Annotated in this window: 48 protein-coding genes (2 of these 48 only partly in view); 30 read left to right on the top strand and 18 right to left on the bottom strand. The window is 71.4% G+C overall.

Features of this window, described 5'->3' with window-relative positions; all coding sequences use genetic code 11:
* On the bottom strand, positions 1-1,349 hold the 5' portion of the coding sequence (gndA, locus tag ACIRVH_RS42280; RefSeq protein WP_403965264.1) for an NADP-dependent phosphogluconate dehydrogenase. Its footprint begins 91 nt before the window's first position; the window shows 1,349 of its 1,440 coding nt (coding positions 1-1,349); the start codon lies at positions 1,347-1,349; its stop codon lies off the left edge, out of view.
* 282 nt (positions 1,350-1,631) lie between these two features.
* On the opposite strand from gndA, the gene ACIRVH_RS42275 reads away from it, so the two are divergent.
* Positions 1,632-2,798: a transglycosylase family protein gene (locus ACIRVH_RS42275; protein WP_403965262.1), complete on the top strand. Its 1,167-nt coding sequence runs from the start codon at positions 1,632-1,634 to the stop codon at positions 2,796-2,798.
* On the opposite strand, the gene ACIRVH_RS42270 is transcribed toward ACIRVH_RS42275, so the two are convergent.
* A complete protein-coding gene (locus ACIRVH_RS42270) occupies positions 2,788-3,987 on the bottom strand; it encodes a DMT family transporter (protein ID WP_403965260.1) in 1,200 nt (399 codons plus the stop codon). The genes ACIRVH_RS42275 and ACIRVH_RS42270 overlap by 11 nt on opposite strands.
* Positions 3,988-4,216: 229 nt before the next feature.
* Here ACIRVH_RS42270 and ACIRVH_RS42265 point away from each other — a divergent pair, with 229 nt between their 5' ends.
* The 6 genes from ACIRVH_RS42265 (at position 4,217) to ACIRVH_RS42240 (ending at position 13,228) form a co-directional block, all read left to right on the top strand.
* Positions 4,217-4,966, top strand: a complete 750-nt coding sequence (locus tag ACIRVH_RS42265; RefSeq protein WP_403965279.1) for a (2Fe-2S)-binding protein — start codon at positions 4,217-4,219, stop codon at positions 4,964-4,966.
* A 40-nt stretch (positions 4,967-5,006) separates the two neighbouring features.
* Positions 5,007-6,158, top strand: a complete 1,152-nt coding sequence (glgA, locus tag ACIRVH_RS42260) for a glycogen synthase (RefSeq protein WP_403965258.1) — start codon at positions 5,007-5,009, stop codon at positions 6,156-6,158.
* A 50-nt stretch (positions 6,159-6,208) separates the two neighbouring features.
* Positions 6,209-7,429, top strand: coding sequence for a glucose-1-phosphate adenylyltransferase (gene glgC, locus ACIRVH_RS42255; RefSeq protein WP_403965256.1), 1,221 nt, complete (start codon positions 6,209-6,211; stop codon positions 7,427-7,429).
* Positions 7,430-7,587: 158 nt separating this feature from the next.
* Positions 7,588-9,909, top strand: a complete 2,322-nt coding sequence (locus ACIRVH_RS42250) for a GH92 family glycosyl hydrolase (protein WP_403965254.1) — start codon at positions 7,588-7,590, stop codon at positions 9,907-9,909.
* A gap of 148 nt (positions 9,910-10,057) precedes the next feature.
* A complete protein-coding gene (locus tag ACIRVH_RS42245; RefSeq protein ID WP_403965277.1) occupies positions 10,058-11,389 on the top strand; it encodes a wax ester/triacylglycerol synthase family O-acyltransferase in 1,332 nt (443 codons plus the stop codon).
* Between the two features lie 345 nt (positions 11,390-11,734).
* The gene (locus ACIRVH_RS42240; protein ID WP_403965252.1) at positions 11,735-13,228 is read left to right on the top strand and encodes an SDR family NAD(P)-dependent oxidoreductase; all 1,494 of its coding nucleotides are present in this window, start codon (positions 11,735-11,737) and stop codon (positions 13,226-13,228) included.
* A 523-nt stretch (positions 13,229-13,751) separates the two neighbouring features.
* Here ACIRVH_RS42240 and ACIRVH_RS42235 read toward each other — a convergent pair.
* A complete protein-coding gene (locus ACIRVH_RS42235) occupies positions 13,752-14,150 on the bottom strand; it encodes a hypothetical protein (RefSeq protein WP_403965250.1) in 399 nt (132 codons plus the stop codon).
* A gap of 407 nt (positions 14,151-14,557) precedes the next feature.
* On the opposite strand from ACIRVH_RS42235, the gene ACIRVH_RS42230 reads away from it, so the two are divergent.
* The 3 genes from ACIRVH_RS42230 to ACIRVH_RS42220 are packed head-to-tail and all read left to right on the top strand — an operon-like array spanning position 14,558 to position 15,451.
* Positions 14,558-14,731 carry a hypothetical protein gene (locus tag ACIRVH_RS42230; protein ID WP_107407368.1) on the top strand — a complete coding sequence of 58 codons (174 nt, stop codon included), beginning with the start codon at positions 14,558-14,560 and terminating at the stop codon, positions 14,729-14,731.
* Between the two features lie 57 nt (positions 14,732-14,788).
* Positions 14,789-15,274 (top strand): GNAT family N-acetyltransferase, encoded by a 486-nt coding sequence (locus tag ACIRVH_RS42225; protein ID WP_403965247.1) that lies wholly within the window; start codon positions 14,789-14,791, stop codon positions 15,272-15,274.
* Between the two features lie 15 nt (positions 15,275-15,289).
* Positions 15,290-15,451 carry a hypothetical protein gene (locus tag ACIRVH_RS42220; RefSeq protein ID WP_403965245.1) on the top strand — a complete coding sequence of 54 codons (162 nt, stop codon included), beginning with the start codon at positions 15,290-15,292 and terminating at the stop codon, positions 15,449-15,451.
* A 105-nt stretch (positions 15,452-15,556) separates the two neighbouring features.
* Here the strand turns inward: ACIRVH_RS42220 and ACIRVH_RS42215 are convergent, their stop codons facing one another.
* Together ACIRVH_RS42215 and ACIRVH_RS42210 are read right to left on the bottom strand one after the other, a co-directional pair.
* Positions 15,557-16,909, bottom strand: coding sequence for an amidase (locus tag ACIRVH_RS42215; protein ID WP_403965243.1), 1,353 nt, complete (start codon positions 16,907-16,909; stop codon positions 15,557-15,559).
* 171 nt (positions 16,910-17,080) lie between these two features.
* Positions 17,081-17,515, bottom strand: a complete 435-nt coding sequence (locus tag ACIRVH_RS42210) for an Lrp/AsnC family transcriptional regulator (RefSeq protein WP_403965240.1) — start codon at positions 17,513-17,515, stop codon at positions 17,081-17,083.
* Between the two features lie 97 nt (positions 17,516-17,612).
* Here ACIRVH_RS42210 and ACIRVH_RS42205 point away from each other — a divergent pair, with 97 nt between their 5' ends.
* Positions 17,613-18,545, top strand: a complete 933-nt coding sequence (locus ACIRVH_RS42205; protein ID WP_403965238.1) for an SMP-30/gluconolactonase/LRE family protein — start codon at positions 17,613-17,615, stop codon at positions 18,543-18,545.
* A 67-nt stretch (positions 18,546-18,612) separates the two neighbouring features.
* Here the strand turns inward: ACIRVH_RS42205 and ACIRVH_RS42200 are convergent, their stop codons facing one another.
* Positions 18,613-19,671 carry a M12 family metallopeptidase gene (locus ACIRVH_RS42200; protein ID WP_403965235.1) on the bottom strand — a complete coding sequence of 353 codons (1,059 nt, stop codon included), beginning with the start codon at positions 19,669-19,671 and terminating at the stop codon, positions 18,613-18,615.
* 254 nt (positions 19,672-19,925) lie between these two features.
* Complete coding sequence (locus tag ACIRVH_RS42195) at positions 19,926-20,972, bottom strand: LacI family DNA-binding transcriptional regulator (RefSeq protein ID WP_403965233.1); 1,047 nt, start codon at positions 20,970-20,972, stop codon at positions 19,926-19,928.
* Between the two features lie 258 nt (positions 20,973-21,230).
* Between ACIRVH_RS42195 and ACIRVH_RS42190 the strand changes: the two genes are divergently transcribed.
* The 6 genes from ACIRVH_RS42190 (at position 21,231) to ACIRVH_RS42165 (ending at position 30,739) form a co-directional block, all read left to right on the top strand.
* Positions 21,231-22,520, top strand: a complete 1,290-nt coding sequence (locus ACIRVH_RS42190; RefSeq protein WP_403965231.1) for an ABC transporter substrate-binding protein — start codon at positions 21,231-21,233, stop codon at positions 22,518-22,520.
* A gap of 6 nt (positions 22,521-22,526) precedes the next feature.
* Positions 22,527-23,423 carry a carbohydrate ABC transporter permease gene (locus ACIRVH_RS42185; RefSeq protein ID WP_403965229.1) on the top strand — a complete coding sequence of 299 codons (897 nt, stop codon included), beginning with the start codon at positions 22,527-22,529 and terminating at the stop codon, positions 23,421-23,423.
* Positions 23,420-24,322, top strand: coding sequence for a carbohydrate ABC transporter permease (locus ACIRVH_RS42180; protein ID WP_403965227.1), 903 nt, complete (start codon positions 23,420-23,422; stop codon positions 24,320-24,322). Before ACIRVH_RS42185 ends, ACIRVH_RS42180 begins: the two co-directional genes overlap by 4 nt.
* A 67-nt stretch (positions 24,323-24,389) precedes the next feature.
* A complete protein-coding gene (locus ACIRVH_RS42175; protein WP_403965225.1) occupies positions 24,390-25,646 on the top strand; it encodes a glycosyl hydrolase in 1,257 nt (418 codons plus the stop codon).
* Positions 25,643-27,679: an endo-beta-N-acetylglucosaminidase gene (locus ACIRVH_RS42170; RefSeq protein WP_403965223.1), complete on the top strand. Its 2,037-nt coding sequence runs from the start codon at positions 25,643-25,645 to the stop codon at positions 27,677-27,679. Before ACIRVH_RS42175 ends, ACIRVH_RS42170 begins: the two co-directional genes overlap by 4 nt.
* 30 nt (positions 27,680-27,709) lie before the next feature.
* On the top strand, positions 27,710-30,739 hold the full coding sequence (locus ACIRVH_RS42165; RefSeq protein ID WP_403965221.1) for an alpha-mannosidase: 3,030 nt from the start codon (positions 27,710-27,712) through the stop codon (positions 30,737-30,739).
* 45 nt (positions 30,740-30,784) lie between these two features.
* On the opposite strand, the gene ACIRVH_RS42160 is transcribed toward ACIRVH_RS42165, so the two are convergent.
* Entirely contained in the window at positions 30,785-31,483 is a 699-nt protein-coding gene (locus tag ACIRVH_RS42160; RefSeq protein ID WP_403965219.1) for a FadR/GntR family transcriptional regulator, read from the bottom strand.
* Positions 31,484-31,647: 164 nt separating this feature from the next.
* Between ACIRVH_RS42160 and ACIRVH_RS42155 the strand changes: the two genes are divergently transcribed.
* From ACIRVH_RS42155 to ACIRVH_RS42120, 8 genes are read left to right on the top strand one after another with little or no spacing between them, the layout of a single operon-like run.
* Positions 31,648-32,721 (top strand): sugar ABC transporter substrate-binding protein, encoded by a 1,074-nt coding sequence (locus tag ACIRVH_RS42155; protein ID WP_403965217.1) that lies wholly within the window; start codon positions 31,648-31,650, stop codon positions 32,719-32,721.
* Complete coding sequence (locus ACIRVH_RS42150) at positions 32,718-34,211, top strand: sugar ABC transporter ATP-binding protein (RefSeq protein ID WP_403965215.1); 1,494 nt, start codon at positions 32,718-32,720, stop codon at positions 34,209-34,211. The genes ACIRVH_RS42155 and ACIRVH_RS42150 overlap by 4 nt, the downstream gene beginning before the upstream one ends.
* A gap of 47 nt (positions 34,212-34,258) precedes the next feature.
* Complete coding sequence (locus tag ACIRVH_RS42145; RefSeq protein WP_403965213.1) at positions 34,259-35,284, top strand: ABC transporter permease; 1,026 nt, start codon at positions 34,259-34,261, stop codon at positions 35,282-35,284.
* Positions 35,285-35,320: 36 nt separating this feature from the next.
* Complete coding sequence (locus ACIRVH_RS42140) at positions 35,321-36,661, top strand: L-fuconate dehydratase (RefSeq protein WP_403965211.1); 1,341 nt, start codon at positions 35,321-35,323, stop codon at positions 36,659-36,661.
* Positions 36,658-37,413 carry an SDR family NAD(P)-dependent oxidoreductase gene (locus tag ACIRVH_RS42135; RefSeq protein WP_403965209.1) on the top strand — a complete coding sequence of 252 codons (756 nt, stop codon included), beginning with the start codon at positions 36,658-36,660 and terminating at the stop codon, positions 37,411-37,413. Before ACIRVH_RS42140 ends, ACIRVH_RS42135 begins: the two co-directional genes overlap by 4 nt.
* Complete coding sequence (locus ACIRVH_RS42130) at positions 37,410-38,378, top strand: aldo/keto reductase (RefSeq protein ID WP_403965207.1); 969 nt, start codon at positions 37,410-37,412, stop codon at positions 38,376-38,378. The genes ACIRVH_RS42135 and ACIRVH_RS42130 overlap by 4 nt, the downstream gene beginning before the upstream one ends.
* On the top strand, positions 38,375-38,689 hold the full coding sequence (locus ACIRVH_RS42125) for an L-rhamnose mutarotase (protein ID WP_403965204.1): 315 nt from the start codon (positions 38,375-38,377) through the stop codon (positions 38,687-38,689). Before ACIRVH_RS42130 ends, ACIRVH_RS42125 begins: the two co-directional genes overlap by 4 nt.
* Positions 38,686-39,525, top strand: a complete 840-nt coding sequence (locus ACIRVH_RS42120) for an amidohydrolase family protein (protein WP_403965202.1) — start codon at positions 38,686-38,688, stop codon at positions 39,523-39,525. Before ACIRVH_RS42125 ends, ACIRVH_RS42120 begins: the two co-directional genes overlap by 4 nt.
* On the opposite strand, the gene ACIRVH_RS42115 is transcribed toward ACIRVH_RS42120, so the two are convergent.
* Positions 39,513-40,934, bottom strand: coding sequence for a lipase maturation factor family protein (locus ACIRVH_RS42115; RefSeq protein WP_403965200.1), 1,422 nt, complete (start codon positions 40,932-40,934; stop codon positions 39,513-39,515). The two genes, ACIRVH_RS42120 and ACIRVH_RS42115, sit on opposite strands and share 13 nt — an antisense overlap.
* A 151-nt stretch (positions 40,935-41,085) precedes the next feature.
* On the opposite strand from ACIRVH_RS42115, the gene ACIRVH_RS42110 reads away from it, so the two are divergent.
* Together ACIRVH_RS42110 and ACIRVH_RS42105 are read left to right on the top strand one after the other, a co-directional pair.
* The gene (locus ACIRVH_RS42110; RefSeq protein ID WP_403965198.1) at positions 41,086-43,173 is read left to right on the top strand and encodes a SpoIIE family protein phosphatase; all 2,088 of its coding nucleotides are present in this window, start codon (positions 41,086-41,088) and stop codon (positions 43,171-43,173) included.
* 31 nt (positions 43,174-43,204) lie between these two features.
* On the top strand, positions 43,205-44,068 hold the full coding sequence (locus tag ACIRVH_RS42105) for an Fpg/Nei family DNA glycosylase (RefSeq protein WP_403965196.1): 864 nt from the start codon (positions 43,205-43,207) through the stop codon (positions 44,066-44,068).
* A gap of 9 nt (positions 44,069-44,077) precedes the next feature.
* On the opposite strand, the gene ACIRVH_RS42100 is transcribed toward ACIRVH_RS42105, so the two are convergent.
* From ACIRVH_RS42100 to ACIRVH_RS42080, 5 genes are all read right to left on the bottom strand, one after another.
* Entirely contained in the window at positions 44,078-45,793 is a 1,716-nt protein-coding gene (locus ACIRVH_RS42100; RefSeq protein ID WP_403965194.1) for a caspase domain-containing protein, read from the bottom strand.
* Entirely contained in the window at positions 45,790-46,185 is a 396-nt protein-coding gene (locus tag ACIRVH_RS42095) for a hypothetical protein (protein WP_403965192.1), read from the bottom strand. Before ACIRVH_RS42095 ends, ACIRVH_RS42100 begins: the two co-directional genes overlap by 4 nt.
* Before the next feature lie 145 nt (positions 46,186-46,330).
* Positions 46,331-46,984 carry a zf-HC2 domain-containing protein gene (locus tag ACIRVH_RS42090; protein ID WP_403965190.1) on the bottom strand — a complete coding sequence of 218 codons (654 nt, stop codon included), beginning with the start codon at positions 46,982-46,984 and terminating at the stop codon, positions 46,331-46,333.
* Positions 46,985-47,135: 151 nt separating this feature from the next.
* On the bottom strand, positions 47,136-47,651 hold the full coding sequence (locus ACIRVH_RS42085) for a hypothetical protein (protein WP_403965188.1): 516 nt from the start codon (positions 47,649-47,651) through the stop codon (positions 47,136-47,138).
* Positions 47,652-47,802: 151 nt separating this feature from the next.
* A complete protein-coding gene (locus ACIRVH_RS42080) occupies positions 47,803-48,351 on the bottom strand; it encodes a sigma-70 family RNA polymerase sigma factor (protein WP_403965186.1) in 549 nt (182 codons plus the stop codon).
* A gap of 243 nt (positions 48,352-48,594) precedes the next feature.
* Between ACIRVH_RS42080 and ACIRVH_RS42075 the strand changes: the two genes are divergently transcribed.
* Positions 48,595-49,746: a CapA family protein gene (locus tag ACIRVH_RS42075; RefSeq protein ID WP_403965184.1), complete on the top strand. Its 1,152-nt coding sequence runs from the start codon at positions 48,595-48,597 to the stop codon at positions 49,744-49,746.
* On the opposite strand, the gene ACIRVH_RS42070 is transcribed toward ACIRVH_RS42075, so the two are convergent.
* Together ACIRVH_RS42070 and ACIRVH_RS42065 are read right to left on the bottom strand one after the other, a co-directional pair.
* Entirely contained in the window at positions 49,747-51,171 is a 1,425-nt protein-coding gene (locus ACIRVH_RS42070) for an APC family permease (protein WP_403965182.1), read from the bottom strand.
* 51 nt (positions 51,172-51,222) lie between these two features.
* Entirely contained in the window at positions 51,223-52,191 is a 969-nt protein-coding gene (locus tag ACIRVH_RS42065; RefSeq protein ID WP_403965180.1) for a LysR family transcriptional regulator, read from the bottom strand.
* 103 nt (positions 52,192-52,294) lie between these two features.
* Between ACIRVH_RS42065 and ACIRVH_RS42060 the strand changes: the two genes are divergently transcribed.
* Complete coding sequence (locus ACIRVH_RS42060; RefSeq protein WP_403965178.1) at positions 52,295-53,542, top strand: MFS transporter; 1,248 nt, start codon at positions 52,295-52,297, stop codon at positions 53,540-53,542.
* On the opposite strand, the gene ACIRVH_RS42055 is transcribed toward ACIRVH_RS42060, so the two are convergent.
* On the bottom strand, positions 53,478-53,948 hold the full coding sequence (locus ACIRVH_RS42055) for a universal stress protein (protein WP_398137934.1): 471 nt from the start codon (positions 53,946-53,948) through the stop codon (positions 53,478-53,480). The two genes, ACIRVH_RS42060 and ACIRVH_RS42055, sit on opposite strands and share 65 nt — an antisense overlap.
* 89 nt (positions 53,949-54,037) lie before the next feature.
* Between ACIRVH_RS42055 and lysX the strand changes: the two genes are divergently transcribed.
* A complete protein-coding gene (gene lysX, locus ACIRVH_RS42050) occupies positions 54,038-57,316 on the top strand; it encodes a bifunctional lysylphosphatidylglycerol synthetase/lysine--tRNA ligase LysX (protein ID WP_403965176.1) in 3,279 nt (1,092 codons plus the stop codon).
* On the opposite strand, the gene ACIRVH_RS42045 is transcribed toward lysX, so the two are convergent.
* On the bottom strand, positions 57,261-57,671 hold the 3' portion of the coding sequence (locus ACIRVH_RS42045; protein ID WP_403965174.1) for an MFS transporter. Its footprint extends 1,047 nt past the window's final position; only the last 411 of its 1,458 coding nucleotides appear in the window; its start codon lies beyond the right edge, outside the window — the gene reads right to left on this strand; it ends in the stop codon at positions 57,261-57,263. The genes lysX and ACIRVH_RS42045 overlap by 56 nt on opposite strands.

Raw genomic sequence — 57,671 nt, 5'->3', positions numbered from 1 at the left:
TCGCGCTGCCCCTGCGTCAAAGCCGCCGGCAGGCGTTCCGCCCGCAGCGCGTCGTAGTACGCCAGCGCCGCCGCGAAACCGGGCGTGGGCACTCCCTGCCGGGTCGCCGCGACCAGCACCTCGCGCCAGTCGTCCTGCGCCGCGGCGATCTCCTGCGCGAAGGCGTCGTCCGACAGCAGGCTCGGCAGATCGGCCCGGGCGTCGTAGGCGGCACGGATCCGGTCCAGGAAGGCCGCCCGGATGATGCACCCGCCGCGCCAGATCGAGGAGACCGCGCCCAGGTCGATGTCCCAGTCGTACTCCTCGCTGCCCGCGGCGATCTTGTGGAAGCCCTGCGTGTACGACACGATCTTCGAGGCGTACAGCGCCTGCTCCACCCGGTCGGCGAACGCGGCCGCCTCCGACTCGCTCAGCGGCGAGGGCTTCGGCCCGGCCAGGCCCTGCGAGGCGGCCCGCAGCGCCGCGTGACCCGACAGCGACCGGGCGAACACGGCCTCGGCGATGCCGGACACCGGCACCCCCAGGTCCAGCGCGATCTGCACCGTCCACCGGCCGGTGCCCTTCTGCTCGGCCTGGTCGACCACCACGTCGACGAACGGCTTGCCGGTCGCCGCGTCCACGTGGGACAGGACCTCGGCGGTGATCTCGATCAGGTACGAGTCCAGGCGGCCGGTGTTCCAGGTACGGAAGATGTCCGCGATCTGCGCGGGGGAGTACCCGGCGACGTCCCGCAGCAGCTGGTAGGCCTCGCCGATGAGCTGCATGTCGGCGTACTCGATGCCGTTGTGGACCATCTTCACGAAGTGGCCGGCGCCGTCGGGGCCCACGTGCGTGACGCACGGCGCGCCGTCGGCCGCCTTCGCGGAGATCTTCTCCAGCATCGGGCCGAGCGAGTCGTAGGACTCCTTCGGGCCGCCCGGCATGATGCTCGGACCGTGCAGCGCGCCCTCCTCGCCGCCGGAGACGCCCATGCCGACGAAGTGGATGCCCTGCTCGCGCAGCGCCTTCTCACGGCGGCGGGTGTCCGCGAAGTGCGCGTTGCCCCCGTCGATGATCATGTCGCCGGGCTCCAGGAGCGGGGCGAACTCCTCGATCACCGCGTCCGTCGGACCGCCGGCCTTGACCATGATGACCAGACGGCGCGGGCGCTCCAGGGCCGCCACGAAGTCCTTGGCGGTCTCGGCCGCGATGAAGTCGCCCTCGTGCCCGAACTCCTCCACCAGCTCCTGCGTCCGCGACACCGTACGGTTGTGCACGGCGACCGTGTAGCCGTTGCGCGCGAAGTTCCGGGCGAGGTTGCGGCCCATGACCGCGAGGCCCGTGACACCGATCTGCGCTGAACTGCTCATACCGCCTGCTCCCTAACTGCCTCGTGACTACGGCTCCGTCAGTACGGGCCCTCGCCCATCCTGACGTGCCGCTACGGCGAGCGCACATCCGACCCGCCACGCATGATTACGCGCGGAAGGCGCCCGTCTCCTCAGTGTCGCCGTCGCTCGCGGCCGATCTCGTCAAGGAAGGCCCGTTCCCGGCCACTTGGGAGCGGCATGCGGCTGATTTTCCGTCTTGTCATGGCCTGTTCGCGGCGCTTACTTTTGCCGCTCCTGACGCATGCCGAGGGGAATTCGGACATGGCCGTACGCGGCCGGCATCGCCGGTACCAGCCGAACAGGATCAACCGCGCCTCACTCACCGTCACGGCGGGCGGCGCCGGTCTCGCCATCCCGCTGGTCGCCGCCGGCACCGCCGACGCGGCCGACGCGTCCACCTGGAACAAGGTCGCCGCCTGCGAGTCCAGCGGCAACTGGAGCATCAACACCGGCAACGGCTACTACGGCGGGCTGCAGTTCACCCTGTCCACCTGGGAGGCCTACGGCGGCACCCGGTACGCGCCGCGCGCCGACCTCGCCACCAGGGACCAGCAGGTCGCCGTCGCCGAGAAGGCCCTGGACGGGCAGGGACCCGGTGCCTGGCCGGTGTGCTCGGTCCGGGCGGGGCTGACCCGGGGCGGCCACGCGCCCGAGCTCCACACGGACAGTGCCGCGACCCGCCCGGCGAAGACCGGCAGGACCGGCTCCGTGCCGGACGTGCAGCCGCAGACGACACCGCAGTCCCGTGCCGGCAAGGCCGAGATGTACACGGTGGTGCACGGCGACACGCTCTCCGGCATCGCCGGCGAGCACCATGTCCAGGGCGGCTGGCGCCGGCTGTACGCGGGCAACCGCGCCGCCATAGGGCCCGACCCCGACCTGATCCTGCCGGGCCAGCGACTCAGCCTGCGCGGCACCGCCTCCCCGGCGCCCGACACGCACACCGACGGCAAGTCCAAGTCCCCGAAGCGGAAAGCCCCTTCGGAGAAGAAGACCCACCAGCGCCCGAGCCACGGCAGCGGCCACTCGCTCGTCGCCCCGGTGCACGCCGCCATCGGCACCGGCTACCGCGTGGCCGGGTCGCACTGGTCGAAGGGCTACCACACCGGCGTCGACTTCCTCGTGCCGACCGGCACCTCCGTCCACGCGGCGGCGGCCGGACACGTGGTCGCCGCGGGCTGGGGCGGCTCCTACGGCTACCAGGTGGTGATCCGGCACGCCGACGGGCGCTACACCCAGTACGCCCACCTGTCCGCCATCTCCGTGCGGGCCGGGCAGAGCGTGTCCGCGGGCCAGCGCATCGGCCGCTCCGGGTCCACCGGAAACGTCACGGGCCCGCATCTGCACTTCGAGGTGCGCACGGGGCCCGGCTTCGGCTCGGACATCGACCCGGTCGCCTATCTCCGGGCCGGCGGCGTCAGGATTTGACCCTCGGCCGGTGCCGGTGCACGACGGGCACCGGCAGATGGAAGCTGGCGGACAGCGGGAGGTACGAGGCGGGGAGGGCGTAGACGGCCGGTATGCCGGCGCCGCGCCCTTCGCGACCGCCGTCCGGAGCCGCCACGAGCACGTCCTCGAGGGCGGGCACGTCCGGGAGAGCGCGTACGTCGGGGAGAGCGGGCACGTCCGGGAGGAGGGAGCTGCCGGGCACCCGCAGGTCCGCCGCGGCAGGATCGCCCACGTCCTCCCCGGCCTCCGACGGCTTCGACTCCGACCGCTGCGCGGGCACGCTCCCGAGCACCCTCGCGGCGCCGGCCCCCGCCTCCGTGACCGGCTCCGCCGCCGGGGCGGGGTCGAGCCGCTCCGTCGTCAGCAGGATGAGACCGCCCGCGGCCACCACGCCGCAGCCCAGGGCGAGCACGGTGCCCGTGGAGGCGTAGCGGAACGTCTCGCCGAACATCATGATGCCGACCGCGGCGGCCAGCACCGGGTTGACCACCGTCAGCGTGGCCAGCGGCGCGGCGAGGCCGCCGCCGCGGTAGGAGGCCTGGGAGAGCAGGATGCCGGCGGTCGCGAACACACCGATCACCGCGAGGGAGGGCAGGTCGCCGAGGCTGATCCCGCTGTCCCAGTCGACCGCCACGGTCTTGGTGAACACGGACGACATGCCGAAGGCTATGCCGGAGCCGGTGGCCAGCAGCACGCTGCGCACGGCCGGGTGCCGGTGCACGGCCCGGCCCGCGATCATCAGCGCCACGACCGCTGCGCCGGTGACCAGCGCGACGGCCGTCCGCTGGGCGGCGTCGAGGGAGTGCGCGTCGGACGTGCCGACCAGGGACAGCAGGCCCGCAAGGCCCACCGTGGCCATGATGGCGCCGCGCCAGGCGGTCGCCCCGGCCTTGCGGGAGACGAAGAGCGCCGCCATGGGCAGGGCGAAGACGATGGTCAGCGCGCCCAGCGGCTGCACCAGGCTGAGCGGGCCGTAGGCGAGCGCCACGACGTGCAGCACGCCGCCGAGCCCGTTGAGTGCCAGCGCCGCCCACCAGCCGGCCCGGCGCAGCGGCATGTACGAACCGTCGGGAGAGGACACCGCGACCTGCTCCTGCACGATCGCTCCGCCGGCGTAGGCGACGGCGGAGACGAACGACAGGAGCACGGACAACGCCAGGGCGCTCATCTGCAGCTCCTCTGCGTGAGCCGGGACCCCCGGGTCCGGCGCGGCGTACGGTCGGCTTCCATGGTCAACACTCTGCCCGCTCGGGTCTCTTCCCGTCGTCGTACCTGAGCACGCAATGCCTCCTACTACCGATGGAGTACGCCGACCGCGCGATCATCCCCAAGAGGGGTGACCACGGGTGGACACCCCGGGGTCGGCGCCACGAACAAGCCTGGTACTAGTGCTCCTCGTGGACCTCGACCCCGAACTCGCCGCCCTCCGCCCGCTCGGCGGCTTCTTCGTCCTACGCACCGTCGGATCGGTGGCGGAGCCGGCTTCCGGGCCCCTGCCGACGCTCGCGGAGACCTATGAAGCGGGTACATCGGATGTTTGTCGCAATCAGCTGACTTTCCGTGTCGAGACAGTGGGGCAGCGCCTGCGCACGGCCGAGCTGCGGGTCGCCGCCTCCATCAGCCAGCAGGGTCTTGCCGCCCGCCTGTGGTCCCCGGCCCTGGCCTGTGCGTCCCTGTACGGCCTCCTGCCCGACCTCGATCCGCGCCTGCTGCGCTGGGACGCCGCTGCCACCGCCCCGGACGACCTGTGGCTGACCGAGGTGCGCCCGCTGCCCGGGGACGCGGCGACCCTCGCGGACACCGTGCTGCACGGCCATCTCGAGCCCCTAGGGGAGACCCTGAGGTCCCGCTACGGTGTCGCGGCCGGCCTGCTGTGGGGCAACGCCGCCTCGGCGCTCGCCGGAGCCGCCCGCGAACTGGACCGCTGGGCCCGCGCGAGGGGCCGTACCGAGGTGGCGGACCGGGCCCGCGGTCTCACCGGCGAACTCTTCGCCCACCCCCTCCTGCGCGCCGCCGGCACCCGCACCGGCACGGCCTTCCGCCGCCGCAGCTGCTGCCTGTACTACCGGGTCCCCGGCGGCGGAATCTGCGGCGACTGCTGCTTCACCCGCCCGCCGCGCTCTTCCCCGGACGCCGCTTCTGGGTGACCATGAAGGGAACGTGCCGCCGTGGCAAGGGGGTTGTCGGGTGCGTGTGGGACTGCTGACCCGGGAGTACCCCCCGGACGTGTACGGCGGCGCCGGCGTCCATGTGGAGTTCCTCGCCCGCGAGTTGACCTCCCTGGTGGACCTGGAGGTGCACTGCTGGGGCGAGGGGCGCGGCGTCGGTGTCGTACGCCACCGCCCCTGGACCGTCCTCGACGGCTCCAACGACGCGCTGCGCACCTTCTCCGTGGACCTCTCCATCGCCGCCGCCCTCGAAGGCCGCGAGCTCGTCCACTCCCACACCTGGTACGCCAATCTCGCCGGCCACTTCGCCAAGCTTCTGCACGGCATCCCGCACGTGATGACCGCCCACTCGCTGGAGCCCCTGCGCCCCTGGAAGGCCGAGCAACTGGGCGGCGGATACGCCCTGTCGAGCTGGGCCGAGCGCACCGCGGTCGAGGCCGCGGACGCGGTGATCGCCGTGTCCGGGGCCATGCGGGAGGACATCCTCGCCTGCTATCCGGCGCTGGACCCGGCGAAGGTCCACGTCGTGCACAACGGCATCGACACGACGCTCTACCGGCCGAACCGGGGCACCGACGCCCTCACCCGCACCGGCCTCGACCCCGCCCGCCCGTACGTCCTGTTCGTCGGCCGGATCACCCGCCAGAAGGGCGTGCCCCATCTGCTGCGCGCGGTACGGGACATCGACCCGCGCGCCCAGGTCGTGCTGTGCGCGGGAGCCCCCGACACCCCGGAGATCGACCGAGAGTTCCGGGAGCTGTACGAGGAGCTGAGCCGGGTCCGTGAGGGCGTGTTCTGGATCCCGCAGATGCTGCCGCGCACGGATGTGATCCAACTCCTTACGCACGCGGCCGTGTTCGTCTGCCCGTCGGTGTACGAGCCGCTCGGCATCGTCAACCTGGAGGCCATGGCGTGCGGCACGCCCGTGGTGGCCTCCCGGGTCGGCGGCATCCCCGAGGTCGTCGAGGACGGCCGGACGGGCCTCCTCGTCGACGTGGACGACGACTTCGAGGCAGGCATCGCACGGGCACTGGACGCCGTCCTCGGCGACCGGGAGACGGCCCGGTGGATGGGCGAGGCCGGACGGGAGCGTGCGGTGGGCGAGTTCGGCTGGGACGCGGTGGCCCGGCGCACCGCCGGGCTGTACGAGGAGATCCTCAAGCAGGCCTAGTCCGGTCTGCTCGGGGCAACCATGGTTCGACCAGGGTGAGGGGAGCGGCCATGCGTCGTGGTGGACCTTCGGTTCTCGGAATCGTTCTGGCGGGCGGAGCGGGCAAGCGCCTGATGCCGCTCACCGCGGACCGCGCCAAACCAGCCGTCACCTTCGGCGGCACCTACCGGCTCGTCGACTTCGTCCTGTCCAACCTCGTCAACGCCGACGTCCTGCGGATCTGCGTGCTGACGCAGTACAAGTCCCACTCCCTGGACCGGCACATCACCACCACCTGGCGGATGTCCAGCCTGCTCGGCAACTACGTCACCCCGGTCCCGGCCCAGCAGCGCCTCGGCCCGCGCTGGTACCTGGGCAGCGCCGACGCGATCCTGCAGTCGCTGAACCTCGTCCACGACGAACAGCCCGAGTACGTGGCCGTGTTCGGCGCCGACCACGTCTACCGCATGGACCCGCGGCAGATGCTGCAGCAGCACATCGAGGGCGGCGCGGGCGTGACGGTGGCCGGCATCCGGGTGCCGCGCTCGGAGTCCTCCTCCTTCGGGGTGATCACGCCTGGCTCGGACGGCATCGGTGTCGAGCGCTTCCTGGAGAAGCCCGCCGACCCGCCCGGGCTGGCCGACGACCCCGAGTGCGTGTTCGCCTCGATGGGCAACTACATCTTCTCCACCAAGGCCCTCATCGAGGCGCTGCAACGCGACGCCGAGGACAGCCAGTCGGTGCACGACATGGGCGGCTCGATCCTGCCCCAGCTCACCGGCCGCGGCGAGGCACAGCTGTACGACTTCAGCGCCAACCACGTGCCCGGGGAGACCAGCCGCGACCAGGGCTACTGGCGGGACGTGGGCACCCTGGACGCCTACTACGAGGCGCACATGGACCTGACCGCCGAGCGGCCCGCCTTCAACCTCTACAACCGCCAGTGGCCCGTCTACACCCACTCCTACCAGCTCTCCCCGGCCCGCTTCAATGCGGGCGGCATGGCGAGCGAGTCCATCATCAGCGCGGGCTGCCTGATCCGCGGTCAGGTCACCCGGTCCGTGCTGTCGCCGGGGGTCCGGGTCGACCCGGGCGCGGTCGTGCAGGGCTCGGTGCTGCACGACAACGTGCACATCGGCCGGGGTGCGGTCGTCCGCGGTGCCGTCCTGGACAAGAACGTCGAGGTGCCGCCCGGCGCGACGATCGGCGTCAACCCGGAGCGGGACGCCGAGCTGTACACCGTCTCCAAGAGCGGGGTGATCGCCCTGGGGAAGGGCCAGCGGGTCTCCTGACCCCTTGACCTCCGGACCGCCCGACCTCCTGGCGGACGCACCGTCAGACCGCCTCCGACCGCGACGCGTTTGTCATCACCCTCCCGGAATGCCGGGGTTCGCCTCGTTCGGCCTTCACGATGCAGGCAACGATGTCGAACCTTCGGAGGTCATCCGACATGAGAGGGACCCGGCGCACGCGGCTGTGCCTGGCCGGGGTGCTGGCAGCGTCCACGCTGATCGCCACCCCCGCCGCACGGGCCGCCGAGCGGACCGACGGCCACCTCACCGACCTGGTCAACCCCTTCATCGGGAGCCAGAACGAGGGCAACACCTTCCCCGGCGCGGCCGTGCCTTTCGGCATGGTGCAGCTCTCCCCGGACACCGGGCACAGCACCGGCTACGACTACACGCAGAACACCGTCCGCGGCTTCTCACTGGTCCATCTCTCGGGCGTCGGCTGCCGGATCGGCGGCGACCTGCCCGTACTGCCCATCACGGGCGAGGTCACGCAGACGGACTACGCCAAGTACGCGGCGGGCTTCTCGCACGCCGACGAGGAGGCGAGCCCCGGCTACTACCGCGTCGGCCTCGACTCCGGCATCCGCGCCGAGCTGACCGCTAGCAGGCGCACCGGAGTGCAGCGGTTCACCTTCCCGGCCACCGACAAGGCCAACGTCCTGCTGAACGCGGCCCAGTCGCTGCACAAGCCGGTCGGCAGCGCCGTCGAGATCCTCGACGACCACACCGTGCGCACCGAGATCAGCGGCCACGGCTTCTGCCGTGACACCGGCCCCTACACCGTCTACACGATCACCCGCTTCAGCCGGCCCTTCACCGCGTACGGCACCTGGAACGGCGCCACGGTCACCCCGGGCGCCCGCACCGGAGGCGGCGGCGCCTACGTCCGCTTCGACACGACAAAGGACCGTACCGTCGAGGCGACCACCGCCCTGTCGTACGTCGACGCGCGCGGCGCCGCAGTCAACCTTCGCTCCGAGGGCGGCCGGTCCTTCGACGCCGTACGGGACCGGGCCCGCGCGGAGTGGGAGCGCCGGCTCGCAGCGGTCCGTGTCGAGGGTGGCGACCCCACCCTGCGCCGCACCTTCTACTCGTCGCTGTACCGCTCGTTCCTCGCGCCCAACATCGGCAGCGACGCGGACGGCCGCTACACCGGCTGGGACCGCCGGGTCCACCGAGCGGAACGGTTCACGTACTACCAGAACTGGTCGCTGTGGGACACCTACCGCACCCAGGCCCAGCTTCTCGCCCTGCTCGCGCCCCGCGAGGCGCGCGACATGGCCCTGTCGGTGGTGAAGGTCGACGAGGACGGCGGCTGGCTGCCCAAGTGGGGCTACGGCCCGGTCGAGACGAACACCATGAGCGGCGACCCTGTCACCCCGTTCCTCACCACCGCCTACCAGATGGGCCTGCTCAAGGGGTTCGAGGAACGCGCCTACCGGGCGCTGCGGAAGAACGCCGACGGGGTGCCGCCCACCGGCTACCCGGGCGTCGGCCGGGAGGCCAACGCCGAGTACATCGCGCACGGGTTCGCGCCCTACGACAAGAGCCACCCGCTCACCAAGATGGGCGACTCCGACTACCACCACGGCGCCTCCGTCACCCTGGAGTACGCCCTCGCCGACGCCGTGCTCGCCCAGATGGCCCGCGGTCTCGGCCACACCGGCGACGCGGCCCGCTACGCCGCCCGGGCGCAGAACTTCCGGACCGTCTTCGACCCCTCCATCGGCTTCTTCCGTGCCCGGGACGCCTCCGGCGCCTTCACCGGCTCGGCCGACCCGGCCCGCGGCATCGGTTTCCACGAGGGCACCGCCTGGCAGTACCAGTGGCTCGTCCCGCAGGACCTGCCCGGCATGATCGGCCTCATCGGCGGCGAGCGCGCCGCCAACGACCGCCTGGACTCCTTCTTCGCCTACGACCGGCTGCTGGCCGACCCCGGGAGGACCGCCCGCGAGGTGTGGGTGCACGGGGACGCGTACAACTACTACAACGCCGACAAGTACAACCCGATGAACGAGCCCGACCTCATCGCGCCCTACACCTACCTGGCCACCGGGCAGCCCTGGAAGACCACGGACGTCGTCCACGCGGCGCTGACCCTCTTCACCGACGGACCCACCGGCATGACCGGCAACGACGACCTCGGCACCATGTCCGCCTGGAACGTGCTGTCGTCGATCGGGATCTTCCCGATCCAGCCCGGCTACGACACCTGGGGCCTGTCCACCCCGGTCTTCGACCGCGTCGACCTCACCCTGGACCGCCGCTTCTGGCCCGGCGGCCGGCTGACGGTCACCGCGCCCGGCACCTCGGCGAGCGACCGCTACGTCCAGGCCGTCCGCACGGACGGGACGCCGCACACGCGGACCTATCTGACGACCGATGCGCTGCGCTCCACGCGCTCCCTCGCGTTCACGGTCGGCCCGCGCCCGTCCGAGTGGGGTACGTCACCCCAGGCGGTACCACCGGTGCTGAGGTGACCTCAGGAGTCTCCTGAGTCCCGCCCCTCTCACAGGGGCGGGACTTAATCTGCTGTTAACTGAGCGTAGCCTGATCGTACTTGACCGTAATTGGGAGACGGGGATTGACTGCATATATCCAACCGTCGACGACGTGCGAGGCAATCCCTTGACTTCCGACCTGCTCGCTCCGCTCGACCTGGCCTTCTGGAACATGGAGTCCGAACGGCACCCGATGCACCTCGGCGCCCTCGGCGTGTTCACCGCGCACTCGCCCACCGCCGGAGCCCACGCCGCCGACCTGCTCGCCGCGCGTGCCGCATCCGTGCCCGGTCTCCGCATGCGCATCCGGGACATCTGGCAGCCCCTCGCCTTCGGCGGCGCCACCCGGGAGACCGATCCGGACTTCGACCCGCTCAACCACGTACGGCTGCACGCCCCGACCGCCGACTTCCAGGAGGTCGCGGGACGGCTGATGGAACGCCCGCTGGAGCGTGGCCGGCCGCCGTGGGAGGCGCACGTCCTGCCCGGCGAGGACGGCGTGTCCTTCGCCGTGCTGTTCAAGTTCCACCACGCCCTCGCCGACGGACTGCGCGCGCTCAAGCTCGCGGCCGGCGTCCTGGACCCGGTCGACCTGCCCGAGCGCGGCCCCCGTGCCATCGAGCCGCCGCGCAGCCTGCTCTCCGACGTGCGCCGGCTGCCCGGACTCGTCCCCGAGCTGGTCAAGGGCACGCTGTCCGACGTGGGCCGGGCCCTCGACATCGGCGCCTCCCTGGCCCGCTCCACCTTCGGGATGCGCCCCTCGTCCGCGCTGACCTCCGCCCCCAGCGGCACCCGCCGCACGGCCGGGGTCGTCCTGGACATCGACGACGTCCACCGGGTCCGCAAGAGCGTCGGCGGCACCGTCAACGACGTCCTCATCGCCGTCGTCGCCGGCGCGCTGCGCCGCTGGCTGGACGAACGTGGTGACGGCAGCGAGGGCGTCGCGCCCCGTGCCCTCATCCCCGTCTCCCGGCGCCGCCCGCGCGCCGCCCACCCACAGGGCAACCGGCTCTCCGGGTATCTGATACGGCTCCCCGTGGACGACCCCGATCCGCTCCGCCGGCTCGACACCGTGCGTACGGCGATGATCCGCAACAAGGACGCGGGCCCCAACCGGGGTGCCGGGGCCGTCGCCCTGCTCGCCGACCACGTGCCCGCGCTCGGCCACCGGCTCGGCGGGCCGCTGGTCGGCCAGGCCGCGCGGCTCTGGTTCGACATCCTCGTCACCAGCGTGCCGCTGCCCGGGCTCGGGCTGAAGCTCGGTGGGCACCAGCTCGCCGAGGTCTACCCCTTCGCTCCGCTCGCCCCCGGTCAGTCCCTGGCGGTCGCGATCTCCACGTATCGCGGGCGCGTGCACTACGGGCTTGTCGCCGACGCGCGGGCCGTGCCGGACCTCGACGTGTTCGCGCGGGCGGTGTCGGACGAGGTGGAGATGTTGCTGTCCGTCTGCGAGGCCTGAGCCCCGCCTCCGGCCGGGTCCGGCCTCCCACCCGCACCACCCGCGCGGCTTTCGTCGCCGGGTGCGGGTGGCCCCGGCGGGGCGGATGCGCCGTAGGCCGCCGGCGGGGTCCGGGTTGGTTGTGGGGCGGGCGGCAGTTCCGGAGCCGTTGTGATGTCGTGTGGCCAGTGAGGCCGTTGGTAGTGGATGTGGCTGATGGGGCCGGTGTGATGCGACTCTCGCCCTCGGTGAAGCCCGGTGTGGGGGAGCGGTTTGGCGGGTAGGCCCTGTGCTCCGTAAAATTCCCCGTTCGAAAGCGGGCGCGAGTCGGAGCGCTGCGCGGGTGATCAGGGAAGCGGCAGCGCGATGACGGTGACAGAGGACGGCTTCACGGCCACGGACGAGGTCGTGTACGGCCCCGGCATCGACCCCGAGCGCCTGGCCGTCTGCCTCGGCGTGCTCGAGGAGCTCGACAAGCTGGAGGTCGACCACCCCGACGCCATCACGGTGCGCCGGGCCACGGCCGGCATCTACCGCACGGTCAAGCAGCGCCGCCGCCAGGAGCGCCGGGCCGCCAAGACCGCCCACGACAAGGCGGTCACCGAGGCCACCGCGACCGGCTCCGCCCAGCGCATCGACGACGAGACCGAGGGCATCCTGCCGTCGTCGGTCACCGAGGCCGGGAAGGTCGCCGGGATACTCCAGCGCCCGCGCTCCTGCTACACCTGCAAGGCGCGGTACGTGGAAGTCGACTACTTCTACCACCAGCTCTGTCCGGACTGCGCGTCTCTGAACCGGGCCAAGCGCGACGCCCGCGCCGACCTGACCGGCAAGCGTGCCCTGCTCACGGGCGGCCGCGCCAAGATCGGCATGTACATCGCGCTGCGCCTGCTGCGCGACGGCGCGCACACGACCATCACCACGCGCTTCCCCAAGGACGCCATCCGCCGGTTCAAGGCGATGGAGGACTCGGCGGACTGGATGCACCGGCTGGAGGTCGTCGGCATCGACCTGCGCGACCCGGCGCAGGCCGTGGCCCTGGCCGAGCGGGTCGCCGAGGCGGGTCCGCTCGACATCCTGATCAACAACGCGACGCAGACCGTGCGCCGCCTGCCCACCGCGTACGCGGCCCTGGTGGAGGGCGAGAGCGCCCCGCTGCCCGCCGGTGAGCTCCCCGCCCACCATGTCATCGGAGCCTTCAACTCCGGCGCCGTGGACGGCATCGCCGCGCTGCCCGTCAGCACCAGCGGCCTGGACGCGCAGAAGGTCGCCGACCTCGCGCTCGTCGCGGGCAACGCCAGCGTCGCCCGGCACCTCGACGGCACTGCCATCGACGCGGGCGGTCTCGTCCCCGACGTCGTTGACACCAACACCTGGGTGCAGACCATCGACCAGATCTCGCCGGTCGAGCTGCTGGAGACCCAGCTGTGCAACTACACGTCGCCGTTCATCCTGATCAGCGCCCTGCGCCCGGCGATGGCGGACGCCGCGAAGCGGGCCACCAGCCGCCGTGCCCACGTCGTCAACGTCTCGGCGATGGAGGGCGTCTTCGGTCGCGGCTACAAGGGCGCCGGACACCCGAACACCAACGCCGCGAAGGCCGCCATGAACATGGTCACGCGCACCAGCGCCCAGGAGATGTTCGAGACCGACGGCATCCTCATGACCTCGGTCGACACCGGCTGGATCACCGACGAGCGTCCCCACTACGACAAGCTGCGCCTGGCGGAGGCCGGCTTCCACGCGCCGCTCGACCTGGTGGACGGCGCGGCCCGCGTCTACGACCCTGTCGTGCGGGGCGAGCAGGGCGACGACGTGTACGGCGTCTTCCTGAAGGACTACGTGCCCGGCAAGTGGTGAACCGGGGGCGGAAAACCGGTGGCCCGACGGGCCACCGGTGATCCAGCCTCCAGAAGTCGTGCCGGGGTGCCCGGTGCGCAGGCGACGCGTTCTTCGTGGTTGAACTCCTCTTGCAGGCCCCAGTGGGCCTGTGGCCCTTCGGGGGCCGGCTCGCGCCGCCGTCCGGACCTCGGGCACCCGGCGCAGACGTTCGTGCACGGCGCACACCGCTGCCCCAGCCTCGTTCGAGCAGGGGACACCCCATCGGCAGCAGGGGCGCCTCGGTGGTGCCGTAGGTGCCTGCGCCAGCCGCAGCAGCGCCTCGACGTTGCCCGCGAACGCCTCCGGCCAGGCCTCGGCGCCGGCCTCCATCAGCGGCCCGTACGGGCGGTCGGTCGCCGCGTCGTCGACGGGGACGTCCAGCACGACGGCCCGTCAGGGACCAGGGGCGCGCGCCCGAAGGGGCGCGGGGAACTGCGCGACCAGCCACGACGACGCAGCAGACAACCGACGGCCCATCGCGGCCCCCCCCACAGCGGAGCGCTTACGCGCCGAGCCGCGAGTGCCGGGCCGCGACCAGCTCCAGTACGGTGCGCCAGTCCTCCAGTACCCCGGCGTCGAAGCCCGCGGCGCGGCCCTCCTCGGCGGCCTGGCGCAGCCGCAGCAGATCGTCGTCGGCGGGGCCGCCGGGGTGGGAGTATCCGCGCACCAGCCGGAACACCCGCTCGCCGAGCAGTGGGCGCACCGCGGCGGCCGCGCTGCGGGCCCGCCCGGCCTCGTCGCCCGGGCTCAGCACCGGTCCGATGCCGTGGACCAGGCCCGCCACCTGGAGCTCCTTGTCGGCGGGGCGGCTGCGGCGCAGCAGCGCGGCGGTTCGCAGCGCGTGCTGGTGCCGGCCGGCGTACAGCAGATCCATCAGCTCCTCGACGCTGCGCAGCTCCATGCGTCAGTCCTTCCGGGAGACGGCTGTTGCCCTCCGCCAGCAGATCATGGCGAGCTTGCGACCTGGCCAACGGCACCTGAACTGCGCCGCATGTACGCCGAGCGGGTGAATCCCACCGGCGGGTGGGTGATGCGCGATGTGACAAATAGCGGCATATTGAGGGGCATTGGAGGGCAATCGACTTCCGATAGTTACACCTTGTTTGCACTCCCTATCGAGCGGACCTCCGCTCATTTGGTTAATCTGGAGGGCATGGACAGCAGTACGGGGTCCCACCCACACCCCTCGTCCGAACCGGCGCCACCGCGTCCGACCGGCCTTCCATCCAGACCCGAGCGGGCGACGAGCACCGGAGCGCAAGCTGTCCGGTACGGCCCGAGGGTGACCCGACACATAAGGAGTGCGCGGTGACACCGGAGAAGACGAATCGCGACGAACGCCCCAAGGAACGCACGGAGCGCGGCCGCCGACGGCCCGGAGAACTGGGCAGCCTCGACGTGTGGGCCCGCTCCGCCCCGATCCGCCTCGCGGGTTACGAGGACGACCTCGCCGAACCCCACATCCTGCCCAGCGTCGACTGACCCTCCGGGCCGGTTCGCCGCGATCGCCGCACGCATGGGCGTGGCAGACTCACGCCCATGCTGATCAGAGAAGCCGCGGCCGAGGACTGGCCGCACATCTGGCCTTTCTGGCACCGGATCGTCGCCGCCGCCGAGACCTACGCCTGGGACCCCGGCACCTCCGAGCAGGCGGCCCGCGCCCTGTGGATGAGCCCGGCCAAGCGCGTGTACGTGGCCGAGGACCGCACCGGCACGGTGGTCGGCTCGGCCTACCTCACCCCGAACTACGGCGGACCCGCCGCGGGCGTCGCCAACGCGGGCTTCATGGTCGACCCCGACCACGCCGGCCAGGGCGTCGGCCGAGCCCTCGCCGAACACATCCTGACCGAGGCGAAGACCCACGGCTACCACGCGATGGTCTTCAACGCCGTGGTGGAGACGAACCCCGCGGTCGGCCTGTGGCAGTCCCTCGGCTTCACGATCCTCGCCACGATCCCGAAGGCGTTCGACCATCCCCGCCAGGGCAGGGTGGGGCTGCACATCATGTACAAGGCGCTCGACTAGCCGGGGGAGGCGATCGTGACGCCGGACAGGTACACCGCCGCCGAGATCAAGATCGTCGAGCACGTACGGCGGAACCCCGCGATGTCCTTCGATGTCTCCGGTGATCACCCCGACCTGGCCACCCGGCGAGGGCCTCCTTCTCGCCAGACCCCGCGTACTTCGCTCCCGGTGCGGTGATCACCACCGATGTCGGCGGCCGCGACCTGCACGGCCATTACTGCGACGAGCCGCCCGGGCCCGGCGGTGTCACCTCCGGGACCGGCACGACAGGCGTGAGGTTCGCTACGCCTGATCCGTCACGGGCGCCGTGCGCTGCCACGGATGCAGGCTCTCCAACTGCTCCGCCAGAGCCAGGAGGTCCTCCTCCGTGCCCGGGCGGCCCACCAGTTGGACGGCGCAGGGGGCGCCGGAGGGAAGGGTGCCGAGGGGGATCGACATCGCGGGCCAGCCCGTCAGGTTCCAGGGCGGGGTGAAGGGGGAGTAGGCGGAGTTGGCCGCGATGTTGCGCACCCAGCCGCGCTTGTGCCACGGGGCGGCCTTGGGGGAGCGGCGGGCCAGGGCCGGGGTGAGCAGGACGTCGTGCTCGATGAAGAAGGGGGTCAGCCGGGCGCGGAGGCGTTCGCGCTGGTCGCCGGTGCGGACCGAGGCGAGGAAACGGCGGCCCACGGCCGCGTGCACCCGGGTGCGCCGGGCCAGCCGCGCCGGGTCGAGGCCCTCCGCGTCCACCGCGGTACCCGCCGTCCAGTGCTGGAGCGACGTGATGCTGAGGGAGAGCGGATAGGGCGGCTCGGCCCGCCGGACCCGGTGCCCGGCCCTGGCCAGCACCCCGGCCGCCTGCCGGACCGCGGTCGTATACGGCTTGCTCACGCTCACGCCGGCGACCGGGCTGCGCAGGGCGACGGCGATCCTCAGCGGTGTCCGCTCCTCGCGCCGGACGAACTCGGCGTCCGCGAGGACCGACAGCATCAGCCGCACATCCTCGACCGTCGTGGCCAGCGGACCGTTCTCCGACATCCCGAACCAGTCGCCGTTGCCGATCCCGGCCGGCACCACCCCGTGCCCCGGCTTCAGCGTCACCAGCCCGCAGTTGGCCGCCGGGATGCGCAGCGAGCCCATCCCGTCGTTGCCGAGCGCGATCGGCACAAGGCCCGCCGCCACCGCGGCCGCGCTGCCACCGGACGAGCCGCCCGCGCTGCGGGAGGTGTCCCACGGATTGCGGGCGGTGCCGAACACGCCCTCCGTGGTGCCGAAGACGCACAGCTCGGGCACGTTCGTCAGACCCACGACCACCGCACCGGCCGCCCGCAGCCGGGCCACCGTCACATGGTCCTCGGCAGCCGGGGTGTCCGAAGTCGCGACCGATCCGTCGCGGTGGGACTCGCCGCGTACCGCCAGGTTGTCCTTCACCGCCACCGGCACACCGGCGAGCGGCAGTTCGGCCAGATCGGCACGGGACGCCACCGCGTCCGCCTCCGCGAGCGCGGCCTCGGCCCGTACCTTCCGGAACGCCCCGATCCGACCGTCCAGCCGCTCGATTCGCGCGAGGTGCTCCGCCACCACCTCCCGTGGCGTGACCTCCTTCGCGCGTACGGCGGCGGCGATCTCGGCGGCGGTGCGGCCGGCCCAGCTGCTCACGGGCACTCCTCGGCTACTCGTCGGTATCCATCAGCGTGTGTGGATCGATCACGGTGCGTACGGAGAACTGTGCACGGTCGGGGGCTGCCCGTCGAGGGGGCGGGACCGTGGTCCGCCGTCCCCGACCCGGTGCCCGTCACGGAAGGCCCAGCTCCGGGGACGACCTGCACGTCACGGGGTGACCGGGCGCTCGAAGAAGGTCTCGAGCACCACGGTGGCCTGCGTGCCGCTGACTCCCTCGATCGCGTAGATACGGCGCAGCACGTCCTGGAGCTGCTGCGTGGTGGAGGTCCTGACCTTGACCAGGACCGAGGCGTTTCCGGCGATCACATGCGCTTCCTCTATCTCCGGAATGGCGGCGAACCGGTCGCCGGAGTCGCCCACCCACCGGGTCGAGTCCACCATGACGAAGGCGAGCACGTTCCGTCCGATCGCCGCGGGATCGACCTCGACGGCCGTCCGGCGGATGACCCCTCGCTCCCGGAGCTTGCGCACGCGTTCGTGGGTGGCCCCCGCGGACAGCCCGACGGCCTCTCCCAGCGCCGCATACGGCCTGGAGGCGTCCTCCTGGAGGAGGGCGAGCAACTGCCGATCGACGTCGTCCACGGTATTTCCTTCGGTAAATAGCTTGATCTGCCGAACCTCATTCTGCATAGTTTTGATTCGACAGATCAACATTCGGATCGATGGTGAGGGTGACGGCATGCCCGGCGAGCGACCGCAGTTGTACGAGACACTCGATGACCGGTTCCGCACGGGCCGGTGCCAGTCGGGCGACTCGAAGCTGGAGACCCTCTTCGAGGGCTGCCGCTGGGCCGAGGGCCCCGTCTACGTCCCGGCCGGGCGGTACCTGGTCTGGAGCGACATCCCCAACGACCGCCTGCTGCGCTGGGACGAGACCACCGGCAAGGTCGGCGTCTTCCGCTCACCGGCCGGCCACCCCAACGGCAACACCCTGGACGACGAGGGGCGCCTGATCACCTGCGAGCAGGGCAACCGCCGTGTCACCCGCACCGAGCACGACGGCTCGGTCACCGTGATCGCCGACCGCTTCCAGGGCAGGAGGCTCAACAGTCCGAACGACGCCGCCGTGCGGTCCGACGGCTCGATCTGGTTCTCCGACCCCGACTTTGGGATCACCAGCGACTACGAGGGCCACCGTGCCGAGAGCGAGATCGGCGCCTGCAACGTCTACCGCGTGGACCCGGGCACCGGTGAGGTGCTGCTGGTCGCCGACGGCTTCCGCGGCCCCAACGGTCTCGTCTTCTCGCCGGACGAGCGACGGCTGTACGTCTCGGACAGCAGGGCCAACCACATCCGGGTCTTCGACGTCGGGGATGACGGCAGCCTCACCGGGGGCGAGGTCTTCGCCGAGTGCAGGATCGGCAACTTCGACAACATCCGCTTCGACGACGCGGGCCGGCTCTGGGCCGCCGCCATGGATGGCGGTGTGCACTGCTACGACCCGGACGGCACGCTTCTGGGCCGCCTGCTGGTGCCCGACGTCGTCGCCAACATCCGCTTCGGCGGTGCCAAGCGGAACCGCATGTTCATCGCCGCCGACACCGCCCTCTACTCCCTCGTCATGTCGGTCACCGGCACACCACCGCTGCCGACCGCGCTCCCCACGTCCTGAATCGCCACCCCCTCGGGAGCCAGGGGCAACACGCCGGCTGCCGATGGCTCCCTGAGGGAGCCGCAGTTCACCAGTACATGAGCGCGATCGAACCGCTGCCCCAGGTGGAGTACAGGCGGGCCCGGGCCACATAGCTGTGGTCCTTGACGAGTTTGACCGTGAGGCGTCCGTTGCGGTCCTGACCGCTGTCGTCGTCGGCGGTGACGAACCGCAGTTCGCCGTCGGCGCGCTCGAACAGGGCCAGGACGACGTCGCTGTTGCCGAACGTGCCGATCTCGTAGCTCCGGGTCTCCGGTGGAGCGATCTCGAAGTCGGCCTGTTCCCCGGTGGTGAGCTGCAGCGGTGTCGACTGGAACGCCTCGAGCCGGGCCGGCTGGGCGACGAGCGGCGGGTACCACTGCAGGACGCGCTCCTTGTCCGGCGCGGACAGGCCCAGTGTCTCGGGAATGCCGTTGCGGTAGGCCTCCGGGCGCACGATCAGTCCGGGCCCGAAGCTGTACTCCATGATGGAGTGGACATCCCATTCGGAGCCCGTGACCTCGTCCTTCGACAGCTTGCGCAGGATGTTCTCGAACGTGACCTCGTGGGGCCAGTTGTTGGGCGGTCCGCCGAGGTCCTCGTAGACCTTGGCCTCGTTCCACTCGATGCCCGCGAACGGGTTCTGGTGCTCGTGGGCGAAGCCGATCGCGTGCCCGGTCTCGTGCAGCGCGGTGGCCTTGCCGTACGGGGTGGTCAGGTCCCAGCCGAAGGTCATGGTGGCTTCGTTCGTGCCGATGAGCAGATTGTCCCGGCCGACGTACGACGCGGAGCCGTCGCGCTCCCGGAACGCGATACGGATCTCGGACTCGCTGGGATCGGCCACTTCCACGAACTCCAGCCCGATCCCGAGGTGCTTCCAGGCCTGGAAGGCGTGCCGGACCTCCTCGAGCTGCTCCGGGCCTCCGATGTCACCGCCCTGGTCGAGGAAGGCGTAGTGCAGGACCGTGCCGTTGATCCACTTGGCGCGGACCAGCAGGATCGCCCTCGACCGGCCCGGACTGAGGTCCGGGCGCAACACGGGCTGGGTCTGGGGTGGTTGGGCGCAGTAGCGGGGCGTGGCCGTCCCGCTCGCAGACGGCGCGTTCATGACGGCTCCCTTCATGTGCGTGTCGGTCACCGCGAGGGCGAACACACACCCAGCCGCCGGCCGGCGGCCGGGTGAAGAAGGAGGTCGGCGGCAGGATTCCGATCGCCACCACGGTGCTACGGTTCCTGGGGAAATGCCCGGCCTGGACATCTCCAGCATCTTTCCGAACGCGGAGTTCCGCAAGTGTCGAATAGTTAGATATCGCAGGAAACCGGGTGGTTGAACGGGCGATTGAACGATGAAGCACCGCTCTCTCATGTCGTCCGCGCACTCCCCGTACTGCCCCGCCCCGTGAGCCGCGGCACCGGCACCCCCACCGCCCGTGCCGTCTCCCCGTCCAGCAGCGCCATCAGCTCGCGTGCCGCCGTGCGCCCGAACTCCGCGCTGTCCCGGGACAGCGCGGACAGCCGGGGCGTGACCATGCGGCACAGCGCCGAGTCCTCCCAGGACACGACCGACACGTCCTGCGGGACACGGAAACCGAGGTCGGCGGCCGCCGCGAGACCGGCCACGGCCATCACGTCGTTGTCGTAGATCAGCGCGGTCGGGGGAGGGGAACCGCCGAGCACCCGGCGGGTCACCGCGGCGCCCTCCGTGTCGGAGTAGTCGGTGGTCACCGAGCGGACCTCGGTGAGGCCGCGGCGCCCGGCCTCCGCGCGCAGCGTCGCGATACGACGCTGGGTGTGCGCCAAGGTGGGGAGGCCCGCGATGTGGACGATCCGCCGATGGCCGAGCGCCGTCAGCTCGTCGACCACGGACGCCATCGCGCCGACGTCGTCCGCCCACACCGTGGACAGACCGGGGTGACGCACATCGGGTGCGCCACCGATCACCACGGCGGGCAGGCCGAGTTCGTCCAGCAGGTCGGGGCGCGGGTCCTCGGCACGCGGGTCGACCACCAGGACGCCGTCCACCCGGTGCTCCGCCCACCAGCGCCGGTAGACCGCGCACTCGTCGGCCACGTCCCGGGCCACCTGGAAGAGCAGGCCCAGATGGCGCTCCGCGAGCACTTCCTGGATGCCGGAGACGAGTTGGAGGAAGAAGGAGTCGACGCCCAGGGTGTCCGCCGGGCGGGCCAGGACGAAGCCGACCGTGGCCGCTCCCTCGCCGGACAGGGCGCGGGCCGCCGTGCTGGGACGCCAGCCGAGCTGCTCGGCGACCCGGCAAACCCGGGCGCGGGTGGTCTCGGAGACACCGGGGCGGCCATTGAGGGCGAAGGAGACCGCGCTCTCGGAGACTCCGGCGCGGCGCGCGATGTCCTTCATCGTCGGTCGGCGCGCGGGTGATCGCTTCTCCGGCAACGCTGGGCCCTCCATTCCGTACGGTCCAGTCCCGGCCAACTGCTAATGCGCTTGAGCGCACTTACCCTAAAGCGCATTAGCGATCGACGGCAATAGGTCCGACGCACCGCTGTGAGCAGGGATTTTGAGTCACTAATGACTTTAGCTGGGTCGAATCCATTGACTCCTCACGGAATCGCTGGGCACAGTCTGGCCCGGCACCTTCGGCCTCATCCCCCCCGCATCCCGCTGCATCCAATGCAAAGGAGCCCAGCCGCCGTGCGCATCTCCCGCAGAACCTTCGCCGCCGCTGCCGTCGCCCTAGTCCTGCCGCTGAGTGCCTGCGGCTCGGGCGGGGACGACGGCGGCTCGACCGACGCCTCGGGCAAGGTCGAGGGCGACATCACCTTCCAGACCTGGAACCTGCGCGCCAACTTCAAGCCGTACTTCGAGGGCCTGATCGCGGACTTCGAGAAGAAGTACCCCGGCACCCACGTCAAGTGGATCGACCAGCCCGCCGAGGGCTACGCCGACAAGATCAGCGCCGACGCGGCCGGGGGCACCCTGCCCGACGTCGTCAACGTCTCCCCGGACCTGGTCGCCCCGCTCGCCGAGGCAGGGCTCGCCCTCGACCTCGACAAGGCCGCGGGCACGTACAGGTCCGAATACCTGGACGGGGCCTGGGCCAGCCACCGGGTCCCGGGCCTGAACGGCACGTACGCCTTCCCGTGGTACCTGAACACCGGCCCGCTCTTCTACAACAAGTCCCTGTTCAAGAAGGCCGGACTCGACCCCAGCGCCCCGCCGAAGACGTACGACGAACTCTTCGCCGACGCACTGCAGATGGCGAAGAAGAGCGACGGCAAGGTCGCCACGCTCGCCAACGTGTCCACCGTCGAGGACTTCGGGCGCTACGGCGTGCAGCTGATGAACAAGGAGGGGACGGGGTTCGCCTTCAACGACACCAAGGGGGTCGAACTCCTCACCAAGTACAAGGAGTTGTACGACGCCAAGGCCCTCGACCCGCAGGCCCTGACCGCCACTCCGGAGTCCTCCGGCAAGAAGTTCCTCACCGAGGCCGTCGCCATGAACCCCGGCAGCGCCCTTGACCTCGGCAACTTCAAGAAGCAGGCGCCGAACCTGTACAAGAACATCGGCATCACCGACCAGATCACCAGCACCGAGCACGTCAACATGTACGTGATGGGTGTGATGGTCAACTCCCGCACCAAGCACACCCCGGCCGCGGTCGCCCTCGCGCACTTCGTCACCGACGCGCAGAACCAGATGTCCTTCGCCAAGAAGGTCGCCATCTTCCCGAGCACCGCGGGCTCCCTCGACGACCCGTACTTCACCCAGGAGGACGGCACCGACGAGACGCGCGTCCGCATCGCCGCCGCCAAGTCCCTGAAGAGCGCGGTCAATTACACGCCGGTGCTGTTCAGCGAGCAGATGAAGACCGCGCTGCGCAACGAGGTCGCCAAGGCCCTGCAGGGCAAGGAGAGCCCCAAGGCGGCGCTTGACAACGCTGTCAAGGCGTGCGACCAGCTCCTGAAGCAGCAGGGCTGAACCGCCATGGCCACTCCCACCGCGCCGTCCCGGGTGCGGCGGCAACTGCCCACCAGCCCCTGGCTGTTCGCCGCCCCGGGACTGCTCGTCACGGGCGCCTTCGTGCTGTACCCGTTCGTGTCCACCGTGGTGAACTCCGTCACCGACCGCCGCACCCTGATCCCGGGCCGTTTCGTCGGACTCGCCAACTTCCGCGAGCTGCTCCACGACGACATGTTCTGGACCGGCCTGCGCAACAGCACGCTGTACGTGGTCGGGGTCGTACCGGCCCTGGTGATCCTGCCGCTGCTGCTCGCGCTGCTGGTGCAGAAGAACATCCCCGGCATCACCTTCTTCCGGTCCGCCTTCTACACCCCGGTCGTCGCCTCCATCGTGGTCGTCGGGCTGATCTGGGTGTGGCTGCTGGACGAACGCGGCCTGGTCAATTCCCTCCTGGAGGCGGTGGGGATCGGGCGGGTCGGCTTCCTCAGCGACCAGTGGCTGCTCCTGCTGAGCGCCATGGCCGTGACGGTGTGGAAGGGCCTCGGCTACTACATGATCATTTATCTGGCCGCGCTGGCCAACGTACCGCGCGAGCTGCACGAGGCCGCCGCCGTGGACGGCGCCGGACCGGTCCGCCGCTTCCTCACGGTCACCGTGCCCGCCGTGCGCTCCACCATGGTGCTGGTCGCCGCGCTCTCCTCGGTCGCCGCGTTCAAGGTGTTCTCCGAGGTGTACCTGATGGCCGGCCCGAGCGGCGGCCCGGCCGGCGAGGACACCACCCTCGTCATGCTCGTCCAGCGCACCGGCACCGGTCTGACCGGTCGCGTCGGCTACGCCTCCGCCCTCTCCGTCGTCGTGTTCGTCGTCACCGTCGCCCTGATGCTGCTCGTCCTGCGCGCCGACCGGAGGGAGGAGACATGAGCGTCCTGGAGAAGGTGCGGCCCCACCAGGAGCCTGCCGTCCGCGAGCCGCGTGTCACCGACGAGCACGGCCGCCGCATCCGGGTGTGGGAACTGGTCCTGCGCTACGCGCTGCTGCTCGCCGTACTGGCGCTCACCGTCGGCCCGTTCCTGTGGCAGCTGTCCACGTCCCTCAAGGGCCCCACCGAGGACATCTTCAGCTCGCCGCCGAAGTTCCTGCCCGGCCGTCCCACCCTGCACAACTACGAGCGGGTCTCCCGCACCATCCCCGTCTGGGACTACGCCCTGAACTCGCTGAAGGTCGCGAGCGCGAGCGTGGTGACCAACTGCGTGGGCTCGGCACTCGCCGGGTACGCCCTGGCCCGGCTGCGTTACCGCGGCCGGGGCGTGGCCACCCTGGTCTTCGTGCTGGCGATGCTCGTGCCCGTGGAGGGCATCATCATCGCCCAGTTCACGACCATGCGTGAACTCGGCCTGAACAACACGCTCATCGGGGTCGTGCTGCCCGGCTCGATCGGCGCGATGAACGTACTGCTGATGCGCAACGCCTTCCGCAACCTGCCGTACGAGATCGAGGAGGCCGCCTATGTCGACGGCGCCGACGTCTGGCAGCGGTTCTGGCGCATCGCGCTGCCGTCGGTGAAGGGCACTCTCGCCGTCGTCGCGATCTTCGCCTTCATGGGTGCCTGGGACGACTTCCTGTGGCCGCTCATCGTGCTCAGCGACCCCGACAAGTTCACCCTGACCATCGGCCTCAACTATCTGCACGGCACCTTCGCCAACGACGAACGCCTGGTCGCCGCCGGCACCGTGATCGCCGTGGCCCCGCTCATCGCCCTCTTCGCCTGCCTCCAGCGGTACTTCTTCCGCGGGGTCGGCGAGGGCGCCGTGAAGGGCTGAGTGCCCTGTCCGGCCGAGTCCCGAATCCCTGCCGAGTCCCGTGACCCCCCCCGCAAGGACACACCGCATGCCTCCTGCCGTGCGCTTCGGCGTCAACTACACGCCCAGCGAAGGGTGGTTCCACCACTGGCTCGACTTCGACCTCGACTCCGTACGCGCCGACCTCGACGCGATCGCCGCCCTCGGCCTCGACCACATCCGTGTCTTCCCGCTGTGGCCCTACTTCCAGCCGAACCGCACCCTGATCCGCCCGCGCGCCGTGGAGGACCTGGTACGCCTGGTCGACGCGGCCGGCGAACGCGGTCTTGACGTCAACGTGGACGGACTGCAAGGGCACTTGAGCAGCTTCGACTTCCTGCCCGCCTGGACCCGCACCTGGCACCGGCGCAACCTCTTCACCGACCCGGACGTCATCGACGGCCAGGCCGCCTACCTGCGCACCCTCGCCGCCGCCCTCGCCGACCGGCCCCACTTCATCGGCATGACCATCGGCAACGAGGTCAACCAGTTCGCCGCAGGCCCCCACCCCGACCCCGACCGGATCACGGCCGAGGACGCCGGGAACTGGCTCACCCGGCTGCTCGCCGCCTGCGCCGAGGGCGCCCCGGACCGGCCGCACCTGCACGCCTCGTACGACGCCGCCTGGTACCAGGACGACCAGCCCTTCACCCCCGGCCACTCGGCCCGCCTCGGCGCCCTGACCGCCGTGCACTCCTGGGTGTTCAACGGCACCGCCCAGCGCCACGGCCGTACCTCCGTACCGGCCGAGCACCATGCGGCCTACCTGGTCGAGCTGAGCAAGGCCTGGGCCGAGGAGCCGCACCGGCCCGTGTGGCTCCAGGAGGTCGGCGCACCGGCGCCCCTCGTCCCCGCCGAACACGCCGCCGCCTTCACCGAGGCGACCGTGGAGAACGTTCTGGACTGCCCCGACCTGTGGGGGGTCACCTGGTGGTGCTCCTACGACGTCTCCCGCGAACTGGCCGACTTCCCCGAACTCGAGTACGGGCTCGGGCTGTTCACCAACGACCGGCGGCCGAAGGACAGCGCGCGCGTCCTGGCCGACGCGGCACGTGCCCACCGAGAGCCCCCCGCCGTGCGCGGTACCGCCCTCGTCGTGCCCGCAGACCCGGCCCACCGCTCCCGCTGTGCCCCCGGCGGACCCGTCTTCGACGCCTTCTTCCGGCTCGTCGCCGACGGAGCCCGCCCCACCACCGTCTTGGACAGCCGCGCGGACGACAAGGAACACCTCGTCGCCCGCGGCATCACCGAGGTCATCACTCCCGACCAGGTACTCCCCACCCCACAAGGAGGAACTTGCTCGTGAACCCCACCAGACGCACCGTCCTGATCGCCGGGGCCGCCGCGGCCCTGCTGCCCACGCCCGCCCTCGCGGTCCCTCGTCCCAAGGCGGCCGCCACCCCGCCGTACGCCTCGTACTGGTACCCGGACTCCCTGCCCTCCGGCAGCCCCGGCACCGGTATCACCTGGCGCAGCCTGAAGGCCTGGCGCGCCGCCGACGATCCCGATCTCGCCTTCAACGCCGCCTCCGTGCCGCTCGCCGCCCGGTTCGCCCCGACCCCGGCCAACACCACCGCGCGCTCGGGCCAGGCCCGCATCCAGTCCCTGGTCTCCTTCGGGCCGACCTCCGGCAACCCCTCGCAGGGATCGGCCACCGCCGACTACTACGCCCTCACCCACTGGGCCTACGTCGACGAGCTGGTGTTCTGGGGCGGCTCGGCGGGCGAGGGGCTGATCCTGGCGCCGAACGCACCGATCGTGGACGCGGCCCACCGGCACGGCGTGCCCGTCCTCGGCAACATCTTCCTGCCGCCCACCGCCTACGGCGGTCAGCTCCGGTGGACCCGCGACCTCGTCCAGAAGGACTCCTCCGGGCACTACCCGCTCGCCGCCCAACTCGTCGCGGTGGCGGCGGCGTACGGCTTCGACGGCTGGTTCGTGAACGCCGAGACCGGCGGCGGGAACACCGCGCTCGGCACCGCCATGCTCGGGTTCGTGAAGGAGCTCAAGTCGCTCGCCACGGCCAAGGGACAGCGGGTGACCTGGTACGACGCGATGACCGTGAACGGGACGGTCAGCTGGCAGGGCGCGCTGAACAGCCAGAACCAGGCCTTCTTCCAGGCCGCCGACGACATGTTCGTCGACTTCCGGTGGAGCGCGGCGACCCTGGCCTCCTCGGGAACCAGGGCAAGCCAACTGGGCCGAAGCCCCTACGAGTTGTGGGCGGGCGTCGATGTCGAGTCGAACGGGTCCGACTCGTCGGTGAACTGGGACGCCATCGTGCCGACCGGAAAGGCGCACGTCACCTCGATCGGCTTCTACCGGCCCGAGTGGACCCGCAACCACCTGCCCGCCGGGCAGCGCGCCCCGGGGGACTTCCACGCGGCCGACGACCGGTTCTGGACCGGGCGGTCGCTCGATCCGGCGCGGCCGGACGGCACGGATTCGTGGCGGGCACCCGCGGTGTCGGTGGCGGACCGGTCGACGGTGTCGGCGATGCCGTTCGCGAGCGTGTTCAACACCGGGCACGGGCTGCGGTGGTACGAGGAGGGGGCCGTCACCTCGGACGCGCCCTGGAACCACCTCGGCCTGCAGGACCGGCTGCCGTCGCGGCGGTGGGTCGTGCGGACGGCGGGGCGGCGGCCGGTCGTGTCCTTCGACTTCGCGGACGCGTGGCGGGGCGGGAGCAGTGTGCTGGTCGCTGGTGAACCGGATCAACCAGTGGTGGTGGATCTGTATGCGACCCGGCTGGCGGTCGGTGTGGACACGGTTGTCGAGCTGACGCACCGGACCGACGCCGGCACTGTGAACGTCGAGCTCGCTGTCGCCACCGCCGAACCGGGCGGCGCCGGTGCGACACCGCCGTACACCTATCTGCCTGTGAACTCGGTCAACACCGAGGGAAGCCCGGCTGTGAACTTGGTCGACACCTGGCAGACCTCGACCGTACGGCTCACCGGGCTGTCCGGCACGATCCACGCCCTCGGCGTCCGCCTCACCGCACCCGACGGCGGCGCCGTGCGCTGGCGACTGGGCGGTCTGGCCGTCCACGACAGCGCCCCCACCCCGGCCGCCCCCGCCGACCTGCGGATCACGGCGGCCTCCGGAGGCGACCTGCGCTTCGCCTGGAGCGCCGCGCCCGCCCCCGTGCGTCACTACGAACTCCACCGCGTCCTGCCCGACGGCACCCGCCGCTTCCTCGGCGGTACCTGCCAGTGCGCCTACTTCGTCGCGGGCCTGCAACCCGCACCGGGAGAGACGGCCGCACGATTCGAAGTGCGCTCGGTGGGGGAGCTGTACAACGCCTCGACTCCCGTGACCGTCACCCACACCTGGTAATCACCCGGAACCCAGCAGGGAGCACCCCGCATGCATGACGACCGCAACCTGGTCGAAGCCCGCCTCCGGCGCGTCCTCGACGAGCGCATCCGTCCCGCCGTGTACCCCGAGTCCGTGCCGCTGCAGGTCGCGGTCTGGCACGCGCCGGGCGAGCCCGTGCCGGTCGCGGAGGGACTCGCGGCCGAGCCCGTGCCGATCGAGGTGGGCGCCCGGTGGGGTGCTCCGTGGGGGACCAGCTGGTTCCGGGTGACCGGGGCCGTGCCCGAGGCCTGGGCCGGCCGGACCGTCGAGGCCCTGCTCGACCTGGGCTTCGACGAGAACATGCCCGGCTTCCAGTGCGAGGGCCTGGTCTACCGGCCCGACGGCACCCCGGTGAAGGGCCTCAACCCGCGCAACCAGTGGGTGCGCATCGGTGCGCCCGTCGAGGGCGGGGAGGAGGTGCGCCTGCACATCGAGGCCGCCTCCAACCCGGTCATCCTCGATTACCACCCCTTCCGGCCCACCCGGCTCGGCGACAAGGACACCGCCGGGCGTGAGCCGCAGTACATGCTCACCCGCATGGACCTCGCCGTCCTCGACGAGACCGTGTGGCAGCTGGTGCTGGACCTCGAGGTGCTGGGCGAGCTGATGGCCGAGCTGCCGGTGGACTCCGCGCGCCGCTGGGACATCCTGCGCGCCGTCGACCGGGCCCTCGACGCCGTCGACCTGCAGGACGTGGGCGGCACGGCGGCCGGGGCCCGTGCCCGGCTCGCCGACGTGCTGGCCGCACCCGCCGTGCCGTCCGCCCACCGGATCAGCGCGGTCGGCCACGCGCACATCGACTCGGCCTGGCTGTGGCCGCTGCGCGAGACCGTGCGCAAGGTGGCCCGTACGACGTCCAACATGACCGCGCTCATCGAGGACGAGCCTGAGTTCGTCTTCGCCATGTCGCAGGCGCAGCAGTGGGCGTGGGTGAAGGAGCACCGGCCCGAGGTGTGGGCGCGGGTGAAGAAGGCCGTGGCGGAGGGGCGGTTCGTGCCGGCCGGCGGGATGTGGGTGGAGTCGGACACCAACATGCCCGGCTCGGAGGCGATGGCCCGTCAGTTCGTGCACGGCAAGCGGTTCTTCCTCGAAGAGTTCGGCATCGAGAACGAGGAGGCCTGGCTGCCCGACACCTTCGGCTTCGCGGCCGGGCTCCCGCAGATCATCAGGGCGGCCGGCTCCAAGTGGCTGCTCACCCAGAAGATCTCCTGGTCGCAGACGAACAAGTTCCCGCACCACACCTTCCAGTGGGAGGGCATCGACGGCACCCGGATCTTCACCCACTTCCCGCCCGTCGACACCTACAACTGCTCGATGAGGGGCAGCGAGATCGCCCACGCGGCACGGAACTTCAAGGACAAGGGCAGGGCCCGGCACTCGCTCGTGCCCAGCGGCTGGGGCGACGGAGGCGGCGGCACGACCCGCGAGATGGTCGCCAAGGCGGCCCGGCTGCGCGACCTCGAAGGCTCCGCGACCGTCGTCTGGGAGACGCCCAGGGCGTTCTTCGAGAAGGCCGAGGCCGAATACCCCGAACCCCCCGTCTGGGTCGGCGAGCTGTACCTCGAACTGCACCGCGCCACCCTCACCAGCCAGGCCCGGACCAAGCAGGGCAACCGCCGCAGCGAACACCTCCTGCGCGAGGCCGAACTCTGGGCCGCCACGGCAGCCGTACGTACCGGATTCTCCTACCCCTACGAGGAGTTGGACCGGCTCTGGAAGACGGTCCTGCTGCACCAGTTCCACGACATCCTGCCCGGCTCGTCCATCGCCTGGGTGCACCGTGAGGCCCGGGCGACGTACGAGCGGGTCGCCGCGGAGCTGAACGGCATCATCGAGGCGGCCCAGGGCGCACTCGCGGGCGAGGGGGAGACGACCCTGGTGTTCAACGCCGCCCCGCACCCGCACGCCGGTATCCCGGCCGGAGGCGCGGCGACGCCGCGGACGGACGGCGCGACCACGCTCGCACCGCGCCCGGAGGGCGGCCACGTGCTGGACAACGGCCTGCTGCGGATCGAGATCGACGCCCAGGGCCTTGTCGTCTCCGCGTACGACATCGAGGCCGACCGCGAGACCGTCGCTCCCGGCGCCGTCGCCAACCTCCTCCAGCTCCACCCCGACTTCCCGAACATGTGGGACGCCTGGGACGTGGACGAGTTCTACCGGAACACGGTCACGAACCTCACGGACGCCGACTCGGTCACGGCCGACGAGGACGGCGAATCGGTGCGGATCGTCCGCTCCTTCGGCACCTCCCGCGTCAGCCAGGTGCTCACGCTGCCGCCGGGGGAGCGGCGCCTGGTGCTGGACACCGAGGTCGACTGGCACGAGACGGAGAAGTTCCTGAAGCTGGCCTTCCCGCTCGACCTGCACGCCGAACGGTACGCGTCGGAAACCCAGTTCGGGCACTTCCACCGCCCCACCCACACCAACACCTCCTGGGAAGCGGCCAAGTTCGAGGCCTGCAACCACCGCTTCGTCCATCTGACGGAGCCGGACTGGGGCGTCGCCGTCGTCAACGACTCGACGTACGGCCACGACGTGACCCGCACGGTCCGCACCGACGCCGACCGCGGTACGACCACCACGCTGCGGGTGTCCCTCCTGCGCGCCCCGCGCTTCCCCGACCCCGAGACCGATCAGGGCGTCCACCGCTTCCGGCACGCCCTGATCCCCGGCGCCCGCATCGCCGACGCGGTCCGCGAGGGCTGGCGGATCAACCTGCCCGAGCGGCGCACGACCGGTGCGGGTGAGGTCGCCCCGCTGGTCACCGTGGACGACGAGGCGGTCGTCATCACTGCCGTGAAGCTGGCCGACGACGGCACCGGCGACGTGGTGATCCGCTTCCACGAGGCCCACGGAGCCCGAGCCCGGGCCACCCTGACCGCCGCCTTCCCGTTCACCGACCTCACCGTGACGGACCTGCTGGAACGGCCGGGCGGGGAGGGCGAGCCGCCGGTACGGGACGGTGACCGGATCACCGTACGGCTGCGGCCGTTCGAGCTGATGACCCTGAGGTTGCGCAGGCTGCGTGACCGGTAGGCACGGCGCCGAGGTGCATGACCCGCCTGACTGCGGCGGCGACGGCTAACCGAGCTGCGCCCGCAGCCACTCCTCCACCTCACCCACATGCGCGGCCGCCGCCGCTCGCGCCGCCTCCGGGTCGCGGGCGGCCAGGGCGCGGTGGATGGCGGCGTGTTCGCGGCGGGTTCGGGTGAAGGCGCCCTCCTCCTGGTAGCCGCGCCAGACGCGGGCGCGGAAGGTGCGGGAGGACAGGCCCTCCAGGATGGCGGCCATCGTGTCGTTGCCCGCGGCGGCCGCGATCTCGCGGTGGAAGGCGAGGTCGTGGGCGAGGATCTCCTCGGGGTCGTCGGTGGCGTTCATGGCCGCCAGGTGTTTCTCCACCTCGGCGAGCCGGCCGTCGGTGATGCGGGCCGCGGCGAGTGCGGTCGCCGTGGACTCGAGGATGCGGCGCACCTCCAGGAGTTCCACCAGCTGTGGGCCCCGGGACAGGTCCGCGACCACGCCGAAGGTCTCCAGCAGGTCGCCGGCTTCCAGCGCGGTGACGTAGATGCCGGAACCGTGGCGGGCCTCCAGGACGCCCATGACCGTCAGCGCGCGGATCGCCTCGCGCATCGAGCTGCGGGAGATGCCCAGCCGGGCCGCCAGGTCGCGCTCGGTGGGCAGGCGCTGGCCCGGCTCCAGGCGGCCCTCGGCGATCATCGCCTTGATCTGCTCGATGGCGCGCTGGGTCACCGTGCCCTTCTGTGGGGCTTCCTCGTCCACGCCGCTCCTCCCGTCGCTGGGTGCGTCGCAGTCTAACCAGAGGATTGGTCGGACCACTATGCATGGCAGAGCAGGAAAATTGATGCTGGAGGGTGTTCCGGCGGCAGAGTGGTCTGATAAGTATCCAGGCATCTGCTCGAACACCCTCGACGAGGAGCCGCGAGATGCCCGTCAGAACAGCGAGGAAGCAGAACAGGTCACGGATCACCGGCGTGGCGGCCCTGGCCGCCTGCGCCTCGCTGCTGCTCACCGCGTGCGGCAGTACCAAGGACACCGGCGCGTCCGGCGCGGGAGGCGGAGGCGGATCCGGCGAGGTCGGGGTGATCCTGCCCCTGCTGACCTCGCCGTTCTGGCAGTCGTACAACGACTACGTGCCGAAGATGGCCAAGTCCGAGGGTGTCGACGCGCTGAAGACGGTCAACTCCAACAGCGATCCCTCGCAGCAGATCACCGACATCAACAACGAGCTGAACCAGGGGGTGAAGGGGCTGGTGGTCGCGCCCCTGGACAGCGCCGCCATCCAGGCGGGACTCGACCAGGCCGAGCGCAAGGGCGTGCCGGTCGTCGCCGTGGACGTCGCACCCGACAAGGGCAAGGTCGCCATGGTGGTGCGCGCGGACAACGTCGCCTACGGCGAGAAGGCCTGCGACTATCTCGGACAGCACGTCACGAGCGGCAAGGTCGTGCAGATCATGGGCGACCTCGCCTCGGTCAACGGCCGTGACCGCTCCGAGGCGTTCCGGGCCTGTGTGAAGAAGAAGTACCCGAAGCTCAAGGTGCTGGAGATCCCCGCCAAGTGGGAGTCCGACACCGCGGCCGCCAAGCTGGACACACTGCTGGGCGCCAACCCCGACATCAAGGGCATCTACCTGCAGGCGGGTGGCGTGTACCTCGCGCCGACCCTGCAGACCCTGAAGTCGAAGAACATGCTGAAGACGGCCGGCCAGAAGGGCCACATCGCCATCGTCTCCAACGACGGCATCCCGCAGGAGTTCGACGCCATCCGCAAGGGGCAGATCGACGCCACCGTCTCCCAGCCCGCCGACGCCTACGCCCGGTACGGCATGTACTACATCAAGGCGGCGATGGCGGGGAAGACGTTCGCGCCCGGTCCCACCGACCACGGCTCGACCATCGTGAAGCTGCCCAGCGGCATCCTCGAGGACCAGTTGCCCGCACCCCTGGTCACGAAGAAGAACGTCGACGATCCCGAGCTCTGGGGCAACACGGTCAAATGAGCGCACCTCTCGTTGAAGCCGAGGGCATCGTCAAGCGGTACGGCCCCACGGTCGCCCTCGCCGACGGCCGGCTCACCGTCCACCCCGGCGAGTCCCACGCACTCGTCGGCCGCAACGGAGCGGGCAAGTCCACGCTCGTCAACGTCCTCACCGGACTCCAGGCACCGGACGAAGGCACCGTACGCTTCGACGGCGAGCCCGCACCCGCGCTCGCCGACCGGGACGCCTGGCGCCGCAAGGTCGCCTGCGTGTACCAGAAGCCCACGGTCGTACCGGAGTTGACGGTCGCCGAGAACCTCTTCATCAACCGGCAGCCGCTGCAGCGGGGCTTCATCAGCTGGCGTCGGCTCCGGCAGGCGGCCGCCGACCTGCTCGCCACCTGGGACGTGCACGTCGACCCCGAGGCCCGCACCGCCGACCTCAGGGTCGAGGACCGTCAAATGGTGGAGATCGCCCGGGCATTGAGCTTCGGCGCACGGTTCATCGTCCTGGACGAGCCGACCGCCCAGCTCGACAACCGGGAGATCGAGCGGCTGTTCAGCCGGATGCGCGCCCTGCAGGACTCCGGCGTCACCTTCCTGTTCATCTCGCACCACCTCCAGGAGGTGTACGAGGTCTGCCGGACGGTGACCGTCCTGCGCGACGCCCGCTGGATCACCACCGCCCCGGTCGCCGAACTGCCGCGCGCGGCGCTGGTGGAGGCCATGGCCGGGGAGACCGTCGCCGAGCGGGCCGCGACCGTGCGGGACACGGTGGCCGACGACGCGCCGGTCGCCCTGGAAGCGCACGGGCTGTCGTCGGAGTCGTACCGGGACATCGACCTCACCGTCCGGCACGGCGAGGTCGTCGGACTCGCCGGCTCCAGCGGCAGCGGGAAGATCGAGCTGGCCGAGTCCCTCACCGGACTGCACACCCCGACCGGCGGTACGGCCCGGCTCGACGGCAGGCGACTCCCGTTCGGCGACGTCCGGGCCGCGCTCGGGGCCGGTGTCGGCTGCGTCCCCCGGGACCGGCACGAACAGGGACTCGTGACCGGGATGAGCATCGGCGACAACGCCACCCTGAGCGTCCTCGGCCGCCTGGGCCGCTACGGCTTCGTCGGCACCCGGCGCAGACGCGCTGTCGCCACCGACCTGATCGAACGCCTCGACATCCACGCCGAGGGTCCCGACCAGCCCGTCTCCGACCTCTCCGGCGGCAACGCGCAGAAGGTCGTCATGGCCCGCGCCCTGGCCTCCGACCCGCGGCTGCTCGTCCTGATCAACCCCACCGCGGGTGTCGACGTGAAGTCCAAGGAGTCCCTGCTGGCCCGGATGGACAGCGCCCGCGAGGACGGCACCGCCGTGCTCGTCGTCTCCGACGAACTCGACGACCTGCGGCGCTGCGACCGCGTCCTCGTCCTCTTCCACGGCCGGATCGTCGCCGAGCACCCGGCGGGCTGGCACGACCACGAGCTGATCGCCTCCATCGAAGGAGTGGACCATGGCTGACGGATCGACCTCGGCTGCCGGATCGACCAAGGCTGAAGGAGCGGACCATGGCTGACACCAAGGCCCCGCCGCTCACGCCCGTCAAGGTCCAGGGCCCCGGCTCGGCCAAGGCCGTCCTGCTCCGCCGCGCCCGGGAACTCGCCCTGCTCCCAGCCCTGTTGCTGCTGATGGTGCTGGGTGCGTTCGTCAACGACTCCTTCCTGACCGAGCGCAACATCATCTCGATCCTCGGCGCCTCCGCGGCCCTCGCCCTGGTGGTGCTCGCCGAGTCGCTCGTCCTGATCACCGGGAAGTTCGACCTGTCGCTCGAATCGGTGGTCGGCATCGCGCCCGCCGTGGGCGCCCTGCTCGTCCTGCCCTCGGCCCAGTCCGGCTGGGGCACCGAGTGGCCCACCGCGCTCGCCCTGGTCGCGATCCTCGTCGTCGGCGCGGCGATCGGTGCCCTCAACGGCATCCTCGTGGTGAAGTTCAGGCTCAACGCCTTCATCGTCACCCTGGCGATGCTGATCATTCTGCGCGGGCTGCTGGTAGGCGCCACCAAGGGCAAGACGCTGTTCGGGATGCCCGACGCGTTCTTCTCCCTCGCGACGACGACCTTCCTGCGCGTGCCGATGTCCGTGTGGCTGGCGGCGCTCGCCTTCGCGGTCACCGGACTCCTCCTGCGCTACCACCGCGTCGGCCGCGCCCTGTACGCCATCGGCGGCAATGCGGACGCGGCCCGCGCGGCCGGTATCCGCGTCGAGCGCGTGATGCTCGGCGTGTTCGTCGTCGCCGGTGCCCTCGCCTCCGTCGGCGGCCTCCTGCAGACCGGGTACGTCGGCGCGATCAGCGCCAACCAGGGCAACAACATGATCTTCACCGTGTTCGCGGCGGCCGTGATCGGCGGCATCAGCCTGGACGGCGGCAAGGGCACCATGGCCGGCGCCCTCACCGGCGTCCTCCTGCTGGGCGTCGTACAGAACCTGCTGACCCTCGCGCAGGTGCCCTCGTTCTGGATCCAGGCCATCTACGGCGGGATCATCCTCGTCGCCCTCATGATCGCCCGCGCGACGACGGGCCGGGCCCAGGACTGACCTCGCCCCAACTGTCCCCCGACCGAAAGGACTTCAGTGTCCGAGGCCCCCGCCCGCATCACCGCGGTCGACACCCACGACATCCGTTTCCCCACCTCGCGCGAGCTGGACGGCTCCGACGCGATGAACCCGGACCCCGACTACTCGGCGGCCTACGTCGTCCTGCGCACGGACGCCGCCGACGGGCACGAGGGGCACGGGTTCACCTTCACCATCGGGCGGGGCAACGACGTCCAGGTCGCCGCGATCGACGCGCTGCGGGGCCATGTCCTCGGCCGCCCGGTCGAGGAGGTCTGCGCCGACCCCGGCTCGCTCTTCCGGGACCTGATCGCCGACAGCCAGCTGCGCTGGCTCGGCCCCGAGAAGGGCGTGATGCACATGGCGATCGGGGCCGTCGTCAACGCCGTCTGGGACCTCGCCGCCCGCCGGGCCGGCAAGCCGCTGTGGCAGTTGCTCGCCGACGCCGAACCGGAGTGGCTGGTCAGCCAGATCGACTTCCGCTACATCACCGACGCGCTCACCCCCGAGGAGGCCCTCGACCTGCTCGGGCGTGGCAGTCAGGGCGCCGCGGACCGCCGGGCCCGGCTGCTGGAGCGCGGCTTCCCCGCCTACACGACCTCTCCCGGCTGGCTCGGCTACGACGACGACAAGCTCACCCGGCTCGCCGCCCGGGCCGTCGCCGACGGCTTCCGGCAGATCAAGCTCAAGGTGGGCGCCGACCTGGCGGACGACGTACGGCGCTGCCGGGTCGCCCGCGCTGTCGTCGGACCGGACGTCCGCCTCGCCGTCGACGCCAACCAGCGCTGGAACGTGGACGAGGCGATCGCCTGGACCAAGTCGCTCGCCGAGTTCGACCCGTACTGGATCGAGGAGCCCACCAGCCCCGACGACGTCCTCGGCCATGCGACCATCCGCCGCGCGGTGACACCTGTCAAGGTCGCCACCGGCGAACACGTCCACAACCGCATCATGTTCAAGCAGATGCTCCAGGCGGGCGCCCTCGACATCGTGCAGATCGACGCGGCCCGCGTCGGCGGGGTCAACGAGAACCTCGCGATCCTGCTGCTCGCCGCCAAGTTCGGCGTCCCCGTCTGCCCGCACGCCGGCGGGGTCGGCCTGTGCGAACTCGTCCAGCACCTGTCGATGTTCGACTACCTGGCGGTCTCCGGCACCACCGAGGACCGGGTCATCGAGTACGTCGACCACCTCCACGAGCACTTCCTCACCCCCGTGGTGATCCGCGACGGCCACTACACGGCCCCCACCACGCCGGGCTTCTCGGCGGCCATGCGCCCCGAGTCCATCGCGCGGTACACCTACCCCGGCGGCACCTTCTGGGCCGCCGACCCGGACACGCAGAAGGGACAGGCGGCATGAGCGACTTCGCGGGCCTCAGGGCCCTGGTCACCGGCGGCGCCTCCGGGATCGGCCGGGCCACGGCCGACCTCCTCGCCGAACGCGGCGCCCAGGTCGCCGTGCTCGACCTGGACCCGTCCTCGGTGGACAAACCCCTCCTCGCCCACCGGGCGGACGTCAGCGACGACACCTCGGTGCGTATCGCCGTCGAGCGGGCCGCCGAGGCCCTCGGCGGTCTCGACGTCCTGGTCAACAACGCCGGCATCGGCGCCCAGGGCACCGTGGAGGACAACGACGACGAGGAGTGGCGGCGCGTCTTCGACGTCAACGTCCTCGGGATGGTCCGCGTCGCCCGCGCCGCTCTCCCGCATCTGCGCCGCTCCCGGCACGCGGCGATCGTCAACACCTGCTCCATCGCCGCCACCGCGGGCCTGCCGCAGCGCGCCCTCTACAGCGCCACCAAGGGCGCCGTGTACTCCCTGACCCTGGCCATGGCCGCCGACCACGTCCGTGAGGGCATCCGCGTCAACTGCGTCAACCCCGGTACGGCGGACACCCCGTGGGTCGGCCGGCTGCTGGACGCGGCCCGCGACCCCGCCGCCGAGCGCGCCGCCCTGGAGGCCCGCCAGCCCTCCGGCCGGCTCGTCTCGGCGGCCGAGGTCGCGGGCGCCATCGCCTACCTGGCCAGCCCCCTCTCCGGCGCCACCACCGGCACCGCCCTCGCCGTCGACGGCGGAATGCACGGCCTCAGGCTGCGCCCGGCGGGCCGGTGAACCGCCTGGGCCGCAGCGGCGTCGAGGTCAGCCCGCTGGGCTTCGGCGCCGCAGGGATCGGCAACCTGTACACCCCGATGGACGACGAGCAGGCGTACGAGGCCGTACACGCCGCCTGGGCGCGAGGCATCCGGTACTTCGACACCGCGCCCCACTACGGCCTCGGCCGGTCCGAACGGCGCCTGGGCGCGGCCCTGCGGGCGTACGACCGCGCCGCGTACACGGTCTCCACGAAGGTCGGCCGCCGCCTGGAACCCGCCGACGGCACCGGAGACGACCTGGCGAACGGCTTCGCCGTCCCCGCCGACCACCGCCGCGCCTGGGACTTCGGCGCCGACGGCATCCGCCGCACCCTGGAGGCGAGCCTGGACCGGCTCGGCCTCGACCGGGTGGACGTCGTCTACCTCCACGACCCCGACGACCACGCCGAGCAGGCCTTCCGCGAGGGCTATCCCGCCCTGGAGAAGCTCCGTTCGGAGGGCGTCGTGGGCGCGATCGGCGCGGGCATGAACCAGGCGGAGATGCTCACCCGGTTCGTCCGCGACACGGACGTGGACGTGGTGCTCTGCGCGGGCCGGTACACCCTGCTCGACCAGAGCGCGGCGGTCGAGCTGCTGCCCGAGGCCGCGTCGCGGGGGGTGTCGGTCGTCATCGGCGGCACCTTCAACTCGGGCCTGCTGGCGGATCCGACCCCCGAATCGACGTACAACTACACGTGTGCCCCAAAGGAGTTGCTGGACCGCGCCCTGCGCCTGAAGGTGGTCGCCGCCCGGCACGGCATCACCCTGCGCGCCGCCGCCCTGGCCTTCTGCGCCGCGCACCCTGCCGTCGCGAGCGTCCTGGCCGGCGCCCGATCGGCAGCCGAAGCACACGACTGCGCCGAGCAGTTCGCCACCCCCGTGCCGCCCGCCTTCTGGCAGGAGCTGCGCGACACCGGTCTGCTGCCGTCCGAGGAGCCGTCATGAGAGTCGCCCTGCACACCAAGGTCCGCGCCCATCGCATCGCCGACTACGAGGCGGCGCACCGCGAGGTTCCGAAGGAACTCACCGACGCCATCCGCGCCGCCGGAGCCACCTCGTGGACCATCTGGCGCAGGGGCACTGACCTCTTCCACCTCCTGGAGTGCGAGGACTACGGCCGGCTCCTCGCCGCACTCGAAGAGCTGCTGGTCAACGTCGCCTGGCAGGCCCGGATGGCCGAGCTGCTCGACGTCGTGCACGACTACTCGCAGGGCGGCGCGGAAGCCGGGCTGCCCGTCGTCTGGGAGCTGCCGTGACGGTCGACGCCCACCACCACGTCTGGGACCTGTCGGTCCGCGACCAGGACTGGATCCAGGGCCCCGGACTCCAGCCGCTGAGAAGGAACTTCACCCTCGCCGACCTGGAACCCGAGGCGCGGGCGGCCGGAGTGGACCGCACCGTCCTCGTCCAGACGGTCACCGTCCCCGAGGAGACGCCCGAGTTCCTGGCCCTGGCGGCCGGACACGACCTCGTCGCGGGCGTGGTCGGCTGGACCGACCTCACCCGCCCCGACCTCGCCGGCGAACTGGCCCGGCTGCGCGAACTCCCCGGCGGCCCCTACCTGAAGGGCATCCGCCACCAGGTCCAGGGCGAGCCCGACCCGCAGTGGCTGCTGCGGGCCGACGTACGGCGCGGCCTGGCCGCCGTGGCCGAAGCGGGCCTGGTCTACGACCTCGTGGTCCTGCCCCATCAACTCCCGGCCTGCGCCGAGGCGGCCGCTGAGCTGCCTCAACTCACTTTCGTCCTGGACCACTTGGGCAAGCCGCCCATCAGCTCGGGCGAACGCGAACCCTGGGCCACGGCCCTGCGCGCCCTGGCCGCCCTCCCCAACACCGCCGCCAAACTCTCCGGCCTGGTCACGGAGGCCGACCCCACCTCCTGGACGACCGACGACCTGCGCCCGTACGCGGAGACCGCCCTGGAGGCGTTCGGCCCCGACCGCCTCATGTTCGGCTCCGACTGGCCGGTGTGCACGCTCGCGGCCACCTACGAACAAGTCCACAACGTCGCAGGGGAGTTGACGTCAGGTCTGAGTGCGGCCGAGCGCACCGCCCTGTACGAGGGCACCGCGAGCCGGGTCTACGACCTCTGAGCCATCCGGGCCAGCCGCGTGGGCGGCAGCCAGTCCCGTACGTACACCCGCTCCCAGCACGCTCCTGTCTCCCGCAGCTCCTGCCAGGTGGTGTACCGGTAGCGGAAGAGGCGGGCGCGGATGAAGCGGGGCGGGGTGTCCGGTGGGAAGGGGGAGCGGCGCAGCAGCTTCAGGGTGTCGCGGTCGTTCTCCAGCAGCCGCTCCACCAGACCGCCGAACCATTCGCCGGCGTAGGCGGGGGACAGCGCGGCGAACCACATCAGCCAGTCCAGGCGCAGATGGTAGGGCGCGAACTGGCGTGGCCAGTGCCGGGGATCGCCGGGCTTCCCCTTGAACTCGTACTCCCGCCACTCCGAGTCCTCCCGCGGCATGTCGTCCAGCGTGCCCTCGACCACCACCTCGTGGCGGATCCGGCTGACGCTGCCGAACGCGCCGTAGGTGTTCACCAGGTGCAGCGGGTCGAAGGAGCGGTTCATGACCTGGCGCCGGGAGATCATGTTCGTCACCGGGTGGTAGCTCAGGTAGACCAGCAGCGCGCCGACCGCGAGCACCACGATCTCGTACCAGAGCGGTGCCGCGGGCACGGACGGTGCCGTGGCGGGCAGCCGCAGCGCGGACAGGGCCACGACGATGGCGATCCAGTTCAGCCAGGAGAAGTTGCCCGACAGCACCAGCCACAGCTGGGTGACGATCATCAGCGCGGCGGCGGCCGAGGCGATCGGCTGGGGAGTGAACAGCAGAACGGGCACGACCAGCTGGGTGAAGTGGTTCGCGGCGACCTCCACCCGGTGCAGCGGCTTCGGCAGGTGGTGGAAGAACCAGCTCAGCGGGCCCGGCATCGGCTGCGTCTCGTGGTGGTAGTACAGGCACGTCAGCTTCCGCCAGCACGCGTCGCCCCGGAGCTTGATCAGCCCGGCGCCGAACTCGACCCGGAACAGGATCCAGCGCAGCAGGAACAGGACGACGACCGGCGGCGCGACCTCGTCGTTGCCCAGGAAGGCGGCCAGGAAGCCGACCTCCAGCAGCAGCGACTCCCAGCCGAACGCGTACCACGTCTGGCCCACGTTGACGATCGACAGGTACAGCGCCCACGGCACCAGCCACAGCAGGATGGCGCTCCACAGCGGCAGCAACGAGTCCGCGCCGGCCAGCAGGGCCGCCGACACCGCGCAGCCCGCCCAGGCACACGCCGCGAAGAAGCGGTCCGAGTAGTGCAGGTGGAACAGGCTCGGGGCGCGTCTGAAGGGGATCCGCGCCGTGTAGCGGGGGATCGGCAGCATGCCGCGCTCGCCCAGCAGGGCCCGGAACTGCAGGGCGGCCACCAGGAACGCGACGAGGTACAGACCGGCCAGGGCCCTCTGGAAGACCAGCCGGCTCAGCCAGTAGTCGGGTGCGGTGAACCAGTCCACGGCGGTGCGCTCCTGCCTCCATTGTCGCCGCCGCGACGATGGTGTCCCAGCGGTGCTCGTCACTCCAGGTACCGCGCGTCTTCGTGTGCGTAACCGCCGCAGCTGGGAGCCAGCGGTCGAAGAATCGGACAAACCCTGGCAAGGTTGCCCCATGGCTGATCGGGCAGCGAGTGCCCTGTCACTCCCGGAGGACTGGCCCGCCCACCCGGATCCGATCCTGGCGCTCAACCGTATGGGCAGCTTCGACTGGGACCTGGACACCGGTCTGTTCAGCATGGACGCCCAGGCGCACGAGATCTTCGACCTGCGCCCCGACGAGTACGACGGCCACCCCGAGCACCTGGCCGTACGGGTGCCCGCCGCGGAGGGCCACCGCCTCGACCTCCTGGTGGCCCAGGCCATCAAGGACGGCCGGGAGAACTACGGCGCGTACTTCCGGGTCCGGCGCCGTGACGGCACCCTGCGCTGGACCCACACCCAGGGCTACATACGGCGCGACGAGACGGGCCGCCCGCGCCGGATCATCGGGATCATCCGGGACGCCACCGACGAGCTGAGCGAACGCGTGGTCCGCAAGGGCGCGGCCGCGCAGGCCGCCGCCCGGCGCGACCAGACAAACGTTGTCCAGGTCGCCACTGCCGCCCTCGCCCACGCCCGCACCGTCCAGGACGTCATCGACGTCGTCACGGACGCCCAGGGCCTGACCCTGCTCGGCTCCACCAGCCTGGTCCTCGGTCTGGTCGAGGCCGGCCGCATCCGGCTGGTCGCCGAGGGCCCCGCGGGCACCTACGTGCCCGGCACCCGCATCACCCGGATCGACGAGCCGTACCCGATGGGCGAGGCGGTGCGGACCCTCAGCCCGTGCTTCATCGAGTCGGCGGACGAGTTCTCCGAACGCTTTCCCATCCTGTGGCCGCACATCACCGACATGCACATCACCTCGGCCGCCTATCTGCCGCTGATCGCCCAGGCCCGCCCGATCGGCGCGATGGGCCTGCTCTACAACGACCGCAGCGGCTTCTCACCCGAAGAGCGCAACGTCCTCGTCGCCCTCGGCAGCAGCATCGCGCAGAGCCTGCAGCGGGCCATGCTCTACGAGCAGGAGAAGGACCTCGCCCAGGGCCTCCAGCAGGCCATGCTGCCCCGCACCATCCCGAGCGTCCGCGGCGCCGACGTCGCCGTCCGCTACCGCGCCGCCACCGCCGGGGGCACCCTCGGCCGGGACATCGGCGGCGACTGGTACGACCTGATCCCGCTGCCCGGCGGCCGGGTCGGCGCGGTCATCGGCGACGTACAGGGCCACGACACGCACGCGGCGGCCGTGATGGGCCAGCTGCGCATCGTGCTGCGTGCCTACGCCGCCGAGGGACACACCCCGGCCACCGTGATGGCCCGCGCCTCCGTGTTCCTGCACGAACTCGACACCGACCGCTTCGCCACCTGCCTGTACGCGGAGGCGGACCTGTCCACCGGGGTCGTCCAGGTGGTCCGGGCCGGGCACATCGACCCGCTGATCCGGCACGCCGACGGCAGCTGCCACCGGATCCCCGTCGAGGGCGGGCTGCCGCTCGGGCTCTCTGCGGAGTTCGGCCGCCTCGAGTACCCCGTCTCCACCCTCGAACTCGACCCGGGCCACACCCTGCTGCTGTGCACCGACGGGCTGGTCGAGCAGCCCGGCGCCGACCTCGACGACGGTCTCGAAGCCCTCACGAACCTCATCACCAAGGGCCCGGACGAGGTACGCGACCTCGCCACCCGGCTGATCGAGGTGGCCGAGGAGCGGGGCGGCGACGACGACGTGGCCCTGCTCCTGCTGCGCCGCCGCGTCCCGGAGGCCCCGCGGCCCGGCGGCCGGCTCCAGCAGCATGTGGCACCCGGCGACCCCGAGGCCCTCGTCCGGGCCCGGCACATGATCTGCGCCGCGGTCCGCTCCTGGGGCGCCCGGGACCGCGCCGACGAGATCGAGCTGGTCGCCGACGAACTCATCACCAACGCCCTGATGCACACCGAGGGCTCCGCGATCGTCACCCTGCGGGTCCTCGAAGGCAGCGGCCGCCGGCTGCGCGTCGAGGTCGAGGACTCCTCCAGTGCCCTGCCGCGTCGCCGCGACGCCGGGGAGGACGGGGTCTCCGGGCGCGGACTGCTCCTCGTCGACCGGCTCGCCGACGTGTGGGGCGTGGAGGCGCGCGGCGGTGGCAAGTGCGTGTGGTGCGAGTTCCTGGTGTACGAGCACGCCTGACCACAGGGGCCCCGGATGGCACTCTGGACGTATGCCGGAACTCCCCGAGGTGGAAGCCCTCAAGGACTTCCTGACCGAGAACCTGGTCGGCCATGAGGTCGTACGGGTGCTGCCCGTCGCGATCAGCGTCCTGAAGACGTACGACCCTCCGGTCGGCGCGTTCGAGGGCAGCGAGGTCACCGCCGTGCACCGGCACGGGAAGTTCCTCGACATCGAGGGCGGCACCGGCCTGCACTTCGTCACCCATCTGGCCCGCGCGGGCTGGCTGCAGTGGAAGGACCGGCTCCCGGACGGCCCGCCGCGCCCCGGGAAGGGCCCCCTCGCCCTGCGCGCGGCCCTGGAGACCGGCGCCGGCTTCGACCTCACCGAGGCCGGCACCCAGAAGAAGCTCGCCGTGTACATCGTCCGTGACCCGCAGGAGGTGCCCGGCGTGGCCCGCCTCGGCCCGGACCCGCTCGCCGCCGACTTCGACGAGGACCGCTTCGCCGCCCTGCTGAAGGACGAACGGCGCCGGATCAAGGGCGCCCTGCGCGACCAGAGCCTGATCGCGGGAGTGGGCAACGCCTACAGCGACGAGATCCTCCACGCGGCGAGGATGTCCCCGTTCAAACTCGCCGCGTCCCTGACCCCGGAGGAGACCGAGCGGCTCTACGCGGCGCTGCGCACCACTCTCGCCGAGGCGGTCGAACGCTCCCGGGGCCTTGCCGCGGGACGCCTGAAGGCGGAGAAGAAGACCGGCCTGCGCGTGCACGGCCGCACCGGCAAGCCCTGCCCGGTCTGCGGCGACACCGTCCGCGAGGTCTCCTTCAGCGACTCCTCGCTCCAGTACTGCCCGACCTGCCAGACGGGCGGCAAGCCACTGGCTGACCGGAGGATGTCGCGGTTGCTGAAGTAGTCGGCCCGTTCACAGGTGCTGGGTCACGATGTTGTAGGCGATGCTCATGAGGACGGTCAGGACGAAGACCGGCATCGCGCAGCGCCTCGCCGCCGAGGCCATGGAACGCGTGGCACTCTTCGCCCCCGGGGTGTAGCGCTTGCGCCGCGCGCTGAGATCGCGCCGGGCGAACGCACCGAGGACGAGCGCCGCCGTCGAGGTGATCAGGGCGGTGATGAGGGCCGTGATCACTCCGTGGTGATGGGCGGACGTCGCGAATGTCTCTTCCGGTCCCACCCTGAGGCCTTCCTCGGCGTAGACCGTCGCCACGACGGCCACGATCCAAGTGATCACCGAGGTGACGCCGAGGGCCAGGGCTGCCGCCGCCAGTGCGGGGGCGAGCAGGAGTCTGGACTCGGGCCGGTGCGTGAGGCCCGGCTCTTTGCCCTCCCTGCCCGTGGGCTTCTCGTCGGGCGGCTTCTCGGGCGGTGGCGGCACCACCTCTGCCTCGACACGAACGACGGCGTCGTCGGCGACCCCATTCAGCATGATGTCGCCGGCCAGACGTCCCTCGGCGGACGTGTCGACACCGACAGTCAGGCCGTCGGCGGACTCCTCGACCTGCAGCCACTTGCCCGTCGCCTGGGCCACGCAATGGCGGGCCAGGGGGATGCCCTGAAGGGTCACGGACTGCTGCGGCACACCGGCTCCCTGGGGCACCCGGCCGAAGTCCAGGCGGGCCGGGGAGGGCTTGAGGCGGGCGTCCTGCAAGGCGCTGAGCGCCTCGTCCGCGACCTGCCCGGTGTCCTCGCGGACCACGGCCTCCAACGCCTGGCGCGCTCCTTCGGCGATGGAGAGGTTCTCGCTCCGCATCCGCATGTGCAGGTCCCGGACGGCGCCGCGGCGGGCGAATTCGTCCCTTCTCCGCAGGGCGTCCTGCACGCGAGACGGGATGGGGGTGGGCTCGAGCACGATGGTGTGGTGCCGGCTGTGGGCCACCTGCATGCGTCCCTGCATCTGGACGGTCTTGCTCGGAGTCTGGTTCGGGTTCCGGTCCTGCACATGCTCGTGGATGTAGTCGTACAGCTCGTCGAGGTGGATCTCACCGTCGTGGTCGAGGTCGGCGTCTCCGGACTCGAGGCCCTCCACCACCGCGTGGGTGAACACCGACGGCAGCGCGGTGCTGCCCTCGGTGAGTTCGTCGCCCTCGAAGGCGAACTCCATCGAGTTCGACGCCGTGATGACAGCCCAGCCGCGCCCCCCGCTCGGATTCTCTCCCGCGAAGTGGTCGAGGACGTTCATGTCATGGGACGCCTTCATGGAAGCACCCTTGGAGAAGGCGCCTCCGTAGCAGCAGTCGAGGAACAGCGCAGTGCGGCCCGCCAGTGTGCGGGACATGCACCGGTGGACGAAATCGGCCGAGACTCCCGTTGCCTCGAGCAAACGGTGCTCGGTGTCGGCGGCGGCGAAGTACAGCTCGCCCGATTCGTTCTTGATCCCGTGGCAGGAGAAGTGCAGCACCAGCGTGTCGTTGCGGCGGCGGTCCTTGAAGAAGCCTTCGATGCGTTTCCGCATGGCCTGCCCCGAGGCGTTCCTGAGCACATCCACCTCGAAGTCACCGATCTGCGGATTGCGCAGAACTCCGGAGAGGGCGTCGGCATCGTGCCCCGGCGCTCTCAGCTGCTTGAGGCCCTGATCCTCGTACGTGTCGTTGGCGATGATCAGTGCGTGCCGGGACTCGCTCATGTCTGGGTCCCCACCGCGGAATGCTTCTCGAGGAAGATCCTCACAGCCTCGGCCACCTGCTCGTCCGTCGCCGCCGAGATCTCCAGTGTGTCGCCGTCCAGCGTCAGGGTCAGTGACGGGCGCTCGTCACCGAACCGGCCCAGCCAGTCACGGAGCACGCCGACCACCTGGCTCAGCCCGGTGAGGGACTTACCCAGACCCACCAGCAGGGAGCCGACCAAGGCGATGTCCAGGCATCGTGCCCCGGGCGGGACCTCTCCGGCGGGGGCGGCCCGGACGTCCTCGACCACGCCGAGGTCGAGCAGTTCCTCGCGCAGATAGCCGGTCAGCCGCGCCACGCGCTCGGCTTCCGCGCCCTCTTCGGAGAGGCAGATCATCACTTGGTTTTCCACCGGCCCAGCCCCTTCGTTCGTGCTCCCAGGGGCGACGTGGAGCGCTCCAGCCGGTGGCTCCACGTCCTCGTCTACAGTCTCTGCCCATGGCCGCGCGACAGCAAATCCGTTGCCGCGCAACGTGATTGACGCTTCAACGAGGCGTTCAGTCGGCGTCGACCGACACCAGCGGCTGGCCGTCCGAGGTGCGCACCTCGTAGCGGGCGATCTCGTCGGGATGCATGGTGGAGCCCGCCGTGGTCGTGGTCGTGCCGGTGTCGTGGGCGTCCACTTTCCAGCCGCTGACGACCTGCTCGGACCCGTCGTTGCCGATGACGACCAGCCGGCAGGTGTGCGGCCCGGAGCCGTCCTTCACCTCCAGCCGCATCCGGCTGCCGGAGTATCCGTCCTCGGTGGTGACCTGCGCCCACACGCCCGTCTTCGGGTCGGTCGCCGCGGTGACCCGGGCGGCGGGCTCCTCGTTGCCGGCGTAGGCCAAGAGGCCCGGTCCGGCCACGGCCAGCACCACCGAGGCGGCCAGGCCGTACAGGAAGCGACGGCGTCGTGCCCGGTGCCGGTGTGCCAGTTCGCCCATCAGCCGGTCGATCAGTCGGGGACCGGGCTGGGCCATGGGGTGCACGAAGCGCGGCGTGGAGCGGCGGTACAGCATCAACTGCCGTGCCGTGGGACCGAATTCGGTCACCTGTGCCGCGCACTGAGGGCACTCCATGAGGTGGTCCTCGAAGCGGAAGGCCTCCGCCTCGTCCAGCACGCCGAGCGCGTACGCGCCGACGTCGCGATGCCTTTCCAGGGACCTCATGCCGAATCCTCGTGCCTATGGGTGTGGGTGGGGTTACTCCTTGCTCCCATCCGTACGCAGCCGACAACCGAATCACTCAAGGCACACACCGAATCGTGACCAAGAGATTCGGAGCCGCCCGGCCCGCGGATTGGTCTGAATTCGAGACGACTCAGAAAAGATGGATCGCCAGGTGTCCGAGGGGCAGTCCGAGCCGCCAGGCCGGGGTCCACACCTTCGGCCCGTCGTCCTCGCCGAACACCGCACCGCCGCCCGGCACCGCGTCCAGATCGGGCGCCAGCAGCTCGGTCTCCTCCAGCCAGCGCCAGGCCTCGGCCGCCAGCGCCAGGTCCGGCGACGGCGCGGCGGCCGCGGCCTCCTCGCCGGCCAGCTGGGTCATCCGCTCGCGCACCCACTCCTGCCACGGCTGGTCGTACGCCGTCAGCGACAGCCAGTTCTCCAGCTGCGAGATCACCCGGATCCCGGACAGCTCGCCGTCGGTGTCGGAGAGGAAGACGGTCAGTGCCAGCGCGTCCCGGCCGGCCCGGAACTCGAAGGACGTCGGCGGCATCAGGTCGCCGGTGCGCAGCAGTTCGTCGGCGATGTACTCGGCGTACAACCAGGCCATGGGAACGGCCAGTTCACCGCCGCCGGTGCCGTCCGTGCTCTCGTGCCCTCTGTGCAGCATCCCTTCCTGCCTTCCTCCGGTGCGTGCGTGTCGCCCGAGACCCCGGACCCAGTGCGGGCGGTCCCCGTCCGGAACACGGATGAGGACAGCTGATTGCCCGAACGGGGGTCACAGCAAGGCGCTTTACCGAGGTTTGACCCAGCCTTCGGTTTCACCGCAGGTCGGTCGCGTATCCCGGAAGGACCCGGCGCAGGGCACGCAGCGCGTAGTACGCGCGAGACTTCACGGTACCGGGTGGAATTCCCAGGGTTTGCGCCGCTTCCGCCACACTGGCCCCGCGGAAGTACACGAGTATCAGGACGTCACGGTGTTCCGGCGTGAGTGTCTTCACAGCCTCCCGGACATCGAGCGTCGCGGCGGCCCGCTCGGCGTGGTCGGCGGTCACCCGTGCGTTCTCGGGCACCTCGTCGCCGACCTCGGACGGCCGCGCCTGCCGGGCCCGCCGCGCGTCGATCGCGAGGCGCCTGGCGACGGTCAGCAGCCAGGGCCGTACCGAGTCGAAGGCGTCGGCGTGCAGGGCCTCGGGGTGCTGCCAGGCGCGCAGCAGGGTCTCCTGTACGAGGTCCTCGGCGCGCTGCCGGTCCCCGTCGCTCAGCCTGAGCAGCAGCGCGAACAGGGGACCGCCGTGCTCGCGCTGGAGTGCGGCGAGCTCGTGCTCGGCGGTCGTCGTCCCGTGGGTGAGTGAGGTTCCGGCCGTCATGGCCGTATGGCAGCGCAGGGCGGAGCCGGGGGACAGGAGGCGCACACGGCTCTGCGACGGACGGTCGATCGTGTCGGCGAACGGTAGGGCGAGGGTGGTCCGGGAGCGCGCCGCGCGGCGCCGGATGGGCTAATTCGAGTACCCGGGCTGTTTGCGCGACGGGCCGGATTCATACCCATATGCCCGTAAAAACCTTGTCTGTAAATACGACGTCTGCCGATACGACGATCCCGGGGTGAGCTGATGACCGGACGCAGAAAGCAGGTGGCGGTGGTCCTCGCCGCCCTCCTCGCCGCCGCTGCCGCCTGTCAGAACCACGAGCGGCAGGAGCCCGCGGCCACCGGCCGCCCGGCGCCGTCCGCCGACCGCGGCTTCACCCTCGTCGCCTCCGGCGACGTGCTGCCGCACACCTCCGTCATCGAGCGGGCGCGCTACGACGCCGGCGGCGACGGCTACGACTTCCGCCCGATGCTCTCCGGCGTCGAGCCCGTGGTCAGCGGCGCCGATCTGGCGCTGTGTCACATGGGGACCGTGTACGGCGCCGACGGCGGCTACAGCGGTTACCCCGTCTTCAAGTCCCCGCCGCAGATCGCCCAGGGCCTCGCCGCGACCGGCTACGACGGCTGCTCCACCGCCTCCGAGCACGCCCTGGACGACGGCGCCCTCGGCATGCGGCGCACCCTGGACGCCATGGACCGGGCCGGCCTCCGGCACGCCGGCACCGCCCGCACCCAGGACGAGGCCCGCTCGGTCACGATGCTCCGGGCGGGCGGGGTCCGGGTCGCGCATCTGTCGTACACCTACGGCACCGACGACCGCCCGCTGCCGCCCGGACAGCCCTGGGCCGTCGACCTGATCGACCGGAACCGGATGATCGCCGACGCCCGGGCCGCCCGGAAGGCGGGCGCCGACGTGGTCGTCGTCTCCGTGCACTGGGGCACCGAGTGGCAGGACGACCCGGACCGGCTGCAGCTCGCCCTCGCCCGGCAGCTGACGGCCTCGACGACGAACGGCCGCCCGGACATCGACCTGATCCTCGGCACCCATGCCCATGTCCCGCAGGCGTACGAGAAGGTCAACGGCACCTGGGTGGTCTACGGCCTGGGCGACCAGATCGCCGGCGAGATGTACAACGACAAGGGCGTGCAGGACTCGCGGGCCAACGACTCCACCCTCGGCCGCTTCACCTTCGCCCCGCCCGCCCGTCCCGGCGACCGCTGGCAGGTCACCAGGGCCGAGTTCATCCCGCAGATGTACGACCTCGACTCCGGCCGGGTCCGCGACCTCAACCAGGCGATCTCCGACGGCGCCGAGCTGGAGGGGGTGCGCGACCGGATCAGGGAGGTCGTCCTCAGCCGCGGGGCCGCCGACGACGGGCTGGTCATGGGGGAGTGATCACTCGGCGGACTGCGGCCGGGCCAGCGCGGAACGGCGGTAGGAGTAGCCGAAGTAGACCGCGCAGCCGATCACGAACCACACCGCGAACCGCACCCAGGTCTGCCACTGCAGGAACGTGATCAGCCAGACCGAGAAGACGACACCCAGCGCGGGCACGAACGGCATCCACGGGGTCTTGAAGGTGCGCGGCAGCTCCGGCTGCCGGTAGCGCAGCACGATCACCGCCGTGCACACCACCACGAACGCCAGCAGGATGCCGATGTTGGTCAGCTCGGCCGCCTCGCCGATCGGCAGGAACCCGGCGATGACGGCCGAGGCCGCACCGACGATCCACGTCACACGGGTCGGCACGTGCCGCGTCGGGTGCGTCTTGGCGAACCAGATCGGCAGCAGCCCGTCCCGGCTCATGCTGAACCACACTCGGGTCACACCCAGCATGAACGTGAACATCACCGTGAGGATGCCGATGATCGCGCCCACCGCGATCACGTCGGCGAGCTTGTCCAGCCCCACGGACTTGAACGCCGACGAGAAGCCGCTCTCCGGGTCGATCTCCGTGTAGTTCTGCATGCCCGTCAGCACCAGGCAGGCCGCCACGTACAGCACCATCGAGATCGCCAGCGAGTAGATGATCGCCTTCGGCATGTGCCGCTGCGCGTCCTTCGACTCCTCCGCCGCGGTCGACATGGCGTCATAGCCGAACACCGCGAAGAACACGGTCGCCGCACCGGTGAACGCCCCGCTGACGCCGAACGGGAAGAACGGGTGGTAGTTCGCGGTGTTGATGTGGAACACGCCCACCGCGATCACCACCAGCACCACCAGCACCTTCAGAGCGACCACGAACGTCTCGAAGCGGGCCGCGGTGCGGATGCCCAGGTTGAGCAGCCAGGCGATCAGCAGACACAGCGCGGCCGCGAACAGGTCGACCCGGTGCCCGTGCCCGGTGCCGGGCGCGCCCAGCATCCAGGCGGGCAGGTTGGCGCCCATCTCCTCGACCAGGAAGCCGAAGTATCCGGAGATGCCGATGGCGACGACGGCCACGATCGCCGTGTACTCCAGCAGCAGGTCCCAGCCGATGAACCAGCCCGCGAACTCACCGAGCACCGCGTAGCCGTACGTGTACGCCGACCCCGCCTTCGGGATCAGCCCGGCGAACTCGGCGTACGACAGCGCCGCGCAGGCACTCGCCAGGCCGGCGATGAGGAACGACAGCAGCACCGCGGGCCCGGCCGTCTCGTGGGCCACCGTGCCGGCCAGCGTGAAGATGCCCGCCCCGATGATGCCGCCGATACCGATCGCCGTGAGCTGCAGCAGCCCGAGCGAGCGGTCCAGCCGGGGTCCCTCGGTGATCTCGGTGTCCTCGATGTGCTCGATGGGTTTGCGGCGGAGAATTCCTTCACCCATACGCAGCTTGGCCATGCGCCTCACCTCTTCGCCGATGGCAAACGGCTGACGGCGGATCATGATGGCTCAGGGCAGTCCCGTACGGAAGACGCCACGCACGGGCGCGGCGGGCCCGGTCCAGTCCGGTGTCCAGGTGCGGCCCTGCGGCCGGGCGGGGCGCCGGTCGGCGAGGTGGGTGCGCAGGGCGGCGAGCGCCGGGTGCGGATTGGCGCTGATCCACAACAGGGAGTGAGGGTAGACGGGCGTCGGGTCGAGCAGCGGGATGCGGCGCAGATCGTGGCCGGCCGGCCAGACCAGCCGGGTCTGCTCACTGACGAGGGTCGCCAGGGTGCTGTCGGCGGCGACCGCGTCCTGCACCGCCCCGGTGAAGTTGGGGCCCGAGGAGTCGATGGTGAGCCCGAACGCGGCCGCGAGGGAGGCGTAGTACGCGGCCCACTCGGTGCCGTCCACGATGCCCGGCATCCAGATCCGGTGCCCGGCCAGCTCCCCGGGCGAGATGGAGCGGAGGCCGGCCAGGGCGTGTCCCGGGCCGGTGAGCAGCTGGATCGGTTCGTCGTGGACGCGCACGGCCTCGACTCCCCTGGGCAGCGGCCGTCCGGGCATGGCGACGGCACGGAAGGACGCGTCGATCGTCCCGGAGCGCAATGCGGTGAGCGCCGAGTCCACGTCGAAGAGCGTGACGACGTCCAGGGCCACCTCCGGGTGCGCCTCGTGGAAGCCGCGCAGCAGCGCCGCGGGCGCGAGCCGCGGACCGATCACATCGACCCGCAGAGCGCGCCGCCCGGGCCGTACGGCGGCGGTGGCCCGTTCCTCGGCCAGCAGCAGCTCGTGGGCGTGCGGCAGGAAGGCCTGGCCGTCGACGGTCAGGGTGGCACCCCGGGCGGTACGGGTGAACAGCCGCACGCCCAGCTCCTTCTCCAGCGCGGCGATCCGCTTGGAGACGGCCTGCTGGGTGACCGCCAGCACGGCGGCGGCCTCCTGGAACTGTCCCGAGTCGGCCACGGTGACAAAGGTGCGCACTGTCTTGAGGTCCACTTCACCACCGTACAACCGATGGTTGTGACGCCTGATCCGGAAGTTGTTTGCTTCGGCGGCCGCCTGCCCGATTTCATGTCCCGGGTCAACGGGGAGGTTCTGGATGGGACGGCGGTTCGGGTGGCTGTGGGCCGCGTACTCGGCGAGTGCGATCGGTACCTGGCTCGCCTTCGACGCGTTCTCGGTGATCGCGGTCATCGTGCTGCACGCCGGACCGGCCGAGGTGGCACTGCTCGCCGCGACCGGGCCCGCCGTGGGCGCCGTGGCGGCGGTGCCGCTCGGGCCGTGGGTGGAGTTCCGGCGCAAGCGGCCGGTGATGATGGCGATGGACCTGGCCAGGTGTGCCGCGCTGCTCACCATCCCCGCCGCCTACGCGCTCGGCGGCCTCGGCCTGGGCCAGCTGCTGCTGGTGTCGGTGATCGTCGCGGCGGCCGACATCACCTTCAACGCGGCCTCCGGCGCCTTTCTGAAGACGCTCGTACCGGCCGAGCGGCTGCTCACGGCGAACTCCCGGTTCGAGTCCACGAACTGGACCGCCCTCGTCCTCGGACCGCCCCTCGGCGGCGCCGCGATCGGCGTGTTCGGCCCGGTCGCGACGGTCGTGGCGAACGCGGTCAGCTTTCTGCTGTCGGCGCTGGGCATCCGGGCCGTGGGCGGCGGCGAGCCCCGCCCCGAGCGCACCGGCGTGGAGCGCCTGCGGGCCGCCGACCTGCTCGACGGCTGGCGGTACATCCTCACCAGTCCGGCCCTGCGGCCGCTGTTCTTCAACAACCTCGCGGTCAACGCGCTGATCATGGTCGCCGTACCACCGCTGGCCGTCCTCATGCTCGGCCCGCTCGGCTTCGCCCCCTGGCAGTACGGCCTGGCGTTCGCCGTGCCCTGCCTCGGCGGACTCCTCGGCTCCCGGCTGGCCCGCCCGCTGGTCGCCCGCCACGGCCAGGCGCGGGTACTGCGCACCGCGGGCGCCCTGCGCGCCGTCTGGCCCCTCGGGCTGGCCTTCGTGGGGCCCGGCCTGCCCGGACTGCTGCTGGTGATGGCCGTGGAGTTCGGGGTGATCACCAGCTCGGGCGTCTACAACCCCGTGTACGCCACCCGCCGCCTGGAATGCACTCCGAACGACCGGGTCGCCCGCACCCTGTCCGCCTGGTCCATCACCGGGAAGGCCACCACGGCCGCCCTGACCGCCCTGTGGGGCCTGCTGGCGAGCCTCACCGGCCCGCGCGCCGCCATCGCCCTGGCCGGCGTCCTGCTCCTCGCGACCCTGCCGCTGCTCCGGAAGGAGACGACTACGGTACGACCGTCACCGGCCACCGTCCCGCCTTCACCAGCCGGACCGCCACCGAGCCGATGATCCGGTGCCCCGCCTGCTCGGAGGCGCCCACCACGACCGCGTCCGCCTTCAGCTCGTCCGCCGCCTTCACCAGACCGTTGTAGGCGTCGCCACGGAAGGTGTGGAACTCCCAGCGCACGTCGAATATCCCCTTGACGCGCTCGGTCGCCTCCCGGATCTGGGCGATCAGGTCCTCGGCGATCTCGTCGGTCGTCTCCGCCACCGGAGCCCCGAGCGCCGCCCCCGCCGCGAGCACCGGCTGCACGTACACCACCGCCAGCAGCGCGTGCTGTCGCCGGGCCAGACCGCCCGCGTAGGCCGCGGCCCGCATCGAAGAATCGGAGCCGTCCACCCCGACCACGATGACCTTGGGCCCGTCCGTGCCCCGCTCGAACTGGTGCGCGTGCTGTTCGTGCTGCTCCGTCACATCCCGAGGCTATCGGAACCCGTGCTTCCCGCCGACGCCCGGCCCCGCTCGACGGGCGCGCCGCGCCGCCCCTTCCTACAGTCGGAACCATGACTGCCACCGTCGGGCCGGCCGCACGGAGGGACGCCACGGGCCCGATACGCCCGCCCGCCGCCGGACGCCTCGGCTGGGTGCCCGAGGCCTTCGCCGCCCTCTTCGCCGCGCTCGGCCTGCTGTGCGCCCTGCTCGCGATCTTCGCCCCGCTGCGCCGCCTGCTGCGCCCGCTCGTCCGCGCCCTCGACCTGCTCCTGGTCCCGATCAGCGCCAACCTCGCCTACGCCGTCTTCCTGTTCCTGCTGGCCGCCGCCACCGGCGCCCGCAAGAAGGTCGCCTGGTGGCTGGTCGTCGTCTATCTGGGCCTGGTCGTGGTCAGCGACATCCTCGGCGTGGCCCTAGGCCAGTACACCGAGTCGGTGCCGTCCCTCGTGCTGTGCGGTCTGCTGCTGCTCCTGCTGGTGACGGCCCGCAAGGAGTTCTACGCCGCCTCCCGCCGCGGTGCCGTGTGGCGGGCCCTCGGCGTACTGCTGGCCGGCCTCGTCGTGGCGATCCTGGCCGGCTGGGGCCTGGTCGCGCTCTTCCCGGGCACCCTCCCGCAGAGCCAGCACCTGGCCTGGGCCGCCGACCGGGTGTGCGGCGGGCTGGTGTCCAACAGCGCCTTCGACGGCCGCCCGCCCCGCCAGGTCACCTTCCTGCTCGGCCTGTTCGGCGCACTCGCCCTGCTGAACGCGGCCGCCGCGCTGTTCCGTTCACAGCGCCTGGAGGCGGCCCTGCACGACGACGAGGAGGCCCGCATCCGCGCCCTGCTCGGGGCCTACGGCAACCGGGACTCGCTCGGCTACTTCGCCACCCGCCGCGACAAGGCCGTCGTCTTCTCCTCCAGCGGCAAGGCCGCCGTCACCTACCGCGTCGAGGCTGGCGTCTGCCTCGCCAGCGGCGACCCCGTCGGCGACATGGAGGCCTGGCCGCACGCCATCGAGGCCTGGCTGGACGTGGCCCGCCGGCACGCCTGGGCACCCGCCGTGATGGGCGCCTCCGAGGACGGCGCCCGCGCCTACGCCCGGGCCGGACTCGGCGCCCTCCAGCTCGGCGACGAGGCCATCCTGCACGTGCCCGGGTTCGACCTGGACGGCCGGGACATGCGGGTCACCCGCCAGGCCGTGCACCGCGTCCGCCGCACCGGCGCCACCACCCGCATCCGCCGCCACGCCACCCTCACCGACCAGGAGATGGAGGAGATCGTCGACAAGGCCGACGCCTGGCGGGACACCGAGACCGAACGCGGCTTCTCCATGGCCCTGGACCGGCTGGGCGACCCCGCCGACGGCGACTGCCTCCTCGTGGAGGCCCTCAGCGACGACGGCCGGCTCCTCGCGCTGCTCTCCTTCGTGCCCTGGGGCCGCGACGGCGTCTCCCTGGACCTGATGCGCCGTGACCGCGCCGCCCCCAACGGGGTCATGGAGTTCATGGTCGCCGAGCTGTGCGCGGCCGCCGCGAAACTCGGCGTGCACCGGATCTCGCTGAACTTCGCCGTCTTCCGCTCGGTCTTCGAGGAGGGCGCCCGCATCGGCGCCGGCCCCGTCCTCAGGCTATGGCGCCGGATGCTGCTGTTCTTCTCCCGCTGGTGGCAGCTGGAGGCCCTCTACCGCTCCAACGCCAAGTACCAGCCGGAGTGGTACCCGCGCTTCATCTGCTACGGCGAGACCGCCTCCCTCGCACGGATCGGCCTCGCCTCCGGCATCGCCGAGGGATTCGTGTCGGTACCGTCCCTGCGCAAACTCTGGGGAAAAGGGCACCCGAAGACGGGGCAGCGGCCCGCCACCACCGAGGGCCTGCCGTCCCTGACGGTGCTCGGCCTCGAAGGAGGGGACGAGGCCGGGCCCGCCGCCCCGGACGCGGGCCTGCCCGACCAGGTTCGCGTCCGGCACCGCACGCTCGACCGCCTGCGCGCCACCGGCACCGACCCGTACCCGGTCGGCGTGCCCGCCCCCACCCACGCCCTCGCCGACGTCCCGCAGGGCCAGGACGTCACCGTGGCCGGCCGCGTCATGCTGGTCCGCGACTTCGGCGGCATCGTCTTCGTCGTCCTGCGCGACTGGTCGGGTGACCACCAACTCGCCCTCACCCGCGACCGTTCCGGAGCCGCCCTGGACCGCTTCCGGTCCGACACCGACATCGGCGACCACATCACCGCCACCGGCCGCGCGGGCCGCAGCGACAAGGGCGAGCCCACCGTCTTCGTCACCTCCTGGCAGCTGACCGGCAAGTGCCTGCGCCCGCTGCCCGACAAGCGCCGCGGGCTGGCCGACCCCGAGGCCAAGGTCCGCCGCCGCTACCTCGACCTGGTCACCAGCCCCGACGCCCGCCGGATGATCCGTGCCCGTTCCACCGCTGTACAGGCCCTGCGGCAGGGCCTGCTGGACCGCGGCTTCCTCGAGGTCGAGACACCGATGCTGCAGCAGATCCACGGCGGCGCCAACGCCCGCCCCTTCACCACCCACATCAACGCCTACGACCTCGACCTGTACCTGCGCATCGCCCCCGAGCTGTACCTGAAGCGGCTGTGCGTCGGCGGCCTGGAGAAGGTCTTCGAGCTGGGCCGCACCTTCCGCAACGAGGGCGTCTCCTACAAGCACAACCCCGAGTTCACGATGCTGGAGGCCTACCAGGCGCACGCCGACTACGAGGTGATGCTCGACCTGACCCGCGAGCTGATCCAGGGCGCCGCCACCGCCGCCTTCGGCTCCCCGGTCGCCCGCAAGGACGGCCGGGAGTACGACATCTCGGGACCGTGGCCGGTGAAGACCGTGCACGGGGCACTGTCCGAGGTGCTGGACGAGGAGATCGGCCCCGGCACCGAACTGCTCAGACTGCACCGGCTGTGCGATCGGACCGGTGTGCCGTACACCGCCGACGACGGCCCCGGTGACGTGGTCCTGGAGATGTACGAGCGGCTGATCGAGGAGCGCACCCAGCTGCCCACCTTCTACAAGGACTTCCCCACCGAGGTCTCCCCGCTCACCCGGCAGCACCGCACCGACCCGCGGCTCGCCGAACGCTGGGACCTCGTGGCCTTCGGCACCGAACTCGGCACCGCCTACTCCGAGCTGACCGATCCCGTCGAACAGCGGCGCCGGCTCACCGCACAGTCCCTGCTGGCCGCGGGCGGCGACCCCGAGGCCATGGAACTGGACGAGGACTTCCTCGACGCCCTCGAGTACGCGATGCCGCCGACCGGCGGGCTCGGCATCGGCGTCGACCGGCTCGTCATGTTCCTCACGGGCCTGACGATCCGGGAGACCCTGCCGTTCCCGCTGGTGCGCCGGCGCTAGCGCCCGGATCCGGGGCGGTGGTCCGCAGGCCCTGCCAGGGCAGGGTCAGCAGCGCGACCGCCGCGGCGGTCAGGGCCAGCGCGACACCGAGTTCGAAGCACTCGGCAAAGCGGTCCGCCAGGGCGGCGTCGTATTCCTTGCGGGTGTGGAACCCGGTGGACGACAGCCCCATCATGACGACCGTGACGACCCCGGTGAACAGCGATGCCCCCAGTCCGGCGCCCAACTGCCGGGAGGAGTTCAGCCCCCTGGGCAGCGCACCGCTCCCGGACCGCGCGAAGCTCACCGGCAGGGCGAGCACACCGCAGCCGTAGCCGATCAGCAGCAGCGGCGGCAGGACGTCGGCGACCTGGTA

The organism is Streptomyces sp. NPDC101165, from assembly GCF_044768135.1.
Classification (GTDB): Bacteria; Actinomycetota; Actinomycetes; order Streptomycetales; family Streptomycetaceae; genus Streptomyces.
This window is presented reverse-complemented; position numbering and strand designations above follow the sequence as displayed.

What these genes read in the sequence shown, in the direction of transcription:
- ACIRVH_RS42275 (WP_403965262.1), top strand. Translation starts at nt 1,632, where the DNA reads ATGGCCGTACGCGGCCGGCATCGCCGGTACCAGCCGAACAGGATCAAC.
- ACIRVH_RS42270 (WP_403965260.1), bottom strand. Translation starts at nt 3,987, where the DNA reads ATGAGCGCCCTGGCGTTGTCCGTGCTCCTGTCGTTCGTCTCCGCCGTC.
- glgC (WP_403965256.1), top strand. Translation starts at nt 6,209, where the DNA reads ATGCGTCGTGGTGGACCTTCGGTTCTCGGAATCGTTCTGGCGGGCGGA.
- ACIRVH_RS42250 (WP_403965254.1), top strand. Translation starts at nt 7,588, where the DNA reads ATGAGAGGGACCCGGCGCACGCGGCTGTGCCTGGCCGGGGTGCTGGCA.
- ACIRVH_RS42240 (WP_403965252.1), top strand. Translation starts at nt 11,735, where the DNA reads ATGACGGTGACAGAGGACGGCTTCACGGCCACGGACGAGGTCGTGTAC.
- ACIRVH_RS42235 (WP_403965250.1), bottom strand. Translation starts at nt 14,150, where the DNA reads ATGGAGCTGCGCAGCGTCGAGGAGCTGATGGATCTGCTGTACGCCGGC.
- ACIRVH_RS42225 (WP_403965247.1), top strand. Translation starts at nt 14,789, where the DNA reads ATGCTGATCAGAGAAGCCGCGGCCGAGGACTGGCCGCACATCTGGCCT.
- ACIRVH_RS42205 (WP_403965238.1), top strand. Translation starts at nt 17,613, where the DNA reads ATGCCCGGCGAGCGACCGCAGTTGTACGAGACACTCGATGACCGGTTC.
- ACIRVH_RS42200 (WP_403965235.1), bottom strand. Translation starts at nt 19,671, where the DNA reads ATGAACGCGCCGTCTGCGAGCGGGACGGCCACGCCCCGCTACTGCGCC.
- ACIRVH_RS42185 (WP_403965229.1), top strand. Translation starts at nt 22,527, where the DNA reads ATGGCCACTCCCACCGCGCCGTCCCGGGTGCGGCGGCAACTGCCCACC.
- ACIRVH_RS42180 (WP_403965227.1), top strand. Translation starts at nt 23,420, where the DNA reads ATGAGCGTCCTGGAGAAGGTGCGGCCCCACCAGGAGCCTGCCGTCCGC.
- ACIRVH_RS42175 (WP_403965225.1), top strand. Translation starts at nt 24,390, where the DNA reads ATGCCTCCTGCCGTGCGCTTCGGCGTCAACTACACGCCCAGCGAAGGG.
- ACIRVH_RS42165 (WP_403965221.1), top strand. Translation starts at nt 27,710, where the DNA reads ATGCATGACGACCGCAACCTGGTCGAAGCCCGCCTCCGGCGCGTCCTC.
- ACIRVH_RS42155 (WP_403965217.1), top strand. Translation starts at nt 31,648, where the DNA reads ATGCCCGTCAGAACAGCGAGGAAGCAGAACAGGTCACGGATCACCGGC.
- ACIRVH_RS42150 (WP_403965215.1), top strand. Translation starts at nt 32,718, where the DNA reads ATGAGCGCACCTCTCGTTGAAGCCGAGGGCATCGTCAAGCGGTACGGC.
- ACIRVH_RS42145 (WP_403965213.1), top strand. Translation starts at nt 34,259, where the DNA reads ATGGCTGACACCAAGGCCCCGCCGCTCACGCCCGTCAAGGTCCAGGGC.
- ACIRVH_RS42135 (WP_403965209.1), top strand. Translation starts at nt 36,658, where the DNA reads ATGAGCGACTTCGCGGGCCTCAGGGCCCTGGTCACCGGCGGCGCCTCC.
- ACIRVH_RS42125 (WP_403965204.1), top strand. Translation starts at nt 38,375, where the DNA reads ATGAGAGTCGCCCTGCACACCAAGGTCCGCGCCCATCGCATCGCCGAC.
- ACIRVH_RS42110 (WP_403965198.1), top strand. Translation starts at nt 41,086, where the DNA reads ATGGCTGATCGGGCAGCGAGTGCCCTGTCACTCCCGGAGGACTGGCCC.
- ACIRVH_RS42105 (WP_403965196.1), top strand. Translation starts at nt 43,205, where the DNA reads ATGCCGGAACTCCCCGAGGTGGAAGCCCTCAAGGACTTCCTGACCGAG.
- ACIRVH_RS42100 (WP_403965194.1), bottom strand. Translation starts at nt 45,793, where the DNA reads ATGAGCGAGTCCCGGCACGCACTGATCATCGCCAACGACACGTACGAG.
- ACIRVH_RS42090 (WP_403965190.1), bottom strand. Translation starts at nt 46,984, where the DNA reads ATGAGGTCCCTGGAAAGGCATCGCGACGTCGGCGCGTACGCGCTCGGC.
- ACIRVH_RS42085 (WP_403965188.1), bottom strand. Translation starts at nt 47,651, where the DNA reads ATGCTGCACAGAGGGCACGAGAGCACGGACGGCACCGGCGGCGGTGAA.
- ACIRVH_RS42080 (WP_403965186.1), bottom strand. Translation starts at nt 48,351, where the DNA reads ATGACGGCCGGAACCTCACTCACCCACGGGACGACGACCGCCGAGCAC.
- ACIRVH_RS42075 (WP_403965184.1), top strand. Translation starts at nt 48,595, where the DNA reads ATGACCGGACGCAGAAAGCAGGTGGCGGTGGTCCTCGCCGCCCTCCTC.
- ACIRVH_RS42070 (WP_403965182.1), bottom strand. Translation starts at nt 51,171, where the DNA reads ATGGCCAAGCTGCGTATGGGTGAAGGAATTCTCCGCCGCAAACCCATC.
- ACIRVH_RS42060 (WP_403965178.1), top strand. Translation starts at nt 52,295, where the DNA reads ATGGGACGGCGGTTCGGGTGGCTGTGGGCCGCGTACTCGGCGAGTGCG.
- lysX (WP_403965176.1), top strand. Translation starts at nt 54,038, where the DNA reads ATGACTGCCACCGTCGGGCCGGCCGCACGGAGGGACGCCACGGGCCCG.